Consider the following 57,392-nt stretch of genomic DNA (forward strand, 5'->3'; position numbering starts at 1 on the left):
CTGGCGGCCTGGCCGGCGCCGGTGGCGAGGGCGCTGGCGCCGTCCGCGCTCTGGTGGGCGCCGGTGGCGAGGGTGGCGGCACCGTCGGCCGTCTTGCGTGCTCCGGCCGACGCGGTGGCCGCGCCGGTGGCCAGGGTCGTGGCCCCGTCCGCGCTCTGCTGGGCTCCGGCGGCCGTCGCGGTAGCCCCGGCGGCCAGCTGGGTGGTGCCGGTGGACAGCGTGGATATGGCGGTTCCGGCCTGGGTGAGGGCGGCGCCGCTCTGGGTGAGGGTGCTTCCGATCGGGGTCAGGGTCGCCAGGGCCGCGTCGATCTGGGTGGGGCTCAGGCCGTCGGCGGTGAGCTGGTCGGCCAGGGCGGTCTGCGCGGCGGTGTAGACGGCTCCGGACCCGGCGACGCCGGCGGACGCCTGTTGCGCGGCCGTGTTCAGGGCCGCAGTGCCGTCGGCCACCTTCTGGGCGGCGGCGGCCACCTGGGCGGCGCCGGCCGAGACCTTGCCCGTGCCGTCGGCGAGGGATGTGGCGCCCTGCGAGAGCGCGGCGGTGCCGTCGGCCACCTGGCCGGTCGCGGTCGCGAGCGAATCGGCTCCGGCGGCGACCTGTGCGGTACCGTCGGCGAGGCTGCCGGCTCCAGTGCTCAGGCTGCCCGCTCCCGAGGCCAGGGCATCGGCGCCCGAGGCCACCTGGCCCGTGCCGTCGGCCACCTTGCCGGCACCGTCGGCGACCTGACCGGTACCGTCGGCGAGGCTGCCGGCGCCCGTGGCCAGCTGGCCGGTGCCGCCGGCGAGCTGGCTCGCGCCATCGGCCAGGCTGGAGCCGCCGTCGGCGGCCGTGCCGGCGCCATCCGTCAGCTGGCCCGCGCCGTCGGCGGCGTCGACCAGGCTCGAGCGGATGTCGGAGAGCCCGATGAGCAGCTGGTCGGCGGCCTGCTCGTTCACCCTGGCCACGATGGCGTCCCGGATGCTCTGCGCCGCCTGGCTGCCGATCGTGGAGGCGAGGTAGCTGTTGGTGTCGTTCGTGGTAAGGGTGATGGTGGCCTGGTGCGGCGAGTCGGTCGACGAGGAGGCGATCGAGCTGGAGAAGTCGGCGGGGATCGTGACGCTGAAGTCGTAGGTGGCATCGGCGACGCCGGCCTGGGCGGTGTCGGCGGTCACTTCATGCCAGTCGAAGGTGCCGTCGTCGATGAGCTGCTCGGCGACATCCGACCCGTAGTCAGTGGTCGTGCCGTCCGACTCGGTGCCGGTGTCGGCCACCACCAGGGCGACCGGAACGCGGTCAAGGCCGGCATACGGGTCCTGGTTGGCCCACAGGTATAGGCCGCCGTAGAGCACGGGCACGAGCATCAGCGCCACGAGGGCGACCCGGGACATGGTGGTGGCGGTCAGGCGCGCCAGTTCGGCGCGGATCATGGCGAAGATCTTCACAGTTCGGCTCCGGATCCCTCGAGGGCGTTGATGGCGTGGGCCGACGCGTCGCCGGCGATGACGAGCACGGCGTAGCCGCGCACGGCGAGGTCGCCGGCGAGCTGCCACCAGCCGAGCGGATCGCCGCCATGCCGGTCGGGCGAGGTGAGCACGATGCCCTGCACGTCGTCCCGCAACACGGCCAGTTCGGTGAGCAGGTGGATGCGGGAGTCGGGGGCGAGGTCGGCCATGTTGGCCCTGGCCTGGTCGGCGAGGCCGAGTTCGCTCAGCAGCTGGGCCACGGCACGGCGGTGGCCCACCCGGCCGGCGAACATCAGCTCCTCCGACACCACCTCGGCCACAGTCACGTCCGGCGCGGGCTCGGAGACGCCGAGCGCGTCGATCAGGGCGATGTGGCGGCGGAGACCGGCATAGTCGGTGCGGCCGTCGAGGGTGACGGTGCCGGCATCCGGTCGCATCCGCCCGGAGGCGATGAGCCCGAGCACCGTGGGGCGGCGTTCGGTTTCGGCCTGGGCGAGTGTGACGGCGCCGGACTCGAACTCGAGTGAGGTGAGGGGGAGGGCCGAATCCTTCGGACCCTTGGTGACACTGGTCAGGGTGATGCGCATGCTGGAGCCTTCTTCGAGGTGGGGCGGCACCCGGTAGCCGGATGTCTGTCCGGGCGGCATGCTCCATCGCAGCGGGGCCGAATTCCACTATACTGACTAGTCAGTACAAACAGCAAGGGGTGGAACCATGGTTCGGATGACCGGCACCAAGCGCGCGATTCTCGACGCCGCGATCGAGATCGCCGCAGAGCGCGGCATCAGCGGCACCACCATGGACGACGTCGCCGAGCGTGCCGGCGTGGCCAAGGGCAGCCTCTATTACAACTTCGCGTCCAAGGACAAGCTCTTCGAGGGCCTCCTCGGCGAGGGCATGGCGGCGCTCACCGAAGCCCTGCGGGGGGCCCGCGCGGGCACGGCGGGCTGGGCTGCCATCGAGGTTCTCGTCACCACTCTCCTCGGCAGCATCGCGGCCAACACCGCCCTGGCCAAGGTCATTGCGGGCGACATCTTCCGCACCGACCGGGCCTGGAGGGAGACCTCCTTCGCCTTCAAGCACGATGCTCTTGCCGAGTTCGAGACCGCCATCGTCGAGGCTCTGCCCGAGGCCTCGGCCACCGGAGCGGCCACCCTGATGGCCAGCAGCGTCTTCGGGGCCACCCTCATGGCGGGGCTGCAGTGGCTGCTCTTCGACGAGGAACGCCCGCAGAGCGAGGTGGTCGCCGCCATCCTGCTGACTTTCTCGGGGCGCCTGGCCCCCGCGTCCCCGTCCCGCGAACTGTGACCTAAGCACCCAAAACCGCCCCGGATGCTTGGCTTAACTCACGGTTCGGCGCCGCCTTGGTAGGATTCAGTGTGACCGGCGCAAATCTGATCGAACAGCCCGAGACCCTCCTACCCGCGGAACCGGAGGTGACTGAGGCGCTCAGCCGAACCGGAACGCAAGATATATCCACGGTTGTGGCGGCGCATCCGAAGTCGTCGCTGGCGTGGGCAGCCCTCGCGGACGTGACCCACTCCCAGGGCCGTCTGCTCGAGGCCTACGCGTATGCCCGGGTGGGCTACCACCGCGGCCTCGACGCGCTGCGCAAGGCCGGCTGGCGCGGCCAGGGACCGATCCCGTGGTCGCACGCACCCAACCGCGGGGTGCTCCGCGCCCTGTTCGCCCTCCGCCGCGCCGCGGCCGAGATCGGCGAGACCGACGAGTTCGAACGTCTCACCGAGTTCCTGAACGGGGCCGACGCCACCGTCATCCCGCTGCTGCGCTCCGAGGCGACCGACGCCCAGAACTTCCCGGCGGCCCCGCCCGCCGTTTCACCAGGCGAGGACCCGGCCCCGCCGACCGCCGCCTTCTTTATCCAAGGAGAGAACTAACCCATGCCAGCAATTGTTCTGATCGGCGCCCAGTGGGGCGACGAAGGTAAGGGTAAGGCCACCGACCTCCTCGGCAGCCGGGTCGACTACGTCGTCAAGTTCAACGGCGGCAACAACGCCGGCCACACCGTGGTCGTCGGCACCGAGAAGTACGCGCTGCACCTGCTGCCCTCCGGCATCCTCACCCCCGGCGTCACCCCGGTGATCGCCAACGGAGTCGTCGTCGACATCGAGGTGCTCTTCGAGGAACTCGACGCGCTCAGCTCCCGCGGCGTCGATGTGTCCAAGTTGCGCGTCAGCGCCAATGCGCACGTCATCACCCAGTACCACCGCACCATGGACAAGGTCACCGAGCGGTTCCTGGGCAAGCGCCAGATCGGCACGACCGGCCGCGGGATCGGCCCGACCTACGCCGACAAGATCAACCGCGTCGGCATCCGCATCCAGGACCTGTTCGACGAGAACATCCTGCGCCAGAAGGTGGAGGGTGCCCTGGGCCAGAAGAACCACATGCTGGTCAAGGTCTACAACCGCCGCGCCATCACGGTCGACGAGATCGTCGACGACCTGCTCAGCTACGCCGAACGTCTGCGCCCGATGGTCGCCGACACCGCACTGCTGCTGCACGAGGCGCTCACCGACGGCAAGACCGTGCTGTTCGAGGGCGGCCAGGCCACCATGCTGGATGTCGACCACGGCACCTACCCGTTCGTCACCTCGTCCAACGCCACGTCCGGTGGCGCGGTGACCGGTTCCGGCATCGGCCCGAACCGCATCGACCGCATCATCGCGGTCGTCAAGGCGTACACCACCCGCGTCGGCGCCGGCCCGTTCCCCACCGAGCTGTTCGACGAGTCCGGTGAGTTCCTGCGCGCCAAGGGCTTCGAGTTCGGTACCACCACCGGCCGGCCGCGCCGCTGTGGCTGGTACGACGCCCCGATCGCCCGGTACACGGCGCGCATCAACGGCGTCACCGACTTCGTGCTCACCAAGCTCGACGTGCTCACGGGCCTCGACACCATCCCGGTCTGCGTCGCCTACGAGGTCGACGGGGTGCGCTACGACGAGGTGCCCGTGTCGCAGTCCGACTTCCACCACGCCAAGCCCGTCTACGAGGAGTACCCCGGCTGGACCGAGGACATCACCATGGTGCGCCACTTCGAAGACCTCCCGAAGAACGCCCAGGACTACGTCCTGGCGCTCGAGGCCATGAGCGGCGCCCGCATCTCCGCGATCGGCGTGGGACCGGACCGCGAGGCCATCCTCACCCGCCACGACCTCATCGACTGACCCACGGCCCGCGAACCGTGAGTAAAGCCCCGAAAACCTCGAGTTTTCGGGGCTTAGCTCACAGTTCGGCGAAGGGAGAACCCTCGTGACCGCGCACCGACCCGACGCCACACTGCTGACGGGGCGCTTCGTGTGCCTGGAGCCGCTCAGCCGGGCCCATCTGCCCGAGTTGCACCGCGCCATCGCGCATCCGGCGGTGTTCGCCGGAGGGTACGGCGGCGGCCCGCACAGCCTGCCCGCCGCGCTGGAGGACTTCGTGGCCTTCGCGCTCCAGTACTATCAGTGGGATGCCCAGCCCTACGCCGTGCGCGTCGTCTCCGGTCCGCACGCCGGTGACCTGGTCGGCACCTCGACCCTCGGCGACATCGACCTGCCCAACGAGGCGCTGCACCTGGGCTGGACCGCGTACGCCCCGCAGGTCTGGGGCACCGCGGTGAACCCCGAGACGAAGCTGCTGATGCTCGGCGCCGCGTTCGACAGCGGCTTCGGCCGGGTCAAGATCCAGGCCGATGTTCTCAACTCCCGGTCCCGCGCGGCGATCCTGGGCATCGGCGCGCAGTTCGAGGGCATCAACCGGCGGGTCCAGCGCCGGGCGGACGGCTCCTGGCGGGACACCGCCGTCTACTCGGTGCTCGCCGACGAATGGCCCGTGGTGCAGGCCGGGTTGCACAAGCGGCTCGACGTGTTCGGCGGCAAGGCCGTCGAGTACCGCGACCCGCGGGCGCCCCGCCGCCGGGTCACGCCCAGCTGAATCCGGCCATCCGCCCGCGATTTTCGGACATCACCGTCGGCAGCGCCCTGCACCCGGCCTGGCCGCTCGGCCGGTGGGCTAGGGTCGGCAGGTGAGTGACATTTCCAGCCCCCGTAGACCCCTGGTCGCCCTGCAATTCCTGGGCATGGGCGTGGTCTGGGGTGCCAGCTTCCTGTTCATGAAGATCGCCCTCGAGGGTGTGAGTTTCGGCCAGGTGGCTTGGTCGCGCCTGGTGCTCGGCGGCCTCACCCTGGGCCTGATCGTGCTGGTCACGCGCCCGCGCATCAACAACGGTCCGGTCCTGCCGCGGGAGGGCGTGGTGTGGCTGCACTTCCTGGTCATCGCGTTCACCGGATGCTTCATCCCGCACCTGCTCTTCGCCTGGGCCGAGCAGTACGTCTCGTCGAGCCTGGCCAGCATCTACAACGCCGTGACGCCCATCATGACCGCTGTCATGGTCACCGCGGTCTTCCGGGTCGAGAAGCTCGCCCGCGACCAGATCGTCGGCGTGCTGGTCGGCATCGTCGGCGTGATCGTGATCATCGCGCCCTGGCAGTACACCGCGCTCACCGGTGACCTCTGGGGCCAACTTGCCTGCCTGGGTGCGGCGCTCTGCTACGGCTTCACCTTCGGGTACACCCGCAAGCACCTCAGTGGGCGGCCCATCGCGGGCACCACCTTCGCGTTTCTCAACATCGGCCTGGCCGGTGCGGCGATGCTGCTGTTCACGCCGGTCCTGGCGTGGCAGCCGGTGTCCCTGACCACCCCGATCGTGCTGAGCCTGGTGACCCTGGGCGCCCTCGGCACGGGCTTCGCGTACATCTGGCACATCAACGTGCTGCGGGCCTGGGGACCCACCACAACCTCTACGGTCACCTACGTCACACCCGTCGTCGGTGTTCTGCTCGGCGTGCTCATCCTGTCCGAGACGTTCTCCTGGCACGAACCGGCCGGTGCAGTGCTGGTCCTGGTCGGCATCCTGCTCACCCAGAAGCGCGTGCGCCTGCCGTTCGCCGTGCCCCGCACGGCCTGACCCGCGAGTTGCTCACCTGCGGACGAGTTGCTCCGCTGGGCCAGGGCAGCTCATCCGGAACCGAGCAACTCGGCGCGGGCATCCGGCTCGGTGCAATATCGTAAAGACCATGGCTGTAAACGAGGAATTGCCCGCTGACGCGGGGCAGGAAGCGATCAACGAGTTGCAGGGCATCCGCCAGAGCATCGACAACATCGATGCGGCGCTCATTCACCTGCTCGCCGAGCGGTTCAAGTTCACCCAGAGCGTGGGGCGGCTGAAGGCCCAGCACGGCCTGCCGCCGGCCGATCCGGCCCGGGAGTTCCTGCAGATCCAGCGGCTGCGCGGCCTGGCCGAAGACGCCAGACTCGACCCCGCGTTCGCCGAGAAGTTCCTCAACTTCATCATCGCCGAGGTCATCCACCACCACGAGAAGATCGCCGGCGGCGCCTCGGATGCCGCCAAGGCCGCCGCCGCCGTCACGGGTGACCCGGCCGTCGATCCGGCCCACCCCGCCCCGTCCCCTTGAGCTGGAACCCGCGCTCGCTGCCGGACCAGTCCGGCCGCACCTTCGTGGTCACGGGCGCCAACTCGGGTCTGGGCTACTTCACCGGTGAACAGCTGGCCGGTGCCGGCGCCCACGTGGTGCTGGCCTGCCGCAACCCGGCCAAGGCCGCCGCGGCGGCCGTCGCCATCCGTGGGCGCGTGGCCGGCGCATCCGTCTCGACCCTCGAGGTTGACCTTGCCGATCTCACCTCGGTGCGCCGGGCAGCAGAGCGGATGCTCGAATTCCCGCAGCTGCACGGCCTCATCCTCAACGCCGGCATCGTGCACCCGCCCACCGACCGGTCGGTGAGCCTGGACGGCACCGAACTCGTGCTCGCCACGAACTACACCGGCCACTTCCTGCTCACCAGCCTGGTTCTGCCCGTGTTGCAGCAGACGCCCGGCAGCCGGGTCGTGTCGCTCGGTTCGCTGATCACCCGGCTGCTGGACTCCTCGCTGGAGGACCTGCAACTCGAGACCACGTACAACGGGGGCAAGGCCTACGCGCAGTCCAAGATCGCGATGCAGGTCTTCGGCTTCGAGCTCGACCGGCGCCTGCGTTCGGCGGGCCTCGACGGCCCAGCCGGGGTGCAGAGCCTGGTGGCGCACCCGGGCTACTCGATCTCGGGGCTCACCCCCGGCATCCGCGGGGTCAAAGAGGTGAGCAGGGCCAAGCGGTTCGTCGACACCCTGCAGGGCTTCGTCGGCGCGCAGGGCAAAAATACCGGCGCCTGGTCGACGGTGCGCGCGGCGATCGACCCCGCCGCCACCGGTGGCCAGTACTACGGGCCCCGCTTCCTCACCCGGGGTGTCCCGACCGTGCAGCACCCCACCCGCACGTCGCTCGACCGTGGCATCGCCGACCGCCTCTTCGCCCGCACCGAGGCCCTCGTCGGCGCCCCGTTCGCGCTGGCCGCCTAGCCACCCCCCGCGTCAGCCTGACATCTCGCGAGAGCGGCCCTGTGGCTGCCTCAGCGTGCTGAGGCAGCCACACGCCCGCTCTCGCGGCAAAGCGGGCCCCACGAGAGCGGCCCAGTGGCGGTTTCTGCACCGGAGGCATCCGCAGCTCGACCCTCACGCTCGCCACCCTGCGGCAGTCAGGGCCGTGGTGATCTTCCGCAGAGCGGGAGAGGGCGACATCCTCAGGTGCGATTTGTTGATGCGGATGACGCGCCAGCCAGCCTCCATGATCGCATCGAGACGGTCCACGTCCCAGTGATACTGGTCCTCATTCGTACGGTGCTGCTCGCCGTCATACTCCACCAAGACCCGGTATGCGCGAAAGACCAGATCCCCGGTCGCGATCTTGCGGCCGAGCCGATCGAAGATCTCGCCGTTCACCTCCGGTTCGGGCAGCCCGGCCCGCACGATCACGAGCCTTGTCGCTGTCTCCCTGGCTGAATCCGTGCGGGGCCGCACCGAATCAAAAGCCTCACGGAGCCTTTTCGCGCCCCGTTGCCCGGTGTAGCGCAGCACGCCAGCACGCAGCTCATCCATCGTTGCCAGCGGCTGCTTCCGCCGCACCAGCGCATCTCCCACCTCGATAAGGGCGTCTAACGTCAACAGGGTGGACAGCTGACACCAGGTGTCGACTGGAGCTGTCACCGTCACTCCGCCCACGGCGACGACACGAACCCGGTCGCGTTGCACATGATGCCCCACCACCCCGCGACCTCCGTGCCGCAAGCCCGGATCGTGCGTCGACACGTGCACACGCGGGTCCTGGGCTAGGCGCGGCGGCAGCGGCAAACCGTGGATCAGCGCCGCACTGGTGTGGCTGAAAAACTGTTCCTCTCCGAGGTGGGGCAGGTAGGCACGCACGTGGGCGAGCGGGTCGGTCGGGTCCAGGGGCTGAGAGCGGATGCCGCGATACGGCCTGGCGAGGTCGTCGCCACGCATCCGCGCCCGAGTGACGCCCTCGGCCAGCCCCTCCTGATGGCCGAACGCGCGCCCTCGTAGAGCTGACGGTATCTCGGTGCGCCGTTTCATCCCCAGAGGATGCGCCATGGCGCCCCGCCCCGCCGAACTTATCCCCAGCCCGCGCCCAGGCAGTTTCGCGAGAGCGGTCGTGTGGCTGCCTCAGCGCTGTGAGGTAGCCGTTTCACCGCTTTCGCGGGAGGTGGGTCCGAACGGGTTTCGCGAGAGCGGTCGTGTGGCTACCTCAGCGCTGTGAGGTAGCCGTTGCACCGCTTTCGCGGGAGTCAGCTGTGTATACGACTGCCCATTCCGGGACCGGGCATTGCCCGGGCACGGCTCCGGGGGCAGGATGCCACCGTGCGGGGGTTCGTCGAACCGGTGGTCCGTCACGGGCACATGAGAACGGATGGTTATGGGCGAGCGCATTGCGATCATCGGCGGCGGCATCGTGGGTGTGGCCATCGCGCGAGCGCTGGTGCTGCGTGACCGTGGGGAGGTGACCGTCTTCGAGAAGGAAGACCGGCTCGCCGCGCACCAGACCGGGCGCAACTCCGGGGTGGTGCATGCGGGGCTGTACTACCAGCCGGGCACCCTCAAGGCGCAACTGTGCGCCGCGGGCCGGATCAGCATCCGCGACTACTGCGCCGAGAAGAACCTGCCGTACCGGGAGGTGGGCAAGCTCGTCGTCGCCGTCGACGAGTCCGAGCTGCCGGCCCTGGCCGACATCGAGCGACGGGCGCTCGCCAACGGAGTGCCCGACCTCGTGCGCCTGGATGGCACAGCGCAGCTCCGCGAGATCGAACCGCACGTGGCGGGCATCGCCGCGGTGCACTCGCCCCACACCGCGGCCGTCGACTACACGGCGATCACCGAGGCGATGGCCGAGGATGTCCGCGGCAACGGCGGCACCATCCGCACCGGCCGCGAAGTGCTCGCGATGACCATCGACGGGTCCAGAGTGCGGGTGCGCACGGCCGACGCCGAACACCTCTTCGATCGGGTCATCGTCTGCGCCGGCCTGCAGTCCGACGTGATCGCCCGTCTGGTGGGCGCGGACCCGTCCCCGAAGATCCTGCCGTTCCGCGGCGAGTACTGGGCATTGGATCCCGCCCGCACCGACCTTGTTCGCGGCATGATCTACCCGGTGCCCGACCCGCGGTTCCCGTTCCTCGGCGTGCACTTCACCCGCGGCGTCCACGACGACGTACACGTGGGGCCGAACGCGGTGCCGGCGCTGGCCCGGGAGGGCTACAGCTGGCTCACCGTCTCGCCGAAGGACACCTGGGAGTCGTTGCGCTGGCCGGGAGCGGGCGGGCTGGCCAAGCAGCACTGGCGGATGGGCATCGACGAGATCAGCGGCTCGCTGGTCAAGCCCCTGTACTTCCGCAAGGCCCGACGGTTCATCCCCGAACTGCGGATGCGCGATCTCACCCACAAGACCGCCGCCGGCGTGCGAGCCCAGGCCTGGGGCCGCGACGGAGCCCTCCTGGACGACTTCGCGGTCGACCAGGTCGGCCCGGTGACGTTGCTCCGCAACGCCCCGTCCCCGGCAGCCACCTCGTCGATGGCCATCGCCGATCACCTGATCGACCACTATGTTTTCGCCCGCACCACAGACTGACCTTGGAGCTTCACTCGCACAGGCGCCATAGCCCGCGAGAGACGCCGCGCGGTTACGCGAACGCGTTCGGCAGCGTGCTGCGGTGACGCGACTGCAGTTCGGTCAGCGGCACCGTGAAGTAGTCCTGGATCTCCAGAACCGGGGCGGTGGCATCCGTCACGCCGATGCGCAGGACCGGGTAGTCGCGGCCTTCGCACAGGCCGAGGAACTTCACGTCGTCCTCACGGGGAACCGAGACCAGCACACGGCCGGTCGACTCCGAGAACAGGGCCACGGATGCATCGATGCCGTCGCGCTCGAGGATGTCGCCGAGCCAGACCCGGGCGCCCACGCCGAACCGGAGCACGGCCTCGGCGAGGGCCTGCGCGAGGCCGCCCGTGGAGAGGTCGTGCGCGCTGTCGATCAAAGCCTCGATCGACGCGGCGTGCAGCAGACCGGCGAGGTCGGCTTCGCGGCCGAGGTCGACGATGGGCGGTACGCCACCGAGGTGGTCGTGCACCACGGCGCTCCACGCGGAGCCGTCGAGCTCCTCACGGGTGATGCCGAGCAGGTAGATGTTGTGTCCGTCGTCCTGCCAGCCGCTGGGCACGCGGCGGGCCACGTCGTCGATCACGCCGAGCACGGCCACGACCGGGGTCGGGTGGATCGGCTGGTCGCCGGTCTGGTTGTAGAACGACACGTTGCCGCCGGTGACCGGGATCTCCAGCTCGAGGCAGCCGTCCGCCAGGCCCTCAACGGCCTGGGAGAACTGCCACATGACCTCGGGGTTCTCGGGGGAGCCGAAGTTGAGGCAGTCGCTGATGCCCACCGGAACAGCGCCGGTGACGGCCACGTTGCGGTACGCCTCGGCGAGGGCCAGCTGGGCGCCGCGGTACGGGTCGAGCTGGCAGTAGCGGCCGTTCGCGTCGGTGGAGATGACGAAGCCGAGGCCCGACTCCTCGTCGATGCGGATCATACCGGCGTCGTCCGGGAACGACAGGGCGGTGTTGCCCATCACGTAACGGTCGTACTGGTCGGTGATCCAGCTCGGGTCGGCCAGGTTGGGCGAGCCGAGCAGGGCGAGGAACTGCTCCTGCAGCGTCTGGGCATCCGTCGCCCGCGGCAGGGCGGAGGCGGTGTCGGCCTGCAGCGCGTCGATCCAGGTGGGGTAGGCCACGGGGCGGTCGTAGACGGGGCCGTCGACGGCGACGGTGCGCGGGTCGACGTTGACGATCTCTTCACCGTGGAAGTCGATGATCAGGCGTCCGGAGTCGGTGACCTCGCCGAGAACGCTGGTCTCCACGTCCCACTTCTCCACCACGGCGAGGAAGCCGGCGAGCTTCTCGGGCGTGACGACGGCCATCATGCGTTCCTGGCTCTCGCTCATCAGGATCTCTTCGGCGGTGAGCGAGGGGTCGCGCAGCAGCACCTTCTCCAGCTGGATGTACATGCCGCCGTCGCCGTTGGAGGCCAGCTCGCTGGTGGCGCAGGAGATGCCCGCGGCGCCCAGGTCCTGGATGCCCTCGACGAGCTTCTCGCGGTACAGCTCGAGGCAGCACTCGATGAGCACCTTCTCGGCGAACGGGTCGCCCACCTGCACGGCGGGGCGCTTGGTCGGGCCGCCCTCGCTGAAGGTGTCCGAGGCCAGAATGGATGCGCCGCCGATGCCGTCGCCGCCGGTGCGGGCCCCGAAGAGCACCACCTTGTTGCCGGCGCCCGAGGCGTTGGCCAGGTGCAGGTCCTCGTGGCGCAGCACGCCCACGGACAGCGCGTTGACAAGCGGGTTGCCCTGGTAGACCTTGTCGAACCAGGTCTCACCGCCGATGTTGGGCAGGCCCAGGCAGTTGCCGTAAAAGCTGATGCCGGAGACCACGCCGTGCACAACACGGGCGGTGTCGGGGTCGTTGATGTCGCCGAAGCGCAGCGCATCCATCACGGCGACCGGGCGGGCGCCCATCGAGATGATGTCGCGCACGATGCCGCCGACGCCGGTCGCGGCGCCCTGGAACGGCTCGATGTAGGAGGGGTGGTTGTGCGATTCGATCTTGAAGGTGACGGCCCAGCCCTCGCCCACGTCGAGCACGCCGGCGTTCTCGCCCATGCCCACCATCAGGTTCTTCTTCATGGCGGGGGAGACCTTGTCGCCGAACTGGCGCAGGTACTTCTTCGAGCTCTTGTAGGAGCAGTGCTCGCTCCACATCACCGAGTACATGGCGAGCTCACCCGAGGTGGGGCGGCGGCCCAGGATGGTGCGGATCTCGGCGTATTCGCCGGGCGTCAACCCGAGGGCAGCGTACGGCTGCTCCTTCTCGGGAGTGTTGATCGCGTTGGTCACGGTGTCAGCGACGCCGCGGGAGGATGTGTTGGAAACAGCGGTCACGAGTGGCGTTCTCCCAGAGATAGCGGATGCTTGACCGGGTAAGTCTACCCGGCGGCCCTGCTCTGCGGCGGCGATCTCGGCACCGCTGTCGAGTCGCCATCAGCGCGCCTCCTGGCGGGCGCCACGGCGGGCCTCGGGCGAAGCGCGGGTCAGGCGCCGCTATGCGGGTGGCGCGCCACCCGCATAGCGGCGCGCCACCCGCATGCGGCCGATGGGGCGGCCGCTCCGGGGTACGGTGGCGACATGGAATCGGCGCGGGCTCGGTACCGGCGCCTCCTCGACACCGGGCGCAACACCGAGCGCGTCGAGTTCTTCAGCGACGCGGTGTTCGCCATCGCGATGACCCTGCTCGTGCTCGACATTCGCCTGCCTGACACCGACTCGGGCGCCCTGGGACCCGCCCTGGCTGCCCTCGCGCCGGAGTATTTCGCGTATGCCCTGAGCTTCGCCGTGATCGCGGTCAACTGGGCGGCCCATCACCGCAAGTTCCGGTTGGTCAGCGGATACGATCGGCGGCTCGTCCAGTTGAATCTGCTCCTGCTGCTCCTGGTGGCGTTCCTGCCGTTCCCCACTTCGGTGCTCAGCGAATACGGTGGCGAAATCCCGGCGGTGGTGCTCTACGCGGGCACCGTGGCCGCCATCAGCGGGGCCCAATGTCTGGTCTGGGTCTCGGCCCGGGCATCTGGTCTGCTCGATCCCGCGGTCGACCGAGCGATGTTCTTCTACGTCTTGCGCACCATGCTCGTCACGGTGGTGGTCTTCGCCGCGTCGATTCCCGTGGCCCTGATCGGTGCACCGGATGCGGCGATGTACAGCTGGATCATCGCCGCGCCGCTGAGCGTGGTGGCAGCCCGATGGGTGCCGGAGCCGGCTGCTGCCCACAGCTGAGATCGTCCCTGCGGGCGACCGCACTGCAACGCGCTCCGGCGACCGTGCGGCCTGTGCCGACACGACGCTCGACTCAGAACAATATGCCCGGGCCGAGACCCAATCCCAGGGTGCCGACGCCGGCGATCACGAGCGCCAGAAGGCCCAGCGTGCCGGCGAGCAGCAGCCAGTCGGCCGGGCCGAGCGGCACCGGCCGCCACACCGTGCGTGCGCCCAGGCCGAGCCCGCGCGACTCCAGCGACTGCGACATCCGTTCGCCGCGCCGCAGGGACACCACGAGAAGGGTGAACGCCGCTCGCCCGAATTCGCTGATGCCGAACCGGGTGGCGCCGTTCTCCCGGAAAGGTGTCCGCACTGACTGCGCCTGCCGGATGACCTGCCACTCTCGGGGCAGCTGCTGCAGCATCCGGTAGCCGGCCAGCACCGCGAAGGTCACCCGGGCGCTGAGCCGGGCGTGCTGGTGCAGGCTGGTCATCAGCGCCACCGGGTCGGTCGTGCCGATGAAGCCGATAGACAGGATGCCGATGGCCATCGTGCGGAGCGCCAGCGCCGATCCCACCAGCAGCCCCTCCACCGTGACGCGGATCGGCGGCAGGTCCACCAGGACCTCGCCGGGCCGGCTCAGGGCGTTGACGACGAGGATCCCCAGGGCGAAGCCGACGAATGGCAGGTGGGCCAACACGATGGTGCGCATTGGGAGCCGGGCGAAGCCCAGTACCGCGGCGAGGCCGAGCAGGTAGAGCAGCGCCGGGGTGACCGGGTCGAATACGACCAGCAGCACGAGCGACACGATGAACAGGATCGCGAGCTTCACCGTCGGGTTCCGCCGGGCCAGGGGTGAAGGGGCCACGGCACCGAGGGCGCTCGACGCATTCATGGAGCCTCCACAGTGGGCACGGTAGCGCCCGCATCCACCGTCGCGTCGAGGGCGTCGAGCACCCGCCGCACCTGGGCGACGGAGTCCAGCCTGGCGATGAGCCAGCGAAGCAGCGGCGGCACGGTGATCCCGGCCCGTGCGAGCAGGTCGCCCTGGCGCAGCACCTCGACGACCGAACCGTCCGCGACGATTCGGCCGTCCGCCACGACGAGCACCCGGTCGGCGAGGGTCGCGACCGTGCGCAGATCGTGGCTGCAGAGCAGGATGCCGCGCCCGGCCCGCGCGGCCCGGCGGAACGCCGCGATCGTGGCGATGGTCGCCCAACGGTCGAGGCCGAGCGTCGGCTCGTCGGCGAGCAGGCTGGGTCGCTCGTGCACGAGCATCGCGGCGAGGCTGACCTTGCGTTTCTGACCGCCGGAGAGCCGGTAGGGGTTCCGGTCGGCGAGCGGGCCGAGCCCGTGCTCGGTGAGCACCCGGTCCACCCGCTCAGAGCCGGCCGGCAGCCCGACGTTGATCTCTTCCCGCACTGTGTTGCCCAGGAACTGGTGCTCCGGGTTCTGGAAGACCAGGCCGGGCCGAGCACCGGTCACGGTGCCGCCGGCCGGAGCGAGCAGGCCCGCGAGGGTGAGCAGCAGCGAGGACTTGCCGGCGCCGTTGCGACCGAGCACGGCCACGATCTCGCCCGCGCGCAGCTCGAGGTTGACACCGCTCAGGAGCACCCGCCGTTTCTCGGCTCGCCCGTCCCGTGCGAGGTGTCCGCCGTTTCCGGTGGGACCGCCGCGAGTGCTCTGTCCGTCGCGTGTCATCTGCCCGTCACTGGAGGTCCGCGCGGCCCGGCGGAATGGCCACGGCCGGCGCCGCACGGCTCGCGGCGCCGCGTCCTGGCTCACCGTCAGGTCGTGTCCGGCCAACACGACCGGACCGAACACCTCAGGCGCACCGCACCCCTCGCCCGCCAGCGCCAGCAGCGCCCGCTGTACCTCCGGCGCCGCGAGCCCGGCAGCCAGGCCCAGCGCGGCCTGCAGTTCGATGTCGCCGGGCAGCCAGCAGCCGGCCCAGTGCAGATCGACCGCTGCCGTCGGCAGCACGGATGCGGTGGGCCCGTCGTGCGTGATCGCCCCGTCGGCGCCCAGCACGATGCACCGCTCCGGCAGCCCGGCCACCCCGCGGCTGCCCGCATACTCGTCGAGTCGGTGTTCCACCAGAAGCACTGCCACGGTGCCGTGCCGGGTCGCGGCGTCGACCGCGTCGCGCACCTGCCGCAGCCCGTCGGCATCCAGCATCGAGGTCGGCTCGTCGAGCACCAGAATGTCCGGCCCGCCAATCAGCGCCGCCGCGAGCGCCACACGCTGGCTTTCTCCTCCCGACAGCGAGCCGGTCTGCCGCTTGCGCAGCCCGCCCGCGCCCACCACGGCGAGGGCGGCGTCGATGCGGTCGGAGATATCCGCCGGCGAGACGGCGCGGTTCTCGAGAACGAAGGCGAGTTCCTGTTCCACCCCGGGCAGGCACACGGCCGAGTCCGGATCCTGCGGCAGCACGCCGAGGTGCCGGGAGAGGTCCACCACCTCGGTGGCCAGGGTGTCCCGGCCCGCCACGGTGACCGATCCGGTGACCCGGGCGATCACCGAGTGCGGCACCACTCCGGTGATCGTGGCCAGCAGGGTGGACTTGCCGGCGCCGGACGGACCGAACAGCACCACACGCTCCCCGGCGGCGATGCTGAAGCTGGCGCCGCGCAGCACGGCGCGGTCCTGCCGGGGAAACGTGACGGTGACATCGCGGAAGGCGACGGCAGGCGCAGCGGCGGTGGGCATCTCAGTGTCAGACACGCCCCGCCTAGGCATTCAGCGCGCGGCCGATCGCGTAGTTGTCCACCACGCCCGTCTTGGCCAGCGCTTCCACGATCACCTTGGCCAGCAGACCGCCCAGGATGACGCCGGAGGCCAGCTGGATGCCCAACCGGAGGAAGAAGAGGTCCTGGCCGAACCAGCCGGAGCGGAAGGCGGAGAAGATGAACACGAATCCCGAACCGAGCAGCCCGGACAGCGCGTAACTTCCCCAGCCGAACGACGAATACCGGCGCAGCGCGAAGGGCAGCTCACTGCCGGCGCCCTGGATCGCGGCGGCGACGAAGAGCATCGGCCCGACGGCCGAACCGAGGAACACGACCTCGATGACGGAGGCGAGGATCTCGGCGATCACCCCGGCGAACCGGGTGCGCACGATGGCCACGGCGATGGGTGCCACGAGCAGCCACCCGCCCAGCAGCACGTGCTGCGCCAGATCGCCGGCCGGTCCGAGCAGGATCGACAGCCCCGTCCACGCCTGCACGAGCGCCCAGTAGAGAAAGCCGAAGACCACCCCGAGCACGACGATGAGCACGAGGTCTTTGAGGGTGAAACGGTGGATGGGGCGGGCGGATGCGGCGGCGGGCGTGGTGGTGGAGGGTGCAGCAGACATGGTGGTGTCCTTCATGAGAGAGGGAAAGCGAGGGAGGCCAGGAGGTGGCCTGGATATCTACACGGACGCGTGCGGGGAACGGCCACGGGGGCCGAACAGGGAATCGGAACCTGACGTGCCGAGCCGAGGCGGGAGGCCCGCGGGGTGCTCTGCCGCCAGGTCAGACGGCGCCCGGCGGGGGCCTGGTCAGCGCGCGGAGGGGCTGTTGATCGACAGCGTGAGGTGACTGGTGACGTGCTGCACGCTCTGCCCCACGAGGATCCAGCCGGCCGCGGCCGTCTGCAGCACGGTGGCAAGGTCGCCCTGCAGGCGCGTCACGAAGTGCTCGGACGCGACGAAGCTGCCGTTCGCTTTGGCGAAGTCGATCGCCGCGTAGATGTCGCGCATGTGGTCGGGCTGCGTTCCGGGGCGCCCGCCGTCGTCGAGCGGGTACAGCGCCCACTCGCCCGCGGCGATGATGCCCACGGGAGTCGCCGCGGGGATCTCGCTCGCGAGCGGCCCGGCACCGCCGGGCAGGGCGCAGACGACCTCGCCGGGGCATCCGCGGGAGAAGTGCACGGTGGCGGTCACGTGGTGGCCGCTCCGCGCGGCCGCGCCGATGAGGTCGGTGAGGTAGCGCAGGATGTCGGCCTCGGCGCCGCCCACGAAGGTGCTGACGACACCGGTGTCCACGGTGAGGCCGGCGGTGTCGGTGCTCCGGATGGCGTCCAGGATAATGTCGGCGTAGCGGTCGCTCATCACGGCGAGCGTGATGCGGGCGCCCACGCCGAATTCGAGCGGCGTGAATGCCGCCGGCGCCGGGTCGGGCAGGGTGGGGGTGGGATGTGTCATGTCGCGCCTTCTGTCGGTGAACAGGGCACGGGATGGTGTTGAGTGCGTTCTCCCTGCGCTGGCATGATCCAGATCAGGTTCAACGGTCGAAGCTTAGGAAGCTTCCTCTCAGCCCGGCTTACCGGACTCCCGTGTACAGCACCGACCATACACGGTCGCGACGTTCGCGCGTCCAGCGTGACGCCCCAGGTCAGGCGTGATGCGCGGGTCACGCGCCGCTGCGCTCGTGGCACGCCACCCGCGGAGCGGCGCGTGACCCGCGCTCGACGAACACGAGCCCGCGTCGAGCGCTGGCCGCGGTGTTGGCGACTAGGTCAGGCGCCGCCGCCGGGCGGGCCCATCACGAGCAGGGTCGTGAACACGGCGACCAGGCCGACCACCAGAACGGATGCCAGCAGCAGCGGCCGTGCCAGGCCGACGCGGAGCAGCCGGCTCACCATGGTGTGGTCGCGGGGGTCGTCCGTGGCCTCCCGGCGCCAGCCGCCGTCGAGCAGGTTGCGGCGCTCGAGCCAGCGGTCGAACGGAATCGTGGCGTAGGGCACCACGGCGGTGGACACGGCGAGGAGCATCAGCCGGGGCCCCCAGTGCTGGTTGACGCCCACGAGCACAGCGGTGATCCCGTACGCCAGGAACACCAGCCCGTGCACGAAACCGCCCACCCGCACCGCGCCGTCCCCGAAGTCGCCCGGCGCGAACACGTACTTGAGAAGCATCGCGGTGATCAGGATAGTCCAGGTGATCGCCTCGGCGATGGACAGGATGCGGTACAGCAGGCGGGGAGACACGGGGAGAACTCCGTACGGTGTGGGTGGTGGGCAGGTCTGCTCCCAGCCTGTCAGCCCAGCCTGAGCGGAGCATCCGTCGAAGGATGGAACCTCGCCAGGCCACTGTGCCAGCATGAGATCATGACGTACCTTCCCGCAGACACCCGTTACGAGTCCATGCCGTACCGCCGCACCGGGCGCAGCGGCCTCAAGCTGCCCGCGATCTCGCTGGGCCTCTGGCAGAACTTTGGCGGCACCGTGCCCGTGGAGACGCAACGCGCGATCCTGCGGCGGGCCTTCGACCTCGGAATCACCCACTTCGACCTGGCCAACAACTACGGCCCGCCCTACGGCAGCGCCGAAACGAACTTCGGCCGCATCTTCGGCGAGGACTTCTCCGCCCACCGCGACGAGGTCGTCATCTCCACCAAGGCCGGCTACGACATGTGGCCGGGGCCGTACGGTGACTTCGGCTCGCGCAAGTACCTGCTGTCCAGCCTCGACCAGTCGCTGGGCCGGATGGGCTTGGACTACGTCGACATCTTCTACTCCCACCGGGCCGACCCGGAGACCCCGCTCGAGGAAACCATGGGCGCGCTGCACACGGCCGTCACGAGCGGCCGGGCGCTGTACGCCGGCATCTCCTCCTACTCACCCGAACGCACCCGGCAGGCCGCCGAAATCTTGGCCGAGATGGGCACGCCGCTGCTGATCCACCAGCCCTCTTACTCGATGTTCAACCGCTGGGTGGAGGGCGGCCTGCTCGACACCCTCGACGACCTCGGCGTGGGCTGCATCGCGTTCTCCCCGCTCGCCCAGGGGCTGCTCACCGACCGCTACCTCAATGGGGTGCCGGAGGGCTCGCGCGCGTCGCAGGCCGGGTCGATGAGCCGTGACATGGTGAACGAGGCGACGGTGGGGCGCATCCGTGCCCTGACCGAGATCGCGGATGCGCGCGGCCAGTCGCTCGCCCAGCTCGCGCTGTCGTGGGTGCTTCGGCGGAGCACCGTCACCTCGGCGCTGGTCGGCGCGTCCTCGGTCACGCAGCTGGAGACGAACATCGCCGCGATCGACAATCTTGTCTTCACCGACGAGGAAGTCACCGCGATCGACGCACACGCCGTGGACCTGGGCATCAACCTCTGGGAGCCGTCCAGCGCCGTCTAGTCCGTCGAGTTGCCCTTTGACGGACGAATTGCCCCGGCGTACCGGGGCAATTCGTCCGAACCAGGGCAACTCGGCCCCGAAAAACCTACGCGTTGACCAGCGCGCGCTCGATCACCGAGGTGAAGAACGCAAGACCGTCCACGCCGCTCCGCATTGCGGCGGCGGTATCCGGGCCGAAGCCGGGCTCCACAGCATGCTCGGGGTGCGGCATCAGGCCCACGACGTTGCCGCGTGCGTTGGTGACGCCGGCAATGTCGTTGAGCGAACCGTTCGGGTTCACGTCAAGGTAGCGGGCGATCACGCGGCCCTCACCCTCGAGGCGGGCCAGGGTCTCGGTCGAGGCGATGAAGCCGCCCTCGCCGTTCTTCAGCGGGATGGTGATCTCCTGCTTGTCGGTGAAGCCGCCGGTCCAGTCCGTGGAGTTGTTCTCGATGCGCAGGCGCTGGTCGCGGCAGATGAACGCGCCGGCCTCGTTGCGAATGAGGCCGCCCTCGAGCAGGTGTGCCTCGGTGAGCATCTGGAAGCCGTTGCAGATGCCGAGCACGGGCATCCCCTTGTTGGCGGCGTCGATGACCTCGGCCATGATCGGCGAGAGGCTCGCGATGGCGCCGGCGCGCAGGTAGTCGCCGTAGCTGAACCCGCCGGGCAGCACGAGCGCGTCCACGCCGTGCAGGTCGTGCTCGCCGTGCCAGAGGGCAACGGGCTCTGCACCGGCCAGGCGGATGGCGCGCTGGGCGTCGCGGTCGTCGAGCGAGCCCGGGAAGGTGACGACGCCGATGCGCATCAGTGCGTTTCCCCGGCGGCGACCTCGAGCACGTAGACGTCGGTCACGTCCTCGATCACGGAGTTGGAGAGCACGGTGTCGGCGAGTTCCTGCACCTCGGCGAGCAGTGCGGCGTCCGCGGGGCCCTCCACGGTGAGTTCGAATCGCTTGCCGACGCGCACGCCGGTGAACTCGGTCTTGCCGAGGCGGCGGAGGGCGCCGGCGACGGCCTTGCCCTGGGGATCGAGCAGTTCTGCCTTGGGCATAACTTCTACGACGATGGTTGGCATGGCTCACTCCGTAAGACGTCGGGGGCGGATGCTGACGATTCTACAGGCCCCCAGCCGGGGCCAGACCGGCCTGGCCGAGCAGGATGCCGCGCAGCACGTCCCGCACGGCCGCGACGCCCTGGTAGGTCTCCACGAAGCTGGTGCTCAGCGGCGACAGCCCGATTCGCAGGCCCTCGGGCGCGCGGAAGTCGGGGATCACGTCGTGCTCCCAGAGGATCCGGGTGACCTGCCGCATGGCCGGGTGGTTCACGGTGATGTGGCCGCCGCGGTGGGTGTGCTCGCGTGGGGAGGCCACGGTGACGCCCAGCGGCGCCAGCCAGGCATCCACCAGTTCGAGCGCGAACTCGGTCAGCGCCACCGACTTGGCCCGCACCGCTTTGATGCCCACCTCGTCGATCATAGCGATGGTGTCCTGCATGGCGAGCATGCCCACGATCGCCGGGGTGCCGCTCATGAAGCGACGGATGCCCGTGGCCGGCACGTACTCCGGGCCCATCGCGAACACGTCGGCGGCGCCCATCCACCCCTGGATCGGCTGGGACAGATCGGGTTGCAGTTCGGCACGCACATAGCCGTACGCGGGGGCTCCCGGGCCGCCGTTGAGGTACTTGTAGCTGCAGCCCACGGCCAGGTCCACGCCGTCGAGGTCGAGGTTGACCGGCACGGAGCCGGCCGAGTGGCAGAGGTCCCAGAGCACGAGCGCGCCGGCCTCGTGCACGGCGGCGGTGATCGACGGCACATCGGCGAGGAACCCCGAGCGGTAGGCCACATGGCTGAGCACCACGAGCGCGGTCTGCGGGCCCACCACGGCGCGCACCTGCTCCACGGTGACGCCGCCGGTGGTGCTCGACTCGATCCAGCGCAGGGTGAGGCCGCGTTCGGCGGCGATGCCGGCCAGCACATACCGGTCGGTGGGGAAGTTGTCGGTGTCGAGCACGATCTCGCTGCGGGCCGGCAGCGAGTCCACGGCGGCGCGGGCGAGCTTGTACAGGGTGACGGTGGTGGAGTCGCCGATGTACACCTGGCCGGGGGCTGCGCCGAGCGCGGCGCGGCCGAGGGCATCGCCGATGGTCAGCGGCAACTCCATCCACTCGTCGTCCCAGCCGCGGATCAGCCGGGTGCCCCAGGCGGTGCCGAGGAACTCGGTGATGCGCTCCACGCTGGCGATGGTGGGTCGGCCGAGCGAATTACCGTCCAGGTATACGATCGACGGCGCATCCGGATCGGCGTCCACGGTGCTGTCGTCCAGGCCCACGAACCGGCGGCGGTAGTGGGCGAGGCCGTCGATGCGGTCCATCCGCCGCGCGAAGGCGAGGTGGGCATCAAGGCCGTCGGCGACGGTGGTGTCGTGCTGGGTCATGATCGGAGGTCCTCGAGGTCGGGCCGGGTGAGTGCGCGGGCGGGCAGTGCATGGGCGGGCAGTGCATGGGCGGAGAGCAGCCAGTCGGTGAAACCGGCCAGGTCGTGCGGGTCGGCGGGACGGTCGCCGGGTATAACGGTAACTGGCCCGGCCCGGTCGGGGCGCTCGCCGGATGCCGCGGCAACGGATGCCGCGTCCGGCCGACCCGGGAAGTCCGCGGTCAGGGCGGTGAGCACGTCGTCGGGGGAGAGCCCGCAGGCCAGCAGTGCCGTGATCTCCCGTCGGTTGAGCCCCACCGGCAGCGGTCCGTTGCCGAGGTCGGTGCCGTAGAGCACCCGGCCGCCCGCGGCGTGGAACCGGGCCAGGTTGTCGCTGGCCAGGTGGAATGCCGCGGTCGGCTCGCCCCAACCATGGATGTCCAGCGTGCTGATCCAGGTGATCCGGCCGGCCATCGAGCCGAGAAGCGCATCGGACAGGCGCTCGGAAAACGGCGTGTGCGCGAGCAGGTCCACCCCGGCGTCGAACGCGGCCTCGGCCTGGCCGGCGCCCTCGGTATGGGCGGCGACGGGCAGCATCCGTTTGTGCGCCGCCGTCACGATGGCCACGAGGGTGTCGGCCGTGAGCACCGGCCCGGCCGCGGAGTTGAGGGTCACCTTGATCACCGAGGCGCCGGCCGTGGCCTGGCGATGCACCGCCTCGACGGCGTCGGCAGGTGCGGCCACCGGGCAGGAGCTGCCCGCTGGAGCCCAGGCCTGCCGGCTCGGGTAGCCGCCGGGGGCACCGAGGAACTGGCCGGCGAACCGGGCCTCTGGACGATCCCCGCCCGCGTGGTCGCCCAACTCGGCGGCGGCGGGGGTCCACCCGCCCAGGTCGAGCACCCGGCCGATGCCGCCGGCGGCGAGGCGCGCCGGGTCGAACAGCGCGAGGTGCACGTGCGCGTCCAGGAACCCGGGCAGCACGACCGTCACCGGCCCACCTCGGTGCGCACGGCGAACAGTTCGGGGAAGAAGGTCAGTTCGAGAGCCTTCTGCAGGAAGCCGGCCCCGCTGGAGCCCCCGGTGCCCGGCTTCATGCCGATGATGCGCTGCACGGTCTTCAGGTGCCGGAACCGCCAGAGCTGGAAGTTGTCCTCGAGGTCGACGAGCTCCTCGCAGGCCTCGTAGACGTTCCAGTTCTCCGTCTCGTTCTCGTATATGCCACGGAAGGTATGCACCAGGTCCGGGTGTAGCACCCAGGCCTCGGTCACGTCACGCTCGAGAACCGCCGCGGGGATCTCGAAGCCCTGCCGGTGCAGGTAGCGCAAGAACTCGTCGTAGATGCTCGGCGCCCGGTACACCTCGGTCAGCAGTGCGAGAGCCCCGGGGTCGTCGGCGAACACTTCGAGCATGCGCGGATGCTTGTTGCCGAGCACGAATTCCACTGCCCGGTACTGGTAGGACTGGAATCCGGAGGAACTGCCGAGGAAGTCGCGGAACTGGGCGTACTCGGTGGGGGTGAGCGTCGCGAGCACCGACCACTGTTCGGTGAGGGTGCGTTGGATGTGCTTGACCCTGGCGATGCCCTTGAGCGCTGGTGGCAGGCGGTCGTTCCGCAGGTGCTCGGCGGCCGCGCGCAGCTCGTGCAGCACCAGCTTGAGCCAGAGCTCCGTGGTCTGGTGCTGGATGATGAAGAGCAGCTCGTCGTGGTGCTCGGGGTCGCTCACGGGCGTCTGCGCGGAGAGCAGAGTACCGAGATCCAGGTATCCGCCGTAGCTCATCCGCTCGCGGAAGTCGGTCACGATGTCCGCCTCGAGGTCGCGGGTGTTGTTCTCCACTGGCATGGCTCCCATTCCGCCGGGCACGGTGCGGCCCGGTTCTGTTCCCTGAATTGTGTGGGCTCTTCGGCGCGGGCGCAACACGGGCGGCCCCGCAGCGAACCGACACGCCGGGGCGGTGCAGGCATCGGAGCACGCCGACCCACGGCCTGGTTGGCCGGGGAGGCCGCCCTCCGTGACCTCGCAGGAAGGGGATCTAGAATCGACCCCATGACTACCTCTGCCCGGCCCCCGCAGGACGCGTCTCAACCGCGGCGCCGCGACGCCCGGCAGAACCGTGAACGTCTCATCGACGAGGCGCGCAGCCTGATCGCCGAGCACGGCGTCGACGCCTCGCTCGAAGAGATCGCCCGCCGCGCCGATGTGGGCGTGGCCACCCTGTACCGCAACTTCCCCACCCGCGACGACCTTGTGCGCGCCCTCTACGACATCGCACTGGCCGAGTTGTTCGCGGTCCGCGGCGAGATCGAGGCCGCGCCGACCGCGTGGGCAGGCGTGGTGCTGTACACCGAACGCCTCGCCGAATGGCTGGTGGCCGACCCGTCGTTGCCGCCGATCCTCAAGCGGATGGCCACCATCGACCCCACGGCCCGGCCGTCGGTGGAGTTCGAGAGCTTCATCGCCGCGCTCGTGTCGCAGGCGAAGAAAGACGGCGACCTGCGCCCGGACGTGGACTCGATGGACCTCGCCGTTCTCGTCACCATGATCGGGTCGCTTGGCACCCTGGGCGGCGGCTACAGCGGCCAGTGGCGCCGGCAGCTTTCCCTGGTGCTCGACGGCCTGCGGATGCCCGAGAAGGCCCGGCCCAAGCTGCCAGGGCGGCCCCTGAGCGTCAAGGAGTTCCAGGCCACGGTGCACGGCCTCACCCGCCGCGCCAAGCGCGCCGCCCGCGGCTCCCGCGCCGCCCGCTGATCCACCGCGCCGCGGGCGCTCACACCGAGTTGCGTACCTCCGGACGAGGTGCCCCGTTCGGCCGGAGCAACTCGTCCGGAGCGGGGCAACTCGTCGCCGGCTGACTCGGCTACGCGGCGGTCAGCAGGCCGAGCAGCTCGCGGTACCGGGCCGCCGTCTGTTGCACGATCTCGGTGGGCAGTTCCGGCGGGGTGCCGGTCTGGTCCCAGTGCGCGGCCAACCAGTCGCGCACGATCTGCTTGTCGAAGCTGGCCATGCGCTCCGCCGGCGTGGTCCCGGCCAGCCAGCGCGCCGCATCCCAATACCGGCTGGAGTCGCTGGTGAGCACCTCATCGCCGAGGGTGAGCAGGCCGGTGGCGCGGTCGGCGCCGAACTCGAACTTGGTGTCGGCCAGAATCACTCCGGCGGTCTCCGCGATCACGGATGCCCGGCGGAAGATCTCCAGCGAGGCATCCCGCAGCGCCGCCGCCACGTCGGCCCCCACGAGCTCGACGGTGCGCTCGAACGAGATGTTCTCGTCGTGCTCGCCCATCGGCGCCTTCCACGCAGGGGTGTAAATCGGTTCGGGCAGCCGGTCGCCGTTCTGCAGGCCGGCGGGCAGCGGGATGCCGCACACCGTCTGGCTGGCAACGTACTCGAGCCAGCCGGAGCCGGTGAGGTACCCGCGCACCACGCACTCGATCGGGTACATGTCCAGGGTCTTGCAGAGCATGGCCCGGCCGGCGACGGCAGCGGGAATCAGGCTCGATGCGTCGAGGGCGTGGTCGGGTACGAGGTGGTTGGGCACACCCTCGAGCTGGTCGAACCACCACAGGCTCAGGGTGGTCAGCAGCTCGCCCTTGCCGGGGATTCCGGGTTCGAGCACATGGTCGAACGCGCTCACCCGGTCGCTGGCCACAACGAGCACCCGGTCGGCGTCGGCCAGGTCGGCGGCCCCATCCGGCACGTAGAGGTCGCGCACCTTGCCCGAGTAGACGTGCTGCCAGCCGTCCAGCTGCAGCGCGGCCATCAGTTCGCGACCTTGGCGGCGATGTCGCCGCGGTGCTGGGAGCCCTCGAGACCGATCAGGTCGACCGCCTCGTAGGCGCGGGCGCGGGCCTCGGTGAAGTCGGTGCCCACGGCAACGACGCTGAGTACCCGGCCGCCGGTGGCGACCAGTGTGGAGCCCTCCAGCGCGGTCGCGGCGTGTGCGATGGTCACACCGGTCACGGCGGCGGCGTCGGCCAGCCCGGTGATCGCACGACCGGTCACGGGGGTCTCCGGGTAATTCTCGCTGGCGATCACCACGGTCACGGCGGCGTCGGCGGAGAATTCCGGGCGGGGCAGCCCGGCCAGTTCGCCGGTCGACGCGGCCAGCAGCAGCCCGCTCAACGGGGTGACCAGGCGTGGCAGCACGACCTGGGTCTCGGGGTCGCCGAAGCGGGCGTTGAATTCGATCACCCGGATGCCGGCATCCGTGAGGATCAGCCCGCAGTACAGCAGCCCGATGAACGGGGTGTCTTCGGCGGCGAGCTGGCGCACGGTGGGCAGGGCGATGGTCTCGATGACCTCGTCCACGAAGGCGGCCTCGCTGCCGAACCCGGCGTCGAGCCAGGGCAGCGGCGAGTAGGCGCCCATGCCGCCGGTGTTGGGGCCCTCGTCGTTGTCGGCGAGGCGCTTGTAGTCCTGGGCGGGGGAGAGCGGCAGCACGGAATGACCGTCGCTGAGCAGGAAGAGGGAGACCTCCTGGCCGGCGAGGAATTCCTCGATGAGTACCGCACCGTGCTGCAGCCAGCGCACAGCGTGGGCGAGGGCGTCGTCGCGGTCGGTGGTCACGAGCACACCCTTGCCGGCGGCCAGGCCGTCGGCCTTGACCACATACGGGGCGCCGTACTCGTCGAGCGCACCCTGCGCCTCGGCGAGGTTGCCGGCCCGCACCGCCCGGCCGGTGGGCACGCCGGCCTCGTCCATGATGCGCTTGGCGAAGGTTTTGCTGCCCTCGAGGGCGGCGGCGGCCTGGCCCGGTCCGAACACGGGGATGCCGCGGGTGCGCAGGGCGTCGGCGACGCCGGCCACCAGGGGAGCCTCGGGGCCCACCACGACGAGGTCGATGTTGTGCTCCTGGGCGAAGTTGGTCACCACATCGGAGTCGGTGGGGTCGAGGTCGACCACGGGCACATCCGCGGCGATGCCGGCATTGCCGGGTGCGGCGATCACGTGGGGTCGCGGCTCCTCACGCAGGAGGGCAGTGACGATGGCGTGCTCGCGGGCGCCGGAACCGAGGACCAGTATTCTCACCGGATCAGGCTACCCGGCCAACACGGTGACGCGCACCTCGGCCGACGCCCGGCGTCACGGCGCGGTGCGGGAGACGGCAGACTGGAGGCATGGCACGCGCAAGAATCGACGACGGACTGGGCCGCACCGCTGTGAAGGCCTACCTGGCCGACGAGGCCGGCGCGAGCCGGGACACCAAGGCGCTCGCCGTGCGGTACACCCTGCAGATCCTCGCCGAGCAGGCCGAGGGCAACACCGTCGAGGTGCGCGTGCCGCCGTTCGGCGCCACCCAGTGCATAGCCGGCCCCCGGCACACCCGCGGCACCCCGCCCAACGTGGTCGAAACGGATGTCGCCACCTGGCTGGCCCTGGCCACCGGCACCCTGGCCTGGCCCGACGGCATCAGCTCCGGCCGCATCCACGCCTCCGGGCAGCGCGCCGACCTCAGCGCCGAGCTGCCCCTGTTCCCCTAGCGGCACCCAAGCGCCGCTTCCGGATGGGCCGCAGTTCGGACGCACCGCGGGAGCTGAACGGGATCTCTAGCGTTCGGGCCACAGCCGGCGCGGAGCGTCCCAGATGTCCGCCATGAGCCACGACGCGGCCTCCTTCACGTGCACCCGGCCGCGGATGCCGACGAACTCGACGCCCAGCGCGTCCGCGCGGGTCGGGTACACGCGGCAAGCCAGCGGTTGTCCGTTGGCGAAGATCTCCAGCGCAGAGTGATCCGCGAGCACCCGCAGATGGATCTGCCCGTCGACGTGCCTGATCGGGCCGCTGCGCGAGGTCGCATCCACGGTCGCGTCAAGGCTGCTGGCCGTGCGAACCAGCTCCAGGGTGACGTCGGCGTCTGGGTCGTCGGGCCGGGACAACCGGATGACGGTGCGTTCGGCGCCGTCGTCGGTGGCCCGCACAACCAATTCGGACTCGGATCCCGGCTCCAGGTGCAGGTCGGCCACGATGTCGAACTGGTCGCCCGGAAGCAGGCCGGCCCGGCGGTCCCCTCTGGTGAGTACAAATCCATCCAGGCGAACATGCTCCCGCCGCAGCGTTTCCAGTTCCGGCACCGGCTCCTGGTACAGGGTGCCATCAGGGGAGCGGCTGACTAGCCGCGGCAACGACATGACGCCCGACCACCCCGCCGCCTCGGCCGCCGCGTCGGAGCGGCCCTCCTGAAGCCAGCCGAACATCACCCGACGGCCCCGCGCATCCAGGGTGGACTGCGGCGCGTAGAAGTACCGTCCGCCGTAGTCGAGCCGGTGCAGGGCCGTGCGCTCAAAACGGGTGCCGCTGTAGCGACCCGTCAGGTACAGCGTGTGCCGGGTCACCCCGTCGTCCCACGCCGAGAACACGAGAACGTCCGGGTCGACCGGTTCGTGGTCCCCGCCCGCGGCTTCCAGCCGGAACAGGTCCACGCACTCCCACATGGTGCCGGTCCAGTCGTCGGCGGTGGTGTCCCGGTCGCCGCTGTCGCCCACGATCAGCGGGCCGAGGTAGCTCCAGTTGCGCAGGTCCGGCGATTCATAGAGCAGCGCAGTGCCACCCTGGCCACGGATCCCGGAGCCGATGAGTTGACGCCAGCCACCGCCAGGGTGCGGCCACACGCAGTGATCCCGAAAGGCCGTCAGCTCCAGCGCCGCCGGCGGCGCGGAGATCACCGGATTGGCCGCATCGACGACCCACTCGGTGAGATCCTTCGATCCCACGGCGACACAGGGCAGTTCCTGCTCGTCGCGGCGTCCCGAATAGATGAGCGTCGGCACCCCGTTGTCGTTCACGAGCACCCCCGACCAGCATCCGTCGGCATCTGCGGCATCCGCGTCGTCGCCAGGGACCAGGGCCACCGGGGCATCGGTCCAGGTGACCAGGTCGGGGCTCGTCGCATGTCCCCAATGGATGCGGCTGTGCACGGCCTTGAGTGGGTTGTACTGGTAGAAGAGATGGTAGACGCCGTTCCAGTGGCTCAGACCGTTCGGGTCGTTGAGCCAGCCGGCCGGGGACACGAAGTGGAAGCGTGGGCGGTGCGAATCGCCCTCCGCGCGCGTCACAAGGGCGTCTGGACTGGTCGTCGGTTCGGGACGCTCCTGGACGGGCGGGAGGAGCTGGTTCACCGGGTGGCCTTTCTGGTCGGTGCCGGGGCGACGTCGAGGTCGGGGGCAGAATCGAGGTCGGGTTGGGCGTCGGAATCGGTCAGTAACGGATTGGCTGCGGCGGAGACCTGCGGCGCGTACAGGTGGCAGCGCACCCAGTGATCGGGGCCTATGGTGTGCCGCACCGGCACGGTGGCACTGCAGTCCGGTCCCTGCCACGGGCATGCGGTCGGCGCCAGCACCGCCCGCCGTAGCAGCGCCCGCTGATGCGGGTCGTAGCGAACGGTCCGAGCCGGATCCGGAACGGCCGACAGCAGCAGCTGGGTGTACGGATGGGATGGATTCTTCATCAGTTCCAGTGACTCCCCGCCCTCCACGAGGGCGCCGGCGAACATCACGAGCGTGGTGTCGGCCACATACCGGGCCGAGGCCAGGTCGTGGGTGATGAACAGCATCGAGATGCCACGCTCGTCACGCAGCCGGGCCATCAGGTTGAGGATGCCGATGCGCACCGAAACGTCGAGCATCGATGTGGGCTCGTCGGCGAGGATGATCTCGGGGTCCACGGCAAGCGCCCGCGCGATCGATACCCGTTGGCGCTGCCCACCGGACAGCTCGTGTGGGTAGCTGTCGAGCATGTCTTCGGTCAGCCCGACCGTGCGCATCAGCTCAGCGGATCGGCGCCGCACCTCCTGGCGGCTTCGTGCCTTGCCGTGGATGCGCAGGGGCCGCTCCAGGAAGTGTTCCACCCGGTGCGCCGGGTTCAGCGAGCCGAACGGGTCCTGGAAAACCATCTGCACCGTGCCTCGGTACCGGCGGGAGGCCGCTGACTTCTCGGTCTTGAGCACATCCCGGCCGCCGACGACGATCGACCCGGCCGTGGGCCGTTCCAGGCGGGCGAGGGCTCGAGCCACGGTGCTCTTGCCGCTGCCGGACTCCCCGACCAGAGCAACGATCGTGCCGCGGGGGATATCGAAGTCGACGTTGTCCACCGCGCGCATGCTTCGTCTGGAGAACAGCCCGCCGAGCGGGAAATCCTTCGTGAGCCCGCGCACCCGCACGCTCACGTCGTCGATCGGGGCCGTGCTGGGTCGGCGCTGGCCGGTGTCGGTCGTCATGCTGCGGTTCCTTCGATGCTCGTGCGCGGGTGCTCGGCTACAAAACGTCCGGGCTGGACCTCGCGCAGGTCGGGGATGTTGCCGGAACAGTTGGCCCGGTCGGGTGGGCAGGCAACGTGGAAGGAGCAGCTCCCCGAGGTGCCGTCGGTCGCGCGCACTGAATCAGACAGGCCGGTCAGGCGAACGCGCGGACCGGTCAACGGCGGAAACGCGTTCATCAGCGACAGCGTGTACGGATGCAGGGGACTGGCGAACATCAGCTCCGCGTCGGCCATCTCCACGAGCCGGCCGCTGTGCATGACGGCCATGCGGTGAGACAGCTCCACCATGAGGGACATGTCGTGGGTGATGAAGAGCACCGAGAACCCCAGCTGCCGCTGAAGATCGCTGATCTGCGCCATGATCTCCTGTTGCACGACCACGTCGAGCGCGGTCGTCGGTTCATCCATGATCAGCAGCGAGGGCTCCAGCGCGAGGGCCATAGCGATCACGGCGCGTTGGCGCATGCCCCCGGAGAGCTGATGCGGGTAGGAGTCCAACCGCACCGGATCGATGCTCACCAGGCGCAGCAGCTCGGCCGAACGGCTGCGGGCCTGCTTCACTGACAGCCCCTCGTGGGTGGTGAAGATGTCCACCATCTGGCTCCCGATGGTCATCACAGGGTTGAGCGAGTTCATCGCGCTCTGGAAGATCATCGCGATCTCCTTCCAGCGGAACCGGCGCAGTTCTTCTCCGCGCATGGCCAGAAGGTCTCGGCCCCTGAACCTGATCTGCCCGCCCGTGATCTCGGCGGGGTCCTTCAGGAGTCGCATGATGGCGTTGGCGACCGTGGACTTGCCGCAGCCGGATTCGCCGGCCAGGCCGAAGATCTCGCCCTCACCGATGCTGAACGATACGTCGTTGACGGCGACCACCTGGCGGTTGTCGCCGTGGTATTCCACTCGCAGGTTGGTGACCTCGAGGATCGGGGTGGTACTCATGCGCGGGTCCGTCCCTTCTTCGTCGTGCGCAGCCGGGGGTTCGTGACCTCGTCGACGGCGTAGTTGACCATGGCCAGGGCGAATGCCACCAGCGCGATGCAGAGGCCGGACGGTACGAAGGCCCACCACGCCCCGGTGAACAGAGCTCCGTCGTTGCTTGCCCAGTACAGATTGGTGCCCCAGCTCACGACGCTTGCGTCGCCGAGCCCGAGGAACTCGAGGCCCGCCTGGGCGCCGATGCCGAAGATGACGCAGGCCAGGAAGGTGCTCATCACGATGGAGGCCATGTTCGGCAAGATCTCGCGGAACATGATGCGCAGCGGATGCTCGCCGGTCACGACGGCGGCGGCGACGAAGTCCTTGCTGCGGATGGACAGCGCCTGTGAGCGCAGCACCCGGGCCGACCCGGCCCAGCCGGTGATGATGAGCACCACGACGACGGTTCCGATGCCCGGCGGTAGGAAGGCGGCGAGGATCACCAGCAGCGGCAGCCCGGGGATCAGCAGGAAGACGTTGGTGACCAGGGAGAGCAGGTCGTCGATGACCCGCCCGAAATAGGCCGAGGCCACGCCCACCAGGAGACCGACCAGGGTCGCCGCCGCTCCCACGACGAAGCCGACCAGCAGCGAGGTCCTTGCGCCGTGCATGGTCAGGGCGAGAACGTCCTGGCCCTTGGCGGTAGTGCCGAACAGGTGCTCCAGCGACGGGGGCTGCGAGGCGATCGCCGTGATGAGCGACGGGTTTCCGGGGGCCAGCAGCGGCGCCGCAAGCGCGACCACACCGAACAACAGCAGCACGCAGGCACCGAAGGCCGCCTTGCGATTGCCCAGGATGCCGCGGAGCAAGCCCCGGCGTGGCCGACGGGTGGACGCCGGCGCGCTGGCGGGGGCATCCGGTGTGGCCAGCGCCACGGTTTCAGAGGGATTGGTGACAGACATGATGTTCTCCGTCTCAGCTCACCCGCACGCGCGGGTCGAGGCGCACGTACACGATGTCAACGAGGAAGTTGGCAACGAGCACGGCGGCCGTAATGGTGAGGAAAATGCCCTGCATGAGTGGGTAGTCCAGCCCCTGCACGGCGGCGAGCAGCTGATAGCCCACGCCCGGGTAGGCGAAGACCACCTCGGTGAGTAGCGCGCCTCCCACGATGAAGCCGAAGGACATGCCGAAGGCGGTGACGCTGGGCAGCATGGCGTTGCGTGCGGCGTAGCGGAACATGATGCGGTTGTTCGTCAGGCCCTTCGCCTCGGCCATGAGGATGTAGTCCTCGGCGGTCGTGGCGATCATGGTGTTGCGCATGCCGAGCATCCAGCCACCGATCGAGACCAGCACGATGGTCAGTGCGGGCAGGAACAGGTGTGTGGCGACGCTGGAGACGAAGGTCCAGGACAGGTCCGGCGTCATTCCGGCGTCGAAGGCGTGCCGGATGGGGAACCAGCCGAGCACGACCCCGAACAGGTAGAGCGCCGCCATGGCGAGCCAGAAGTAGGGGAACGAGCCCACGAAGACCAGAATCGGCGGGAAGACTGAGTCCAGGACTCCGCCGCGTCGCCAGGCCGCGAGGATGCCCAGGAGGTTGCCGATCAGGACGGCGATCACCAGGGCGGTGCCGCCGAGCAGGAGGGTCCAGCCGATCTGGCTTCCGATGACCTCCGAGACGGGGGTGGGAAAGCGGGAGATCGATACGCCCATCTGACCGGTGAAGATGTTCTGCACGTAGGTGAGGTACTGCTGCCAGATCGGCCGTTCGTCCAGGCCGAACAGCTGGCGCAGCTGCTCGATCTGGTGGGGCTGCATCTTGTTCGCCGCCTGGGCGAACATGCGGGTGACGGGGTCGCCGGGCATGAACCGAGGCAGGAGGAAGTTGAGGGTGATCGACACCCAGAAGGCGAGGAGGTAAAAAGCCAACCGCCGCACTATGAATCGCACTGGTTGTGCTCCGTTCTTGACATGGCTATCGGGCGGATGCCGGTGCCCGACAGCCGCAGAGGGCGGCACCCCGCGAGGGGGTGCCGCCGAGCGCTACTTCGTGACGGGTTCCAGGCTGGTCAGCACGAGAACCGTCGTGGGGGACTTGGTGGAGAGCGTCGCGTACGGGTCGCTGGCCGTGGGCCATCCGGTGAAGCGGGTGTCGGTGAACATCCCCCATTCCGGACCGGCGAACAGGGGGATGACCGGCGCATCGGCGTCGAACTGGGCCTGGAGTCCGTTTACGGCCTCGGTCTGGGCCGCCGGGTCGGAGCTGGCGGCGAAGGTCGCGAGCAGGGCGTCCGCTTCCGGGCTGGCAAAGCGGTGGTAGTTCTCGAAGGTCTTCTCGCCGACCGGTTTCACCGTGTCGGTTGACATGACACCGCGGTAGAACTGGTACGGGGTCGGGGCGTTGTTGCTCCAGACGATTCCGGTGTCGAAGCTGCCGTCCTCGTAACTCGCTGAGACCGTGGGCCAGTCGGGTGAATCGACCTTCGCGGTGATGCCGACCTCGGCAAGGTTCTGCGAAATGATGGTGGCCGCGGAGAGCCAGTCCGACGAGGCGGAGCCCACCGAGATGTCCAGGGTGAACGGGGACCCGTCCGGAAGCGTGCGGGTGCCGTCGGCGCCGAGAGGGTAGCCGGCGGAGTCGAAGAGCGCATTGGCTGCGTCGACATCGTGATTCGTCCAGTCGCAGGATGCGGCGATGTCGGCATCCACCCAGGTCGTGTACGCGCCCGAGAGGCCCGTGCAGTCGGCCGGAGACGTGTAGCCGTTCATAGCGATGTCGGTGACCTGCTCGCGATCCACGGCCATGCTCAGCGCCTTGCGCACGTTGACGTCGTCGAAGGGAGCCTTGGTGGTGTTCAACTGCCAGTTGATCATCGAGCCCGTGGACGGGAACCAGAACTGGCGGTGTTCAGGGTCTTTGGCGACGAAGGACTTCTCGATGTCCGGCATGAACTGATAGGCCCAGTCGACCTCGCCGTTGACCGCGGCGAGGTTGGCACCGTCGTTGCCGGCGAAGGCGAGCATGCGGATGCCCGCGATCTTCTGCTTCTCCGGCTGCCAGTAGTTCGGGTTCTTGCCGAGGTCGAAGCTCTGGCTCTGGAAGCTGGTGACCTCGGTGTACGGCCCGGTTCCCACCGGGGTGCCGTTGGTGTCCTTGGCGGGGTCGTCGATCTCCTTCCAGATGTGCTGGGGAACGATGATCTGCTGGCCGATTTCGTACAGGGCGGGGGAGTAGGGGCGGTTCAGGATGAACCGCACCGTCTGGTCGCCGTCTGCTTCGACACTGTCGAGGTAGTCGAAGCCGCCGAGAAGTTCCTTCTGCAGCTCGAAGGTGTACGCGACATCCCCGGCGATCATGGGTTCACCGTCAGACCAGGTGACGCCGTCGCGCATGGTGAACGTGAGCACGAGCCCGTCATCGCTCGCGACCCAGTCGGTGGCCAGCCACGGGGTGGTTCCGCCGTCGGCCGGGTTGTACACGAGCATCGATTCGTAGACAGCCTGCTGCGTCATCGGTGCCGCGTTGGGAGTGAACGGGTTGAAGTTGCGGGAGAACGTGCCCATGTCCTCGCGCGGGATGGTGAGCAGCTGGTCGCCGGAGGTGTCGATGGCGTTACCGCCGGCAGTGCACCCGGCCAGCAGCACGGCACCGGTGAGAACCGCGGCCAAAGCCATGGCCGATCGGCTCTTTCGTATGGAGTGTGGCATTATGATTGTGTCCTTTCATCGACGCTGAGCGCGTGGTGGGGTGGCAATGCGTCGGTCTGATTCGCAGTCAGACCGACGCACGTTCAAGCAGCGGACAGTCGATCAGCATCCGGTTGGTGCTGAGCGGTTCCCCGGCTATGAGCCCAGCGAGCATCGTGACGCCCATGGCGCCCATTTGCTCGAAGGGCAGCGCCACCGTCGTGAGGCGGGGGCGAAGAAATTGGGAGATGATCTCCTGGTTGTCGAAGCCGACCACGGCGATGTCCTGCGGGATGCGCAAGCCGCGCTCCTTGATGGCGTCGTAGGCGCCCATTGCCATGCGGTCGTTGCCGCAGAAGAACGCCGTGGGCGGCGCAGGAGAGTCCAGCAGGGCGGCTGCGGCGTCGTAGCCGCCGTCGGCCAGGGCGTGCCCGTAGACGATCAGTGCGGGGTCGACGGTGATGCCGGCTTCGGCGTGGGCGCGGTCGAAGCCCGCGCGGCGACCGAGGGCCGCGGGCATGGCGGGATCGAGGTTGATGAACGCAATCCGGGAATGCCCGGCGTCGAGCAGGCGCTTGGTGGCGCGGTAGCCGCCGATCTCTTCGTCCGGGACCACGCACGGGAACCGGTCCTCGGGGTCGAAGCAGTTGATCAGCACCGTGGGAACCTCGAGGGCTGCCGGCGGCAGCGTGACGGCGCGGTGCCAGGTGGTGGCGTAGATGAGTCCTTCCACGCGCTGTTCGAGCAGTTTCTCGATCGCGGCCGTCTCCATGGCCTGGTCGCCCTCGCTCGAGGCGATCAGCACGAACTTGCGTTCGTCCCAGGCCTTGTCCTGCACGCCCTTGATGATGTCCACGGCGAACGGGGCGGTGACGATTTCCGTGATGAGGCCGTACCAGTCGCTCTTCTGTGCGGCGAGGGCCTGCGCTCCGGCGTTGGGCCGGTAGCCGAGAGCGTCGACGGCCTCGAGGACACGTTGCCGCGTGCTGTCGGGGATGTTGGCGTTCTCGCGATTGCTCAGCACGAAGGAGACCGTGGTGCGCGAGACGCCGGACCGGGTCGCGACATCCGTCATCGTCACGTTGCGGGCCCGCTTGATCGCCATCTCCCACTGCCTTTCGTCATTGAAGTGCTAACGGCGACTATCTCGCGTTACTAACGCGCGTTAGTCGGTGACACAACATTAGCGACCGCAATTCAGCGGTGTCAAGACCCCCCGTAAATCTGGGCTCGGCGGCGGCTCAGGCCAGGATCGCCGCGACCTCGGCCAGCGACGGCATCGAACTCGTGGCGCCGGCACGGGTCACCGAGATCGACGACGCGACGGTGGCCCAGCGCACGGCGTCGATCATCCGTTCTTCGGAGATGGCGGCGGCGGACAGCTCGAGTGGCAATCCGAAGGCGGCCAGCCGAGCCACCAAAGCTCCCACGAAGGTGTCGCCGGCCGCGGTAGTGTCCACCGCCTTCACCGGACGTGCGGGTGCCAGACCCACGACGGTGCCGTCAAAGGCGAGAACACAGCCCCCGGCGCCGAGCGTCACGATCGCCCAGGTTCTGTGGGCGCTGAGCAGCTCGGCGGCCCGAACGGGGTCGGCCTCGCCGGTCAGCTCGGTGGCTTCGATCTGGTTGGGCACCACCAGGTCTACCGACCCGACGAAACCCTCCGGCAACGGCAGTACGGGAGCCGGGGTGAGCACGGTGAACACTCTGTTCGCCCGGGCGATGCGGATGCCGGCCACAAGCGCCGACACCGGCAACTCGCACTGCATGACCAGGAACCTGGCCTGCGCGATGGTGGCCTCCTGCTCAGCGTCGAGCGCGGTCACGGTCGCGTTGGCCCCGGAGACCACGACGATCGAGTTCTCGCCGGAGTCCAGCACCGAGATGTGCGCGGTGCCGGTGGGCTCCGGCACGTCGGCCAGGCCGCGCGCGCCGATCCCGTGCAGGGCGAGGACACCGCGGAGCTCGGTGCCGTTGGCGTCGTTGCCGACCGCGCCCATGAAGTCCACCGCTCCGCCCTGCCGTGCCGCGGCCACGGCCTGGTTCAGCCCCTTGCCGCCCGGCACGGTGCTGTACCCACTGCCGAACATGGTCTCGCCGGGCTTGGGCAGCCGGGGCTGCCGCACCACAAGGTCCATGTTGGCGCTGCCGAGCACGGCGATCCGGTTGGTTATGGTCGTCGCGGGGCTGGAGGTGGAGCTCGAATCGTTCACCCGCCCAGTCTGACGGATGCCGGTGTGCGGGCCAGGCGCCGCTGGGCCCGTGGCGCGCCACCCGGGCAGCGGCGCCGGCCCCGCCGCTCACGAACCATACGACATGTCTCCGTGCGACAATAGGAGCGTGAGCTCTGCAGACCAGCACGGTGACGCCGAGACGCGAGCGTCCGGCAATGCTTCGCCAGCCGAGGCCCGGCCCGGCGCGGACGTGGCCCCCGCGGCAACCCCGATTCCCGTCGAACCCACCGAGACCGTCGTCGCGGAGCAAACGCTCGTCGTGCGTCGCTCGCCGCGCTACATGAGCTTCATGATCGTGGGTGCCGTCATCGGCGCCCTCCTGGCACTGGTGCTCACGGTGAGCTACCCGCAGAACCCCGAGTTCGACCCGGCCCAGGTCTTCGGGTTCCTTCTCCTGGGCGGCGTCGCGATCGGCGTCGCGGTCAGCTGCCTCGTCGCGATAGTGCTCGATCGAATCGTCGGGCGCTCGGCAACCACCGTCGTCGTCGATAGACTTGACGCGAACATCACACGCGCCTTCGAGGCTCCGGATCCTGGATCCGACCCCCAACCTTCCAACGAGAATTCCTAGTAAAGGGGCTGCGGCTTGGCCGGTGGCGACGGACGACTGAATCACGATCTTCTTCCTGGCGAGAAGGGCCCGCAGGATGCCTGCGGAGTCTTCGGCGTCTGGGCTCCCGGTGAAGAGGTGGCCAAGCTCAGCTACTTCGGGCTGTACGCCCTCCAGCACCGCGGCCAGGAATCGGCGGGCATCGCCACGAGCGACGGCTCGAAGATCCTCATCTACAAGGACATGGGCCTGGTCTCCCAGGTCTTCAACGAGGCCTCGCTGAGCACCCTGCTCGGCCACCTCGCGGTGGGTCACACCCGCTACTCGACCACCGGGTCGTCGAGCTGGCAGAACGCCCAGCCCACCCTCGGCCGCACCGCCACTGGCACCGTCGCGCTCGGCCACAACGGCAACCTCACCAACACCGCCGAGCTGCTCGAGCTGGTGCGCGAGCGCTACCCCAAGGTCGACGGCGAACTCGCCCGCGGCAACACCACCGACACCGCCGTGATCACCGCCCTCCTCACCGGCGACCTCGACCACAGTCTCGAAGCCACCGCCATGGAGGTGCTCCCGCGACTGCGCGGCGCCTTCTGCCTGGTCTTCATGGACGAGACCACCCTCTACGCCGCCCGCGACCCGCAGGGTGTTCGACCCCTGGTGCTCGGCCGGCTCGAGCGTGGCTGGGTCGTCGCCTCCGAGACCGCCGCCCTCGACATCGTCGGCGCCAGCTTCGTACGCGAGGTCGAACCCGGCGAGCTCATCACCATCGACGAGAACGGTCTGCGAACCCAGCGTTTCGCCGAGGTCAAGCGGGCCGGATGCGTGTTCGAGTACGTCTACCTCGCCCGGCCGGACACCACCATCGCCGGCCGCGGCGTGCACGAAGCCCGGGTCGAGATGGGCCGCCAGCTCGCCGCGGAGTACCCCGTCGAAGCGGACCTCGTCATCCCCACCCCAGAGTCCGGCACCCCGGCGGCGATCGGCTACGCGCAGGCGTCCGGCATCCCGTTCGGCCAGGGCTTGGTGAAAAACACCTATGTGGGCCGCACCTTCATCCAGCCCTCCGAGACCATCCGCCAGCGCGGTATCAAGCTCAAGCTGAACCCGCTCAAAGAGGTCATCAAGGGCAAGCGGCTGATCGTCGTCGACGATTCGATCGTGCGCGGCAACACCCAGCGCGCCCTGGTCAGCATGCTCCGCGAGGCCGGTGCCGCCGAGGTGCACGTGCGCATCTCCAGCCCGCCGATCACCTGGCCGTGCTTCTACGGCATCGACTTCGCCTCCCGCGCCGAGCTGATCGCCACCGGCCTCGGCGTCGACGAGGTCAGGCAGGCCATCGGTGCCGACTCGCTCGGGTATCTCTCCGAGGACGGCATGATCGCGTCCACCGAGCAGCCCCGCGAGAGCCTCTGCACCGCCTGCTTCACCGGCGTGTACCCCATCAAGCTGCCTGAGACCCAGCACCTGGGCAAGAACCTCCTCGAGCGCGATGTCTCCTCCAACGGCTGTGACCCCGGTCCGGACGCCGAGTTCGAGAGCGTGCTCACCCCTGACTCGAAGCGGGCCACCGTGCTCGTCGAACACAGTCAGGTCCCGTTCGGCGATCCCGGAAGACCAGAATGAGCAACGCAACCTACGCCGCAGCCGGAGTCGACACCCACGCGGGTGACCTCGCGGTGTCCCTGATGAAAAAGGCCGTCTCGGCCACCCACGGCCCGGAGGTCCTCGGCGGTTTCGGCGGGTTCGCCGGTCTCTACGACGTCTCCTTCCTCACCACCTACAAGCGCCCGCTGCTGGCTACCTCCACGGATGGCGTGGGCACCAAGGTCGCCATCGCCCAGGCGCTCGACAAGCACGACACCATCGGCCAGGACCTGGTCGGCATGGTCGTCGACGACATCATCGTCGTCGGCGCGCGCCCGCTGTTCATGACCGACTACATCGCCTGCGGCAAGGTCGTTCCCGAACGCATCGCGGCGATCGTCGAGGGCATCGCCACGGCCTGCGCCGCGACCGGCACCGCCCTCGTCGGCGGCGAGACCGCTGAGCACCCCGGCCTGCTCGGGCCGGACGACTATGACGTCGCGGGAGCCGCGACCGGTGTCGTCGAGGCCGACCAGGTCCTCGGCGCTGAGCGGGTCCAGTCCGGCGACGTCGTCATCGCGATGGCCTCCTCCGGGCTGCACTCCAACGGTTTTTCGCTCGTACGGCACATCCTGGCGGCGCGTGGCGTCGGCTACACAGACACCGCCGCCGAACTCGGCGGCGTCATCGGCGAAGCGCTCCTTGAGCCCACCCGGCTCTACACCGGACCCCTGCTCAGCGTGCTGGCTGACCCCGAACTGGCCGGCGTCGTCCACTCGCTCAGCCACGTCACCGGCGGCGGCATCGCGGCCAACCTGGCCCGGGTGCTGCCCGTCGGCAGCTGGGTCGAGGTCGACCGGTCCACCTGGTCGCCCGACCCCGTCTTCAGGGTACTCGGCGACATGGCCGGCACCACGCTGGAAAGCGCCGAAGGCACCTGGAACCTCGGCGTGGGTATGTTCGCCGTCGTCGCGGCCAACGCCGCGTCATCCGTCATCGCCCGACTCAAGTCTGAGGGCGTCCCGTCCTGGGTCGCCGGCCGCGTGTCGATGGCCCCGCACGACCTCACCGGCTTCGAACAGGGTGCCAAGGGCGTCAACGGCGGCGCCGTGCGCCTCGTCGGCGGCTACGCCGCGTAGCCACCGCATCCCGGCGCGGTCGTCCTCGTCGCGTGCAGTACCTCGCGGCGCGCGTTGAACACTTGTCTATCGCGCGCCGCGAGACAGGTCCGCCAGGGCGAGCGGATTCCGCCGGCGAACGGCCGAGGCCGCGCACGCTGGGAGTTGCCCGGAAGCCGGTCGATGGGCGCGCCACAAGAACATCCGCACACAGAGATGTGCGCGGATGTCAGCGAGTCGAGCTAGGCGCGCTTCTTCTCGTCTTCGGTGTCGTAGTGGTCGACGTAGTCGTCCGGCTCGTCAGCCGTCGTCTTGTTCGCTTCGTACTCCGGCCACTTGGCCAGGTCCTCGTCGAGACGCGGGTCGGTCACCGGATGCCCGGTGAGCTCGCGTTCAAGCGCGTTGTAGTTGGTGTCCGGGCTGAAATACTTCAGCTCGCGGGCAACCTTGGTGTGCTTTGCTTTTTGACGGCCGCGCCCCATGCGTGACCCCCTAACGATGCCAGGCCGGGTGAGTGATGAGTCACCCGGGAGTTGCCGAACGGAATAGTGAAATCTAGCCGCTAGTTTAGCATGGTGGGCCTGACGCCCCGATGACGCGGTTCACGGTCGGAACCCGAGGGATGAGGACGAATGGTGAACGCCACGGCCGTGCCGGTGGTGATCATCGGTTCCGGGCAGGCCGGGCTGTCGGTGGCCTACCATCTCAAGCGGTTCGGGCTCAGTGCGGGGCGCGACTTCGTCATCTTCGACCGTGGCACGGATGCCGGCGGCGCGTGGCAGTTCCGCTGGGAGTCCCTCCGCCTCGGCGCGGCCCACCGGGTCAACGACCTGCCGGGCCTGTCCGAGCTCGGCCTGAGCTTTGAAACTGCCGACCGCTCCCGCCCTGCCCGCGACGTGGTAAGCGAGTACTACCGACGATTCGAGGAACACTTCGAGTTGAACGTCGTGCGACCGGTCACCGTGCGGTCGGTGTTCAACCGGCGTGCCGACCTGGTCGTGCGCACCAGCTCGGAGCACTACGGCGACCGCGAGACCCTGGCCGGGCTGCTGGTCAACGCCACGGGCACGTGGGGTGCGCCCTTCGTGCCGCATTATCCGGGCGCCGGGTTGTTCACCGGCCGTCAGCTGCACACCAATGGGTTCCGGGATGCCGCTGAGTTCGCCGGCCAGCGCGTTGTGGTCGTGGGCGGCGGCACATCGGCCATCGGATTCATGCTCGAGCTGGAGCAGGTCGCTGCGAACCTGACCTGGACGTCCCGTCGCCCTATCGACTGGGTGCACACCGAGCGCCTCGATCTCGAGGGAGCGTCGGCCGCGGTGGCCATGCAGGACGAAGCCGCCCGCAACGGCCGGGCCCTGCCGAGTATCGTCAGCGGCACCGGTGTGCCGGTCAGTCGCCGCATCCAGGCAGGAATCGACCGGGGCACCCTCGTGGCCCGGCCGATGTTCGAGGCTCTCGAGGAGACCGGTGTGCGCTGGACGGACGGCACGTTCAGCGAAGCGGACGCTATCATCTGGGCGACCGGATTCCGGCCGGAGGTGCGCCACCTGGCCCCGCTCAAGCTGCGTGACAAGGCCGGCGGCCTCGTTGTCGGTGCCGGCTCGTCCTGGACGGACCCACGGATCTTCCTGGCCGGCTACGGTCCGCAGGCCAGCACCATCGGCGCCCGCCGGGCGGGCCGCGTGATCGCCCGGCAGGTCATGGCCCTGCTCTAAGTGAGGCAGGCCCGACACCGCTGGTCGGGCCGCCCACCGCTGGTCGAGCCTGTCGAGACCTACTTGCGCTTCCGCCGGTTCGGGTTCACCGGTCGTGCCCGCGGCTTCATCGGCGGGCTGGCCGGGCTCGACTTGGGTCCCACATTCTCGGTCTGCACCGCAACACTCGTCGTGTCCACGGTCACCGGCGCGAGGGGCCGGCGCGGGATCGGGTGCGAACGCACGGGCTCGCCACGGCGCTCCTGCCCGGGGATCGGTCGGGACCGGCGTCCGTAGATCAGCTCGGAGGAGTCCAGCAGCCACGGCACCAGGGCGATGGTCACACCGTGCACGAGCATCAGCTTCTGGCGCAGGCGACGGGCCTTGTGGTTGTGCAGCAACGACTCCCACCAGTGCCCGACGATGTAGATCGGCGTGTACACGGTGACGACCTCGGAGCCGTACTCTTCGCGGCGGTCCTTGATGTAACAGATCAGCGGCCAGCTGATGTCGCGGTACGGCGAGGCCACGATGTTCAGCGGCACCTGGATGTTCTGCTTGGCCCAGTCGATGATGAGGTTCTCGGTCTCCTCCTCGTCGATGGACACGTGCACGGCCTCCAGGCTCACGTGCCGCGCGGCGATGGCGTAGTCGAGGGCCTTGAGCACGGGCTTCTGCATCTTGCCCACGAGCACGATGGCGTGGTCGCCCTGCGAGCCGAACGTCGTGATCGGGTCGACCTCGATCTCCTTGGCCACGTCGCGGTAATACCTGTTGACACCGATCATCAGCACGAACAGGATCGGCATCATCAGGAACACCAACCAGGCACCGTGGGTGAACTTGGTGATCGTCACGACGATCAGCACCACTCCGGTGAGCAGGGCGCCGAAGCCGTTGATCGAGAGGCTGCGGATGATCGAACCCCGGTTGGGTGGATTGGTCTTGAGCAGGGTCAGCCAGTGCTTGACCATGCCCGTCTGCCCGATGGTAAACGACACGAAAACGCCGATGATGTACAGCTGGATCAGCACCGTGAGGTTGGCCTGGTAGATCACGATGATCACGATGGCGGCCAGGGCGAGCAGCACCACGCCGTTGGAGTAGATCAGGCGGTCGCCACGGGTGCTCAGCGACTTGGGCGCGTAGGAGTCGCGGGCCAGGACGCTGCCGAGCAGCGGGAACCCGTTGAACGCCGTGTTCGCCGCCAGCAGCAGGATCAGGGCCGTGGCGCCCTGCAGCACGAAGAACATCAAGGAGTTGTTGCCGAAGGTGGCGGCGGCGATCTGGGCGATCAGGCTGCGCTGGGGTTGTGTGGCGCACTCCGCCCAACCGATCAGGTCGCAGGGGTTCTCCGCGTAGTGCACCTTGGAGAACAGCGCCAGCGCGGTGAGGCCGACGAAGAGCACAATGGCGATGCCGCCCATCAGCGTCAGGGTGATCTGGGCGTTCCTGATCTTGGGCCGCTTGAACGCGGGCACGCCGTTGGCGATGGCTTCCACACCGGTCAGGGCGCTGCAGCCGCTGGCGAAGGAGCGCAGCAGCAGCAGGATGAACGCCGTCTGGGCGAGGTTGTGCGCCTCCACCTCGAAACCGGCCGATTCGGCTACCGGCGCGTCGCCCAGGGCCACGCGGCCAAGGCCCACGACGATCATCAGCAGCACGCTGCCGATGAACAGGTAGGTGGGCAGGGCGAAGGCCTTACTCGACTCGGCGACACCGCGCAGGTTGACGGCGGCGAGCACGATCACGAAGACGACGGCCAGTTCCACCCGCAGCGGGGCCAGCCCGGGTATCGCCGAGATGATGTTGTCCACGCCACTGGACACCGAGACGACGACGGTCATCACGTAGTCAACGAGCAGCGCGGATGCGACGACGAGGCCGGCCTTCTCGCCGAGGTTCTTGGAGGCGACTTCGTAGTCGCCGCCACCGTTCGGGTAGGCCTTGATGAGCTGGCGGTACGAGGCCACCACGACCACCAGGAGCAGCACGACCACGGCTGCCACCCAGGGCGCGAAGCTCAGGAAGGCCAACCCGCCGAGGGTCAGGATCATCAGCAATTCCTGCGGAGCGTACGCGACGCTCGACAGCGGGTCGCTGGCGAAAATCGGGAGCGCCAGGTGCTTCGGAAGCAGCTGCCCGTCCAGGTGTTCGCTGGCGAGCGGTTCGCCGATTATCCACCGTTTCGGTGATCGGGCTTCGGGTGCTGGGGGGTTCCCCTCTGGTGTCACGAGGGATGACACTACTCCGATGCACCTCACTGTCAAGTTGTCGGCAGATTGACAGGATCAGCCTGGCGTTTTGGCAGCAGCGGGCCCATCGGGCGTAAGGACCGTTCCGGCTGGTGGGCGCGCAGTTCCGCGAGCGATGCGAGCCGGTCCGGGCGCCGATTCGGCACCCGGACGCTCCCAGCCGGCGTGCAGGTTACCGCTTGAGCGAGTCGCGGATGCTCGCGCGCACCAGATCCAGCTGGCGCCGCAACTCCGGCACGGTCTCGCTCGGCATCGTCGAACGGTACGCCTGCGTGCGCAGGTCAGCGCGCATCTGCTGCCGGAACTCGTTGAGCACCATGTCGGCCTCCCGCAGCGCGAGGTTCGCGTCTCCGGTCGGTCGGGCATCCGCCGTGGACTTGGTCGGCTCTGGCGCCTTCTGCCGTGCGGCGGAGGCGAGGTCGGCTCGCAGGCTCTTCATGGCCTCCGTGACGCCCGTGCGCACCTCGTCGGCCAGTCGCCGCACCGAATCGGTGACCTCGTTCTCGATGCTGGCCAGGTCGTCGGCGCGGGCGGCCAGTTCGGCGCGGCCGGCGTCGGTGATCTCGTAGACGGTCTTGCGGTCACCCGCCGTCTTGGTCACCAGGCCCTCCTCCTCGAGCTTGGCCAGCCGCGGGTAGATGGTGCCGGCGCTCGGACTGTAGGTGCCGCCGAACCGGTCGCTCAGGGCCTGGATCAGCTCGTAGCCGTGCCGGGGTCGCTCGGCCAGCAGGCTCAGCAGGTACAGGCGCAGGCTGCCGTGGGCGAAGATCGGGGTCATGACGACGCTCCGTCGCCCGCGGTGTTGGTGCTGCCGGTGCTGCCGGCGTCGTTGACGCCGGCGCCCTGACGGCGCACCACCGAGATGTTGCCGGAGACCGAGTTCGCCCGCAGGTCCAGCCAGGCGCCGTTGAGGTCGCCGGTGCTGCCGTCGTAGCCCTTGCCGAGGGTGCCGCGAATGGTCTGGTTGTCCAACTGCAGCGTGCCGGAGACCGTGTTGATCTTGTAGCGGGTGGGCACGTCCGCGCCGACTCGCACGGTGAGGTTGCCACTGACCAGATTGGTGGAGATCTGGTCCGGCATGCCGGCAATGTCGAGGAACACCGCACTGGTGACGCCGTCGACAGTGAATCGGCCGATGTCCCCGCTCGCGGTGATGTCGCCGGAGACCGTGTGCGCCACGATGTTGCCGGTGTGGTTCCGCACCGACATTTCTCCGTTCACGCCGTTGAGCTCGAGGTCGCCCACGATGTCGTCGACGACCAGGTCGCCGGACACGGTGCTGAGCTTGGCGTCGTTGCGGAGCCCCGTGACGAGGGCGTCCGCGGTGACCACACCGAACTTCATGGCCACATCGCGCGGCACGGTGACGCTCACCTCGGCCTTGGCGCTGCCGCGGAACGAGGCGAAAACGTCGATGAAGTTGTCCCAGCGCAACTGGGGGTGGTCGATCTCGAGGGCGTCGTCGACGACCGAGATCTTGAGGTCCTTGCCGGAGACGCTGTGCACCTCGATGCGTGCGCCCGGTTCGTCGCTGCCGATCACATCGATTTTTCCGCCGATCAGGCCCACTTTGAGCGAGCGGACCAGCTCGACGTCGATGATCTTGGTCTGCCCAGGGGCGACCAGCCATTTTTCCTGCGTCATAGTCTTCTCCTTCGCGATATATCGCGTTCAATGAATCTCAAGATATATCGCGTGTGGGCGTGCGGCAAGCCCCTCACGGCAAACCCGAAGGTGGCCGGATCCGCAAACCGACGGTCGCCGGCTCAGTAGGGGAAGATTGCGAGCCAGTCGCGGTTGTGCGCGTGCACCAGCACGAGGAAGACCACCAGGTCGAAGAGCAGGTGCACGCAGACCACGTAGGTGAGCGACTTCGTGATCGAGAAGGTGTAGCCCTGCAGAAGGGCGAACGGGATCGTCAACAGCGGTCCCCAGCTGCGGTAGCCGAGTTCCCAGAGGAACGAGACGAAGATCACCATCTGCAAGAGGTTCGCCGTCCAGAACGAGAAGTGCCTCCTGAACAGGGCGAAGACCAAGCAGATGAAGAACAGTTCGTCCCAGATCCCCACGAACCCCACGCCCACGAAGAGCCGGCCGAGTTCATCGGGGGCGCTGATGCTCGGCCAGTTCAGGTAGGCGCCCGAGCGGATGAAGTAGCTGGGCAGGATGAGGTAGCCCAGCAGCAGCACGCCCACCAGGTACCAGCGCTCCAGGGTCGTCCAGCGCTGGCCGGTCTTGATCGGGAACCACACCTGCCGGTCCCCGAACGCACGCCGTGAGATGAGATAGGGCACGGCCACCGCGGCCGAGAGCACCACTCCCATCAGCGCCATATTGGGGTAGCTGATGTCCGCCTCTACCGAAATGGTGCTGATGATGAGCAGTCCGACCGCGATCAGGAGCAGGTCGCGAAACAGGGCCCGGTCCACCAAGACAGCCACGACCAGTGCCGCCGCGAGCGTCGCGTAGCCGGGCAGTGGCAGACGCAAGGCGAACAAAAGCACCGCGGACGCCGACACCAGGGCCGCCGCCAGTAGGCGAAGGGCCGGTGACGCGGCTGCCCGTCCCGGCGTCGCTGGGGCATCCACTACGGCTTCGTTTCCCATCGTGCAATTCTGGCCGAAACCGCCGTCAGGGTAAATGGCAACCCTGCCGGACGGGGCCATCCGGCAGTAGGTTCGGGGAATGGTGAACCCCACACATCCAGCGGATGCCCGCCGGCACGACAGTCTCGAGCCCGTCGACAACGGTCACCTCGATCCCGTCGCCCTGGCCGCCCGCCTCATCGCGATCGATTCGACAAATCCAGACCTCGTGCCCGGCGGAGTCGGCGAGGCCGAGATCGCCGCCTGGTGCGCCCAGTGGCTGTCCTCACGCGGCTTCGAGGTGCACCGCCTGGAGGAGCGGGCCGGTCGGCCGTCCATCGTCGGCATCAAGCGCGGCACCGGCACTGGCGGTTCCCTGATGCTCAACGCCCACCTCGATACCGTCGGCGTCGCGGGATACGAGGGCGATCCGTTCTCGGGCGAGCGGCACTCCGGCCGACTGCACGGTCGCGGAGCTTTCGACACCAAGGCCGGCGTGGCCGCCGTGCTGGTCGCCGCGGACCGGGCCACTCTCACCCCGCTGGCCGGCGACGTGCTGGTGACCCTGGTCGCCGACGAGGAATTCGGCAGCCTCGGCACCGAGGAGGTGCTGCGCCGGTTCACCGCCGACGCTGCGATCGTCGTCGAGCCGAGTGAACTCAGCCTCACGGTCTGCCATCGGGGCTTCGCCTGGTTCGAACTCACCCTGCACGGGCGGGCTGCGCACGGATCGATGCCCGGTCAGGGGGTGGACGCCATCCGGCATGCCGGCATGGTGCTGCACGGCCTCGACGAGCTGCGAACCGGCCTCGAGCAGAAGCCCGCTCATCCGTTACTCGGCCACGGCACGGTGCGGGTTGCCATGATCGCCGGCGGCACGGATGCGGCCACGGTCGCCCCGAGCGCCACCCTCACCATCGAGCGGCGCACCCTGCCCGGCGAGACCCCGGAACTCGTCGAAGCCGAGCTGCGCCACCTGCTCGACCACCTGGCCGCGACGACCGCCGACTTCCGATACGACCTCACCAGGCTCGTCGCCCGCGGCGCGTTCGAGGCGGACCCGGCCTGGCCCATCGTGCGGCTGCTCGACGAGCAGGCCGAGCGGGTGCTCGGCCGCCTCGTGGTGCAACGCGGCGAGCCGTTCTGGACCGACGCCGGCCTGGTCCGTGAAGCGGGCATCCCGTGCCTGCTCTTCGGCGTCGACGGTTCCGGGGCGCACGCCCCGGTCGAATGGGCCACGGAGAGGTCGATCCATCAGCTCGCCGAAATTCTCGAAGACACCATCATCGCGTTCTGCGGCTGAGCCCGGCCGGTCACAGTTGACCTTGACGTAACGTCAAGATTTATCGTGGACGGTGTCGGGCATCCGCTCGGCAGCCTGAGGAGGAGTAGCACCGACCGATGGACCACTCGATCCAGGACATCGCCCGGCTGGCCGGAACCACGAGCCGCACTCTGCGTCACTACGGCGCCGAGGGACTCCTGCCACCGAGCCGGGTTGCCGCCAACGGCTACCGCTACTACGACGACAGGGCACTCGTACGGCTGCAACGCATTCTGCTGCTGCGCGAGTTGGGTCTCGGCCTGCCCGCGATCCGCGCGGTGCTCGACCGCGAGACCGACGAAGCGGCGGCCCTGCGTGCCCACCTGGGCTGGCTCGAGCAGGAGCAGCAGCGGCTGCAGCGCCAGATCCGGTCGGTGCACACCACCATCACCGCACTGGAAGGAAAGGACCAGCTCATGGCAGAGACGATGTTCGACGGCTTCGACCACAGCATCCACAAAGAGGAGGTCGAGCAACGCTGGGGCGCGGACGCCTACGCCAGCGGCGACAGCTGGTGGCGGGACATGACCGCCGCCCAACGTGCCCAGTGGCAGGCCACGACCGCCGCGCTCCAGGCCGACTGGCGGGATGCCGCCGAGCGGCAGGTCGCCCCGGACGGCACCGAGGCGCAGCAGCTGGCCGGGCGGCACGTGCAATGGCTCGACGCCGTGCCCGGCATCCCGCGAGAGAACGGCCGCCCCGCGGCCGCATACGTTCGCGGGCTCGGCGAGATGTACGTAGCCGACGACAGGTTCGCGGCCCACTACGGCGGCCAGGCCGGCGCCGGCTTCGTGCGCGATGCCCTCGCGGTCTACGCGGCCCGTACCCTCTAGTCCGCTCCGCCCCGCGCATCCGCTCCGCACATCCCGCGAAAGCGGTCGTGTGGTCACCTCCGCCCGCTGTGGTGACCACAAGGCCGCTTTCGCGAGACGTCAGGCGGGATCGAGCGCGGGGGCCGTCGACGGGCGCCGGCTGCGGTCCCGGGCGAACAGGGGCAGCGTCCACTGGCAGAGCGGCCCCACCAGCACGGCGAACAGCACGGTGCCCAACCCCACGTTGCCGCCGAGTACCCATCCGGTCGCCAGAACCAGGCCCTCGATGCCGGTGCGCACGGCCCAGATCGGCCAGCCGGTGCGGGTGTGCAACCCGGTCATCAGGCCGTCGCGCGGGCCGGGTCCGAGCCCAGCGCCGATGTAGATGCCCGAGGCGACGGCCAGCAGCAGCAGGCCGGCCGCGAACAGCAGCACGCGCAACCACAGGGCCAGGTCGGCGGGCACCAGCCACAGGCCCACATCCGCCGATGGGCCGACCAGCAGCGCGTTCATCACTGTGCCGAGGCCCAGTCTCTGCTTGAGCGGAATCCAGAGCAGCAGCACAATGCCGCTGATGATGGTGGTGATCACCCCGAAACCGAGGTGCAGGTGCCCGTCGAGACCCTGGGTCAGCACGTCCCACGGGGCCACCCCGATCGCGCCGCGCACGATCAGCGCGATGCCGATTCCGTAGAGGAAGAGGCCAATAGCGAGCTGAATCACACGTCGGGTCATAAGAGTCAATCCAATTGCATCCAGTCCCTGGGCTCAAGTAGCCAATTTGCCTATAGTGGCTTCATGTCGTCGAACCAACTCAGCGCCCGCACCCTGGAGTCCCTGCTGGGCGACTGGCGCACCGGTGGCAGCGCTTATCGAGCGCTGGCCGACCGCATCCGCCTGCTCACCCTCGACGGCCGCATCCCCACCGACAGCCGGCTGCCGGCCGAACGCGATCTCGGCACCAGGCTGGGCCTGAGCCGAACCACGGTCACCGCCGCCTACCGGCAGCTCCGCGACGCCGGCTACCTGCACAGTGTGCAGGGCTCGGGCAGCGTCGCCCGGCTGCCCGGGGTGTCTGTCGCAGCGGATGCCGCGGCACCCGGCGCGGTGCTCGACCTGGGCCAGGCGGTACTGCCGGCCTGGCCCGGCCTGGCCGAGGTGGCCGCGCTCGCCGCGGCGGACCTGCCCACGCACCTGACCGGCTCCGGCTTCGACCCGGTGGGGCTGCCCGAGCTGCGCGAGGCCATTGCCGACCGTTACCGGGCCAGGGGGCTGCCCACCGAGCCGAACCAGATCATGGTCACCGTGGGCGCCCAGCACGCCATCGCCCTGCTCGCCCGGGTGCTGATCAACCGGGGCGACCGGGTGCTTGTCGAGACACCCACCTACCCGCACGCCTACGAGGCCCTGCGGGCGGCCGGCGGTCGCCTGATGCCGGTGTCCGTCACGGCCGCACTGCCCGGCGCAGACGCCGGTTGGGATGAACCAGCGCTGCTGCAGACGATCCAGCGCAGCAACCCGGTGCTCGGCTACCTGATGCCCGACTTCCAGAACCCCACCGGGCAATCGATGCCAGTGGCCCAACGCGAACGGGTGCTGGCCGCCGCCGCCCGCCAGGGCACCGTGCTGATCAGCGACGAGACCATCGGCGAACTCGACATCGACCGGGCCGGCGAGTTCGGCCCGTTCGCCGCGTCGGCCGACCCGGACCGGCCCGACCTCGCGGTCACCGTCGGGTCGGTCGGCAAGACGGTCTGGGGCGGCCTGCGGGTCGGTTGGATCCGGGCCGACCCCGGCCTGATCCGCAAACTGGCCGCGGCCCGGCTGGCCAACGACCTCGGCACACCGGTGCTCGAACAGCTCATCGTCACCCGGCTGCTGCGGCAGCTCCCAGACATCCTCGAATCCCGCCGGCTCCTGCTGCGGGCGGGCCGGGACCGGCTCGTGTCCGGCCTGTCCGAACGGTTCCCCGACTGGCAGCTGCCGCGGGTCGACGGCGGCATCACCTTGTGGGTCAACCTGGGCCGGCCGGTCAGCTCACAGTTGGCCCTCGCCGCCCGCGCGCAGGGGGTGTTGTTGCCGGCCGGTCCGCGCTTCGGTATCGATGGGGCGTTCGAGAGGTTCCTGCGCATCCCGTTCTGCTACGGTCCGGCCGAGATGCCGCGTGCCCTCGACGCCCTCGCGCTGGCCTGGGAATCGTTGCTGCGGCATCCGCTGCCCGACACCGGCTACCTCGCCGACGTGGTGTGATCCGACCGTAATCGGACCGTCACATCCGGGGCCCTAGGTCCCTCTGGTTGCAGGCAGTGCAATGGGATACTGATCGGGTGTATTTTCTCTCGGTCCTGAGCATGAAGAACCGGGCGCTCATTGCGCTCATCACCATCGTCGCGGCCGTTTTCGGCTCCCTTGCGCTGACCAGCCTCAAGCAGGAGCTGATCCCCTCCCTGCAGCTGCCCACGCTGCTGATCTCCACAAGCTACCCGGGTGCCTCGCCCGAGGTGGTCAACGATGATGTGTCGACGCCGATCGAGACCGCGATCCAGGGCATCGAGGGGTTGGAGTCCACCTCCACGACCAGCAGCACGAACTCGTCGCTGGTCAACGCCACGTTCACCTACGGCACCGACCTCGTCAAGGCCGAATCGAAGATCAGCCAGGCGATCAACCGCATCAAGACCACGCTGCCCGCCGACGTCGACCCCCAGGTGATCAGCGGCAGCATCGACGACTTCCCGGTGCTGTCCCTGGCGGTATCCGGCGGCGACGCCGACACGGTTGCCGACCAGCTCACCCGCAGCGTGCTCGGCGACATCCGCGACATCGACGGGGTGCGCGATGCAGCCCTCGTCGGTGACATCGGCCAGCGGGTCACCATCACGCCGGATGCCGCGGCCCTGGCCGCGCGCGGCCTCAGCGCGAGCGCCATCCGGGACGCCCTGCAGCAGAACGGGTCGCTCATCCCGGCCGGTTCCCTCACCGAGAACGACACGACCCTCTCGGTGCAGGCCGGCGCCAAGCTCGGCTCCGCCGAGGACATCGCCGCGCTGCCCCTGATCGGCGGCGGGGCTGCCGGACCCGTCTCTATCGGCGACGTCGCCGCCGTCGCGGTGGTCGACAATCCCGTCACGAGCATCTCCAGGGTCGACGGCGAACCGGCCCTGACCATCTCGGTCACCAAGGTGCCGGCCGCGAACACCGTCGACGTCTCGTCGGCCGTGCGCGCCATCCTGCCGCAGCTCGAGGACGCCGTGCCCGGCACGACCATCACCGTGGTCTTCGACCAGGCCCCGTTCATCCAGGAGTCCATCGACGCCCTCACCCAGGAGGGAATTCTCGGCCTGGTGTTCGCCGTCCTGGTGATCCTGGTCTTCCTGTTGTCGGTGCGCGCCACCCTGGTCACCGCGATCTCCATCCCCACCTCGGTGCTGATCACGTTCATCGGCCTGCAGTCGGTGGGGTACTCCCTGAACATCCTCACCCTCGGTGCGCTCACCATCGCGATCGGCCGGGTGGTCGACGACTCCATCGTGGTGATCGAGAACATCAAACGGCACCTGGTCTGGGGCGCTGACCGTGCCGAGACCATCGTGCGCGCGGTCCGCGAGGTCGCCGGGGCCATCACCGCGTCCACCATCACCACCGTCACGGTGTTCCTGCCGATCTCCTTCGTCGGAGGCTCTACGGGGGAGCTGTTCAGGCCGTTCGCGCTCACCGTCACCATCGCGCTGCTCGCGTCGCTGCTGGTCGCGCTCACGATCGTGCCCGTGCTGGCCTACTGGTTCCTGCGCGCGCCCCAACCGGCCGCCGTGCCCGCCGTCGCCGTGCCCGCGGTCACTGCGCCCGCCGTCACCGCCACCGCCCCTGCCGCCACCGCACCGTTCACGACGACAGTCGCCGTGCCCGCCACCCGCAACCGGCACGCGGCGCCCGACGCTGACGGCTTCGACGAACGTGACGCCAGGGAGCAGCCCAGCCGCCTGCAGAAGGGTTACCTGCCCGTCATCGGCTGGACCCTCAAGCATTACGTGGCCACGCTTCTCCTCGCCGCCCTGGTGCTGGTCGGCACCGTCGCCCTGTTGCCCTTCATGAAGGTCAACTTCCTCGGCTCCACCGGCCAGTCCACCTTCCAGGTCAGCCAAGAGCTCCCGGTCGGCACCAGCCTCGCCGCCCAGGATGCCGCGTCCACCGCGGTCGAAGACGTCGTCCGTGGCGTCGAGGGGGTGAGCATCGTGCAGGTCTCCATCGGTGGTGGCAGCGCGTTCGCGGCCTTCGCCGGGGGAGGGTCGTCCTCGAGCACGGTCACCTATTCGGTCACCACCGACGACTCCGCGGATGCCGACGCGGTCCAGGTGGATGTGCGCGACCAGCTCGACGGCCTGGCCGACGCCGGTGAGATCACGGTGACATCCGGCGGTGGCTTCGGCGGCTCCTCCGATATCGAGATCGACATCACGGCCGCGTCCGGCGCCGACCTTCAGACCGCATCCGACGACATCCTCGCCGCCGTCGGCGACCTCGACGCGCTCAGCCAGGCCAGCAGCAACCTCGCCGCGTCACGCCCGTACGTGGCCGTGACCATCGATCGCACCAAGGCCGCGGCGGCCGGGCTCAGCGAACTGGCCCTCGGCACTCTGGTGTCGCAGGCGATGCAGCCGAGCATGATCGGCGGGGTCGTGATCAACGAGGCCACTCTGTCGGTGTACCTGCAGTCGGGCTTGTCACCGGCCACCACTGCCGAGCTTGCCGCCCTGCAGATTCCTACCCTGGCCGGCCCGGTTGCGCTGGACACGCTGGCCGCCGTGCAACAGGTCGACGGCCCGTCCACCCTCACCACCACCAAGGGGCTGCGCACGGCCACGATCTCGGCCACCCCCAGCGGCGACGATCTCGGCACCGCGACCGCGCAGGTCTCCACGGCCCTGGCCGACACCGACCTGCCCACCGGCGCCACCGCCACCCTCGGCGGGGTGTCGGCGGACCAGACCGACGCGTTCCAGCAACTGGGCATCGCGATGCTCGTCGCCATCCTGATCGTCTACATCGTCATGGTCGCCACCTTCAGGTCGTTGCTCCAGCCGGTCCTGCTGCTGGTGTCGGTGCCGTTCGCGGCGACGGGGGCGATCGCACTGCAGGTGATCACGGGCATCCCGCTCGGTGTCGCGTCGCTGATCGGCGTGCTGATGCTGATCGGCATCGTCGTCACCAACGCCATCGTGCTGGTCGACCTGGTCAACCAGTACCGTCGCCGGGGCCAGAGCGTCCATGACGCCCTCGTGCACGGGGCGTCACGCCGGCTGCGGCCGATCCTGATGACGGCGCTGGCCACCATCTTCGCCCTACTGCCCATGGCGGTCGGGCTCACCGGACACGGCGGCTTCATTTCCCAACCGCTTGCGCTGGTGGTGATCGGTGGCCTGGTCTCCTCGACCGTGCTGACCCTGGTCGTGCTGCCAGTGTTGTACCTGGTGGTCGAGGGTGGTCGGGTGAACCGGAGGTTGCGGCGTTCCGTGCGCTGAATCAGCCGCTGACCAGGCCGATGCCGATGTTGATCCCCCGGTCGGCGAAGAAGGGTTGCGGGTCGATGGCGGTGCCGTCGACCCGCACTTCGATGTGCAGGTGGCAGCCGGTCGAGGCGCCGGTGTCGCCCACCGATGCGATCACCTCGCCGGCCGTCACGCTCTGGCCGGCAACCACGAGCGTGGCCCCGTCCGCGATGTGCGCATACCCCGTGGTCACTCCGTCGCCGTGATCGATCAGCACCCAGTTGCCGTAGGTGCCGAGCCGGCCCGTCTGGGCGACGATGCCGGCGTTGGCGGCATAAACCGGGGAGCCGCACGCCGCGGCGAGGTCGGTACCGGAGTGAAACGGGAGCACGCCGGGTAACGGGAGTTCCGGCCGGGGACCGAAGCCGTCGGTCAGGCTTCCCACGGCGGGAGTGGCCCATCCCGTCAGGCTCAGCCGCGCCCCGAGAATGCCGGCCAGTTGGCTGGTCGCCTGGTTGGCGCGGCCGGCGGAGGCCTCGGCGGAGGTGGCCAACGCCGTCTGCGCATCCAGGCTTGCCGTGCTGAAGGCCGTGGTGGCCTGACTCAGCGACACCTCGGCAGCAGCGAGGGCGGCCTGTTTCTCGGCGAGCGGAAAGTCCACGGTGGCCGCCTGCGCGGTGCCGAGGTCGGCCTGCAAGGCCTGCGCCCGGTGGACGTCCCGGTCGACGCGGGTGCGGATCGTGCTCAGATTGCCGGTCAGGTCCGCGATCCTGTCGACGTTCCCCAGCCGGGAGAGCAGATCCGCTGAGCCCTCGTCGCTCAGCAGGGCATCCAGGGTCGCCGTCCCGGTGCCCTTCTGCACAATCGTGCGCACCAGGGCGGCGAGCGCCCGGGTCGACGACTCCGCCTGCACGGCGGCTGCATCAGCCAGCGCACGCACCTGCTCGAGCCGGATGAGGGCGGCGGTCTGGTCGGCCAGGGTCGCCGCCAAGTCGAGCCGTGCGGCGTCGTAGACAGCCTGGGCCCGGTCGCGACCGGTCTCGGCGGCGGCGAGGGCGGATGCTGCCCGGGCAGCATCACGGGACGGCGCAACCACCGTGGGGTTCGGCGGCGCCGCCGGCCGCCCCGACGTGCGGGGGCCCGCCGGAGGAACCGGGTTCGCCGGCGGCACTGTCTCATTCTGCGGCGGGGTGGGCGGGGCGGGTGGAGCGGGCGGATCGGTGGGAGGAACAGCTGGGGGAGCGGGCGGGTCCGTGGGCGTGGGCGTGGGCGTGGGTTGACTGGGCGGGTCCGTGGGCGAGTCGGTCGGCGGAGGGGTCGCGTCCGGGCCCGGCGGCAGATCGGGGATTGCCGGATCGGAGGGGCCGGGAACCGGGGCGCTAGGGGGCTCGGGAGACGGCGACGGCACCGGTGGGATATCCGGATCCGACGGCGGGTCGATCGGTGTATCCGTTGGCGTCGGGGCCGGACTGGTCGGTGAGGGTGTCGGCGCGCAGGCCGGAGGGGCAGTCGGGGTCGGCGTTGGCGTCGGAGTGAGCGTCTGAGCATCCGTGGGTGTGGGGGCGCCCGTTGGTTCGACGGCGGCCGTGCCGGCGGCCTGTGCCGACGACGGGCAGAGAGAGGATGACGCACCCGCCGTGAGTACGCCGGCGCCGAGCACCAGCACGCTCACGATGGAGGCCAAACGCACGACGGTTGTTCGTCGCCGGCGCGCGGGCACGACGCGCTGTGCGCTGACACCGTGCGACGTCGTGGCCATATACGCTTCGCAATCCAGAGCGGTCGGGAGCCAGCCGGTCTGCCGGCGAGTGGCGCCAGTATCGCACCGCCTCCCGTAGGCCGCAACGCTCCGACTCGAGCGGTGACCCGGCCTGCAGAACCCGCCTCGTTATCACGACAAAGTGTGATGAAGGGAACCGGATTGGACACAGAATCCCGGTATGCGACCGTTTCTCCCGATAGACGTCCGTCGCGCTCAGGCGCCGTCGAGATGCTCGCGCAGAAAGGCTGATACCTCGTCGCGCATGGCCGCGTCGAGGATGCCGATGGAGTGCAGACTGCCCGGCACGGTGACGAGCCGGTTGACGATGCCGAGGTCGCTCAGATCGTCGGCGAACCCGCTGGACTGGCTCAGCGGGATGAACTCCTCGGTGGACGATCCGATGAAGACGGGCGGGTCCGTGCGGTCCAGCGCCCGGACGGCGGAGGCATCCACTGCCGCGTCACAGTCCAGCAACGAGGCACAGTCGAGGTAGTCGAGCACGATCTGTTCGAGCCCCGACGAACCTCCGGCCACGACAATGCCGTCGTAGCTCAGGTCCACTGGACCTGAAAGCTCGGCGACCGCCGCCACCCGGCTGCCATCGGTCAGTGATCCGCTGCCGCGGGTGCCGAGAAGGGCTGCCAGGTTGCCGCCGGCCGAGCCGCCGAACGCACCGATCCGATCGGGGTCGATGCCGTAGCGGTCGGCGTTGGCGCGCATCCATTCGACGGCCAGGCCCAGGTCGTCGATGGCGGCCGGAAAGCTCACATCAGGGACCAGCCGGTAGTTCACCGAGTACGCCACGAATCCCTCGGACGCGAGCCATTCGCACACGTTGCGCCAGTCAGCGTTGCCCTTGTCGCCTCGGGCCCAGCTGCCGCCGTGGACGGAGAGCACGGCGGGGCGCCGCTCGG

Annotated in this window: 52 protein-coding genes and 1 riboswitch (1 of these 53 running past the window's edge); of the genes, 20 read left to right on the forward strand and 32 right to left on the reverse strand. The window is 69.3% G+C overall.

Annotated features, from left to right (window positions below):
- Positions 1-1,421: YhgE/Pip family protein (locus E3T61_RS18660; protein WP_194114251.1), on the reverse strand; the 1,421-nt coding region annotated here is incomplete at its 3' end.
- Positions 1,418-2,089: a hypothetical protein gene (locus E3T61_RS18665; protein ID WP_241992680.1), complete on the reverse strand. Its 672-nt coding sequence runs from the start codon at positions 2,087-2,089 to the stop codon at positions 1,418-1,420. The genes E3T61_RS18665 and E3T61_RS18660, both read right to left, overlap by 4 nt.
- A gap of 76 nt (positions 2,090-2,165) precedes the next feature.
- On the opposite strand from E3T61_RS18665, the gene E3T61_RS18670 reads away from it, so the two are divergent.
- The 7 genes from E3T61_RS18670 to E3T61_RS18700 all read left to right on the forward strand — a co-directional run bounded on the left by E3T61_RS18670 (position 2,166) and on the right by E3T61_RS18700 (position 7,860).
- Entirely contained in the window at positions 2,166-2,750 is a 585-nt protein-coding gene (locus tag E3T61_RS18670; RefSeq protein ID WP_166793308.1) for a TetR/AcrR family transcriptional regulator, read from the forward strand.
- Positions 2,751-2,821: 71 nt separating this feature from the next.
- Entirely contained in the window at positions 2,822-3,340 is a 519-nt protein-coding gene (locus tag E3T61_RS18675; protein ID WP_134642356.1) for a DUF3151 domain-containing protein, read from the forward strand.
- A gap of 3 nt (positions 3,341-3,343) precedes the next feature.
- Complete coding sequence (locus E3T61_RS18680) at positions 3,344-4,630, forward strand: adenylosuccinate synthase (RefSeq protein WP_134642357.1); 1,287 nt, start codon at positions 3,344-3,346, stop codon at positions 4,628-4,630.
- Between the two features lie 85 nt (positions 4,631-4,715).
- The gene (locus E3T61_RS18685) at positions 4,716-5,381 is read left to right on the forward strand and encodes a GNAT family N-acetyltransferase (protein ID WP_134642358.1); all 666 of its coding nucleotides are present in this window, start codon (positions 4,716-4,718) and stop codon (positions 5,379-5,381) included.
- 91 nt (positions 5,382-5,472) lie between these two features.
- Positions 5,473-6,414, forward strand: a complete 942-nt coding sequence (locus E3T61_RS18690) for a DMT family transporter (RefSeq protein ID WP_338145546.1) — start codon at positions 5,473-5,475, stop codon at positions 6,412-6,414.
- Between the two features lie 109 nt (positions 6,415-6,523).
- The gene (locus E3T61_RS18695) at positions 6,524-6,922 is read left to right on the forward strand and encodes a chorismate mutase (protein ID WP_134642359.1); all 399 of its coding nucleotides are present in this window, start codon (positions 6,524-6,526) and stop codon (positions 6,920-6,922) included.
- Positions 6,919-7,860, forward strand: a complete 942-nt coding sequence (locus E3T61_RS18700; RefSeq protein WP_134642360.1) for an SDR family NAD(P)-dependent oxidoreductase — start codon at positions 6,919-6,921, stop codon at positions 7,858-7,860. The genes E3T61_RS18695 and E3T61_RS18700 overlap by 4 nt, the downstream gene beginning before the upstream one ends.
- A 153-nt stretch (positions 7,861-8,013) precedes the next feature.
- Here E3T61_RS18700 and E3T61_RS18705 read toward each other — a convergent pair whose 3' ends face one another.
- Complete coding sequence (locus E3T61_RS18705; protein ID WP_166793309.1) at positions 8,014-8,928, reverse strand: DUF559 domain-containing protein; 915 nt, start codon at positions 8,926-8,928, stop codon at positions 8,014-8,016.
- 340 nt (positions 8,929-9,268) lie between these two features.
- Here E3T61_RS18705 and lhgO point away from each other — a divergent pair, with 340 nt between their 5' ends.
- Positions 9,269-10,477, forward strand: a complete 1,209-nt coding sequence (gene lhgO, locus E3T61_RS18710) for an L-2-hydroxyglutarate oxidase (RefSeq protein WP_134642362.1) — start codon at positions 9,269-9,271, stop codon at positions 10,475-10,477.
- Between the two features lie 52 nt (positions 10,478-10,529).
- Here lhgO and purL read toward each other — a convergent pair whose 3' ends face one another.
- A complete protein-coding gene (gene purL, locus E3T61_RS18715; protein WP_134642363.1) occupies positions 10,530-12,836 on the reverse strand; it encodes a phosphoribosylformylglycinamidine synthase subunit PurL in 2,307 nt (768 codons plus the stop codon).
- A gap of 243 nt (positions 12,837-13,079) precedes the next feature.
- Between purL and E3T61_RS18720 the strand changes: the two genes are divergently transcribed.
- A complete protein-coding gene (locus E3T61_RS18720; RefSeq protein WP_134642364.1) occupies positions 13,080-13,724 on the forward strand; it encodes a TMEM175 family protein in 645 nt (214 codons plus the stop codon).
- 73 nt (positions 13,725-13,797) lie between these two features.
- Here E3T61_RS18720 and E3T61_RS18725 read toward each other — a convergent pair whose 3' ends face one another.
- The 5 genes from E3T61_RS18725 to E3T61_RS18745 form a co-directional block, all read right to left on the reverse strand.
- Positions 13,798-14,601: an energy-coupling factor transporter transmembrane component T family protein gene (locus E3T61_RS18725; protein ID WP_134642365.1), complete on the reverse strand. Its 804-nt coding sequence runs from the start codon at positions 14,599-14,601 to the stop codon at positions 13,798-13,800.
- Complete coding sequence (locus E3T61_RS18730; protein WP_166793310.1) at positions 14,598-16,430, reverse strand: ABC transporter ATP-binding protein; 1,833 nt, start codon at positions 16,428-16,430, stop codon at positions 14,598-14,600. Before E3T61_RS18730 ends, E3T61_RS18725 begins: the two co-directional genes overlap by 4 nt.
- Before the next feature lie 7 nt (positions 16,431-16,437).
- Positions 16,438-17,061: an ECF transporter S component gene (locus E3T61_RS18735; RefSeq protein WP_241992681.1), complete on the reverse strand. Its 624-nt coding sequence runs from the start codon at positions 17,059-17,061 to the stop codon at positions 16,438-16,440.
- Positions 17,062-17,247: 186 nt separating this feature from the next.
- A complete protein-coding gene (locus E3T61_RS18740; RefSeq protein ID WP_134642368.1) occupies positions 17,248-17,892 on the reverse strand; it encodes a YkoF family thiamine/hydroxymethylpyrimidine-binding protein in 645 nt (214 codons plus the stop codon).
- A gap of 33 nt (positions 17,893-17,925) precedes the next feature.
- A riboswitch (TPP riboswitch) is annotated at positions 17,926-18,035 on the reverse strand.
- 171 nt (positions 18,036-18,206) lie between these two features.
- On the reverse strand, positions 18,207-18,677 hold the full coding sequence (locus tag E3T61_RS18745) for a DUF3817 domain-containing protein (protein WP_241992682.1): 471 nt from the start codon (positions 18,675-18,677) through the stop codon (positions 18,207-18,209).
- Positions 18,678-18,797: 120 nt separating this feature from the next.
- Here E3T61_RS18745 and mgrA point away from each other — a divergent pair, with 120 nt between their 5' ends.
- Positions 18,798-19,823, forward strand: a complete 1,026-nt coding sequence (gene mgrA, locus E3T61_RS18750) for an L-glyceraldehyde 3-phosphate reductase (protein ID WP_134642370.1) — start codon at positions 18,798-18,800, stop codon at positions 19,821-19,823.
- An 85-nt stretch (positions 19,824-19,908) separates the two neighbouring features.
- Here the strand turns inward: mgrA and purQ are convergent, their stop codons facing one another.
- The 5 genes from purQ to kynA are packed head-to-tail and all read right to left on the reverse strand — an operon-like array spanning position 19,909 to position 24,055.
- Positions 19,909-20,607 (reverse strand): phosphoribosylformylglycinamidine synthase subunit PurQ, encoded by a 699-nt coding sequence (gene purQ, locus E3T61_RS18755; protein ID WP_134642371.1) that lies wholly within the window; start codon positions 20,605-20,607, stop codon positions 19,909-19,911.
- The gene (gene purS / locus E3T61_RS18760; protein ID WP_066598101.1) at positions 20,607-20,876 is read right to left on the reverse strand and encodes a phosphoribosylformylglycinamidine synthase subunit PurS; all 270 of its coding nucleotides are present in this window, start codon (positions 20,874-20,876) and stop codon (positions 20,607-20,609) included. Before purS ends, purQ begins: the two co-directional genes overlap by 1 nt.
- A gap of 40 nt (positions 20,877-20,916) precedes the next feature.
- Entirely contained in the window at positions 20,917-22,236 is a 1,320-nt protein-coding gene (locus E3T61_RS18765; protein ID WP_134642372.1) for a kynureninase, read from the reverse strand.
- Positions 22,233-23,204 (reverse strand): amidohydrolase family protein, encoded by a 972-nt coding sequence (locus E3T61_RS18770; RefSeq protein WP_134642373.1) that lies wholly within the window; start codon positions 23,202-23,204, stop codon positions 22,233-22,235. Before E3T61_RS18770 ends, E3T61_RS18765 begins: the two co-directional genes overlap by 4 nt.
- Entirely contained in the window at positions 23,201-24,055 is an 855-nt protein-coding gene (gene kynA / locus E3T61_RS18775; protein WP_134642374.1) for a tryptophan 2,3-dioxygenase, read from the reverse strand. The genes E3T61_RS18770 and kynA overlap by 4 nt, the downstream gene beginning before the upstream one ends.
- A 204-nt stretch (positions 24,056-24,259) precedes the next feature.
- Between kynA and E3T61_RS18780 the strand changes: the two genes are divergently transcribed.
- On the forward strand, positions 24,260-24,961 hold the full coding sequence (locus tag E3T61_RS18780) for a TetR/AcrR family transcriptional regulator (protein WP_134642375.1): 702 nt from the start codon (positions 24,260-24,262) through the stop codon (positions 24,959-24,961).
- A gap of 109 nt (positions 24,962-25,070) precedes the next feature.
- Here E3T61_RS18780 and E3T61_RS18785 read toward each other — a convergent pair whose 3' ends face one another.
- Together E3T61_RS18785 and purD are read right to left on the reverse strand one after the other, a co-directional pair.
- On the reverse strand, positions 25,071-25,970 hold the full coding sequence (locus tag E3T61_RS18785; protein WP_134642376.1) for a phosphoribosylaminoimidazolesuccinocarboxamide synthase: 900 nt from the start codon (positions 25,968-25,970) through the stop codon (positions 25,071-25,073).
- Positions 25,970-27,238 carry a phosphoribosylamine--glycine ligase gene (gene purD / locus E3T61_RS18790; protein ID WP_134642377.1) on the reverse strand — a complete coding sequence of 423 codons (1,269 nt, stop codon included), beginning with the start codon at positions 27,236-27,238 and terminating at the stop codon, positions 25,970-25,972. Before purD ends, E3T61_RS18785 begins: the two co-directional genes overlap by 1 nt.
- A gap of 89 nt (positions 27,239-27,327) precedes the next feature.
- On the opposite strand from purD, the gene E3T61_RS18795 reads away from it, so the two are divergent.
- Entirely contained in the window at positions 27,328-27,690 is a 363-nt protein-coding gene (locus E3T61_RS18795; RefSeq protein WP_134642378.1) for a sterol carrier family protein, read from the forward strand.
- A 66-nt stretch (positions 27,691-27,756) separates the two neighbouring features.
- Here E3T61_RS18795 and E3T61_RS18800 read toward each other — a convergent pair whose 3' ends face one another.
- The 8 genes from E3T61_RS18800 to E3T61_RS18835 form a co-directional block, all read right to left on the reverse strand.
- The gene (locus E3T61_RS18800; protein WP_134642379.1) at positions 27,757-29,325 is read right to left on the reverse strand and encodes a glycoside hydrolase family 32 protein; all 1,569 of its coding nucleotides are present in this window, start codon (positions 29,323-29,325) and stop codon (positions 27,757-27,759) included.
- A complete protein-coding gene (locus E3T61_RS18805; RefSeq protein WP_134642380.1) occupies positions 29,322-30,422 on the reverse strand; it encodes an ATP-binding cassette domain-containing protein in 1,101 nt (366 codons plus the stop codon). The genes E3T61_RS18800 and E3T61_RS18805 overlap by 4 nt, the downstream gene beginning before the upstream one ends.
- Positions 30,419-31,402: an ABC transporter ATP-binding protein gene (locus E3T61_RS18810; RefSeq protein ID WP_134642381.1), complete on the reverse strand. Its 984-nt coding sequence runs from the start codon at positions 31,400-31,402 to the stop codon at positions 30,419-30,421. Before E3T61_RS18810 ends, E3T61_RS18805 begins: the two co-directional genes overlap by 4 nt.
- Positions 31,399-32,340, reverse strand: a complete 942-nt coding sequence (locus tag E3T61_RS18815; RefSeq protein WP_134642382.1) for an ABC transporter permease — start codon at positions 32,338-32,340, stop codon at positions 31,399-31,401. Before E3T61_RS18815 ends, E3T61_RS18810 begins: the two co-directional genes overlap by 4 nt.
- A gap of 13 nt (positions 32,341-32,353) precedes the next feature.
- Positions 32,354-33,331: an ABC transporter permease gene (locus E3T61_RS18820; RefSeq protein ID WP_134642383.1), complete on the reverse strand. Its 978-nt coding sequence runs from the start codon at positions 33,329-33,331 to the stop codon at positions 32,354-32,356.
- Positions 33,332-33,424: 93 nt separating this feature from the next.
- Positions 33,425-35,056: an ABC transporter substrate-binding protein gene (locus E3T61_RS18825; RefSeq protein WP_241992683.1), complete on the reverse strand. Its 1,632-nt coding sequence runs from the start codon at positions 35,054-35,056 to the stop codon at positions 33,425-33,427.
- Positions 35,057-35,156: 100 nt separating this feature from the next.
- The gene (locus E3T61_RS18830) at positions 35,157-36,173 is read right to left on the reverse strand and encodes a LacI family DNA-binding transcriptional regulator (protein WP_134642385.1); all 1,017 of its coding nucleotides are present in this window, start codon (positions 36,171-36,173) and stop codon (positions 35,157-35,159) included.
- A gap of 136 nt (positions 36,174-36,309) precedes the next feature.
- Positions 36,310-37,281 (reverse strand): ribokinase, encoded by a 972-nt coding sequence (locus E3T61_RS18835; protein WP_241992684.1) that lies wholly within the window; start codon positions 37,279-37,281, stop codon positions 36,310-36,312.
- 127 nt (positions 37,282-37,408) lie between these two features.
- Here E3T61_RS18835 and E3T61_RS22110 point away from each other — a divergent pair, with 127 nt between their 5' ends.
- The 3 genes from E3T61_RS22110 to purM are packed head-to-tail and all read left to right on the forward strand — an operon-like array spanning position 37,409 to position 40,578.
- Positions 37,409-37,873, forward strand: coding sequence for a hypothetical protein (locus E3T61_RS22110; protein WP_174777049.1), 465 nt, complete (start codon positions 37,409-37,411; stop codon positions 37,871-37,873).
- A gap of 15 nt (positions 37,874-37,888) precedes the next feature.
- Positions 37,889-39,478, forward strand: a complete 1,590-nt coding sequence (gene purF, locus E3T61_RS18845; RefSeq protein WP_134642386.1) for an amidophosphoribosyltransferase — start codon at positions 37,889-37,891, stop codon at positions 39,476-39,478.
- The gene (purM, locus tag E3T61_RS18850) at positions 39,475-40,578 is read left to right on the forward strand and encodes a phosphoribosylformylglycinamidine cyclo-ligase (RefSeq protein WP_134642387.1); all 1,104 of its coding nucleotides are present in this window, start codon (positions 39,475-39,477) and stop codon (positions 40,576-40,578) included. Before purF ends, purM begins: the two co-directional genes overlap by 4 nt.
- Positions 40,579-40,799: 221 nt before the next feature.
- Here purM and E3T61_RS18855 read toward each other — a convergent pair whose 3' ends face one another.
- Positions 40,800-41,039, reverse strand: coding sequence for a DUF3073 domain-containing protein (locus tag E3T61_RS18855; RefSeq protein ID WP_134642388.1), 240 nt, complete (start codon positions 41,037-41,039; stop codon positions 40,800-40,802).
- 150 nt (positions 41,040-41,189) lie between these two features.
- Between E3T61_RS18855 and E3T61_RS18860 the strand changes: the two genes are divergently transcribed.
- Positions 41,190-42,275: an NAD(P)-binding domain-containing protein gene (locus tag E3T61_RS18860; protein ID WP_134642389.1), complete on the forward strand. Its 1,086-nt coding sequence runs from the start codon at positions 41,190-41,192 to the stop codon at positions 42,273-42,275.
- Positions 42,276-42,334: 59 nt separating this feature from the next.
- Here the strand turns inward: E3T61_RS18860 and E3T61_RS18865 are convergent, their stop codons facing one another.
- The 4 genes from E3T61_RS18865 to E3T61_RS18880 all read right to left on the reverse strand — a co-directional run bounded on the left by E3T61_RS18865 (position 42,335) and on the right by E3T61_RS18880 (position 47,115).
- Positions 42,335-44,488, reverse strand: a complete 2,154-nt coding sequence (locus E3T61_RS18865) for an APC family permease (RefSeq protein WP_134642390.1) — start codon at positions 44,486-44,488, stop codon at positions 42,335-42,337.
- 193 nt (positions 44,489-44,681) lie between these two features.
- Complete coding sequence (locus tag E3T61_RS18870; RefSeq protein ID WP_134642391.1) at positions 44,682-45,287, reverse strand: PadR family transcriptional regulator; 606 nt, start codon at positions 45,285-45,287, stop codon at positions 44,682-44,684.
- Positions 45,284-46,153, reverse strand: a complete 870-nt coding sequence (locus tag E3T61_RS18875; RefSeq protein ID WP_134642392.1) for a DUF4097 family beta strand repeat-containing protein — start codon at positions 46,151-46,153, stop codon at positions 45,284-45,286. Before E3T61_RS18875 ends, E3T61_RS18870 begins: the two co-directional genes overlap by 4 nt.
- A gap of 122 nt (positions 46,154-46,275) precedes the next feature.
- Entirely contained in the window at positions 46,276-47,115 is an 840-nt protein-coding gene (locus tag E3T61_RS18880; protein ID WP_134642393.1) for a CPBP family intramembrane glutamic endopeptidase, read from the reverse strand.
- Between the two features lie 79 nt (positions 47,116-47,194).
- Between E3T61_RS18880 and E3T61_RS18885 the strand changes: the two genes are divergently transcribed.
- Positions 47,195-48,397: a M20/M25/M40 family metallo-hydrolase gene (locus E3T61_RS18885; RefSeq protein WP_134642394.1), complete on the forward strand. Its 1,203-nt coding sequence runs from the start codon at positions 47,195-47,197 to the stop codon at positions 48,395-48,397.
- 98 nt (positions 48,398-48,495) lie between these two features.
- The gene (locus E3T61_RS18890; RefSeq protein WP_134642395.1) at positions 48,496-49,251 is read left to right on the forward strand and encodes a MerR family transcriptional regulator; all 756 of its coding nucleotides are present in this window, start codon (positions 48,496-48,498) and stop codon (positions 49,249-49,251) included.
- Between the two features lie 99 nt (positions 49,252-49,350).
- Here the strand turns inward: E3T61_RS18890 and yczE are convergent, their stop codons facing one another.
- Positions 49,351-49,965 carry a membrane protein YczE gene (gene yczE, locus E3T61_RS18895; RefSeq protein ID WP_134642396.1) on the reverse strand — a complete coding sequence of 205 codons (615 nt, stop codon included), beginning with the start codon at positions 49,963-49,965 and terminating at the stop codon, positions 49,351-49,353.
- A 63-nt stretch (positions 49,966-50,028) separates the two neighbouring features.
- Here yczE and yczR point away from each other — a divergent pair, with 63 nt between their 5' ends.
- Positions 50,029-51,480, forward strand: coding sequence for a MocR-like transcription factor YczR (gene yczR, locus E3T61_RS18900; RefSeq protein WP_134642397.1), 1,452 nt, complete (start codon positions 50,029-50,031; stop codon positions 51,478-51,480).
- 77 nt (positions 51,481-51,557) lie between these two features.
- Positions 51,558-54,749: an efflux RND transporter permease subunit gene (locus E3T61_RS18905; RefSeq protein ID WP_134642398.1), complete on the forward strand. Its 3,192-nt coding sequence runs from the start codon at positions 51,558-51,560 to the stop codon at positions 54,747-54,749.
- A 1-nt stretch (position 54,750) separates the two neighbouring features.
- Here the strand turns inward: E3T61_RS18905 and E3T61_RS18910 are convergent, their stop codons facing one another.
- Together E3T61_RS18910 and E3T61_RS18915 are read right to left on the reverse strand one after the other, a co-directional pair.
- Positions 54,751-55,887 (reverse strand): M23 family metallopeptidase, encoded by a 1,137-nt coding sequence (locus tag E3T61_RS18910; protein WP_134642399.1) that lies wholly within the window; start codon positions 55,885-55,887, stop codon positions 54,751-54,753.
- An 804-nt stretch (positions 55,888-56,691) separates the two neighbouring features.
- Positions 56,692-57,392: the 3' portion of an alpha/beta hydrolase gene (locus tag E3T61_RS18915; RefSeq protein ID WP_134642400.1), read on the reverse strand. Its footprint extends 478 nt past the window's final position; only the last 701 of its 1,179 coding nucleotides appear in the window; the start codon falls outside the window, past its right edge; the stop codon is at positions 56,692-56,694.

Source organism: Cryobacterium lactosi, from assembly GCF_004403945.1.
GTDB classification, from domain to species: Bacteria; Actinomycetota; Actinomycetes; order Actinomycetales; family Microbacteriaceae; genus Cryobacterium; species Cryobacterium lactosi.

Coding starts and splice junctions, on each gene's coding strand:
- E3T61_RS18665 (WP_241992680.1), bottom strand. CDS start 2,089: ATGCCGCCCGGACAGACATCCGGCTACCGGGTGCCGCCCCACCTCGAA.
- E3T61_RS18670 (WP_166793308.1), top strand. CDS start 2,166: ATGACCGGCACCAAGCGCGCGATTCTCGACGCCGCGATCGAGATCGCC.
- E3T61_RS18680 (WP_134642357.1), top strand. CDS start 3,344: ATGCCAGCAATTGTTCTGATCGGCGCCCAGTGGGGCGACGAAGGTAAG.
- E3T61_RS18695 (WP_134642359.1), top strand. CDS start 6,524: ATGGCTGTAAACGAGGAATTGCCCGCTGACGCGGGGCAGGAAGCGATC.
- E3T61_RS18705 (WP_166793309.1), bottom strand. CDS start 8,928: ATGAAACGGCGCACCGAGATACCGTCAGCTCTACGAGGGCGCGCGTTC.
- lhgO (WP_134642362.1), top strand. CDS start 9,269: ATGGGCGAGCGCATTGCGATCATCGGCGGCGGCATCGTGGGTGTGGCC.
- E3T61_RS18720 (WP_134642364.1), top strand. CDS start 13,080: ATGGAATCGGCGCGGGCTCGGTACCGGCGCCTCCTCGACACCGGGCGC.
- E3T61_RS18725 (WP_134642365.1), bottom strand. CDS start 14,601: ATGAATGCGTCGAGCGCCCTCGGTGCCGTGGCCCCTTCACCCCTGGCC.
- E3T61_RS18735 (WP_241992681.1), bottom strand. CDS start 17,061: ATGTCTGCTGCACCCTCCACCACCACGCCCGCCGCCGCATCCGCCCGC.
- E3T61_RS18740 (WP_134642368.1), bottom strand. CDS start 17,892: ATGACACATCCCACCCCCACCCTGCCCGACCCGGCGCCGGCGGCATTC.
- mgrA (WP_134642370.1), top strand. CDS start 18,798: ATGACGTACCTTCCCGCAGACACCCGTTACGAGTCCATGCCGTACCGC.
- purQ (WP_134642371.1), bottom strand. CDS start 20,607: ATGCGCATCGGCGTCGTCACCTTCCCGGGCTCGCTCGACGACCGCGAC.
- purS (WP_066598101.1), bottom strand. CDS start 20,876: ATGCCAACCATCGTCGTAGAAGTTATGCCCAAGGCAGAACTGCTCGAT.
- E3T61_RS18765 (WP_134642372.1), bottom strand. CDS start 22,236: ATGACCCAGCACGACACCACCGTCGCCGACGGCCTTGATGCCCACCTC.
- kynA (WP_134642374.1), bottom strand. CDS start 24,055: ATGCCAGTGGAGAACAACACCCGCGACCTCGAGGCGGACATCGTGACC.
- E3T61_RS18780 (WP_134642375.1), top strand. CDS start 24,260: ATGACTACCTCTGCCCGGCCCCCGCAGGACGCGTCTCAACCGCGGCGC.
- E3T61_RS18785 (WP_134642376.1), bottom strand. CDS start 25,970: ATGGCCGCGCTGCAGCTGGACGGCTGGCAGCACGTCTACTCGGGCAAG.
- E3T61_RS18795 (WP_134642378.1), top strand. CDS start 27,328: ATGGCACGCGCAAGAATCGACGACGGACTGGGCCGCACCGCTGTGAAG.
- E3T61_RS18805 (WP_134642380.1), bottom strand. CDS start 30,422: ATGACGACCGACACCGGCCAGCGCCGACCCAGCACGGCCCCGATCGAC.
- E3T61_RS18810 (WP_134642381.1), bottom strand. CDS start 31,402: ATGAGTACCACCCCGATCCTCGAGGTCACCAACCTGCGAGTGGAATAC.
- E3T61_RS18815 (WP_134642382.1), bottom strand. CDS start 32,340: ATGTCTGTCACCAATCCCTCTGAAACCGTGGCGCTGGCCACACCGGAT.
- E3T61_RS18825 (WP_241992683.1), bottom strand. CDS start 35,056: ATGGCTTTGGCCGCGGTTCTCACCGGTGCCGTGCTGCTGGCCGGGTGC.
- E3T61_RS18830 (WP_134642385.1), bottom strand. CDS start 36,173: ATGGCGATCAAGCGGGCCCGCAACGTGACGATGACGGATGTCGCGACC.
- purM (WP_134642387.1), top strand. CDS start 39,475: ATGAGCAACGCAACCTACGCCGCAGCCGGAGTCGACACCCACGCGGGT.
- E3T61_RS18855 (WP_134642388.1), bottom strand. CDS start 41,039: ATGGGGCGCGGCCGTCAAAAAGCAAAGCACACCAAGGTTGCCCGCGAG.
- E3T61_RS18860 (WP_134642389.1), top strand. CDS start 41,190: ATGGTGAACGCCACGGCCGTGCCGGTGGTGATCATCGGTTCCGGGCAG.
- E3T61_RS18870 (WP_134642391.1), bottom strand. CDS start 45,287: ATGACCCCGATCTTCGCCCACGGCAGCCTGCGCCTGTACCTGCTGAGC.
- E3T61_RS18875 (WP_134642392.1), bottom strand. CDS start 46,153: ATGACGCAGGAAAAATGGCTGGTCGCCCCTGGGCAGACCAAGATCATC.
- E3T61_RS18880 (WP_134642393.1), bottom strand. CDS start 47,115: ATGGGAAACGAAGCCGTAGTGGATGCCCCAGCGACGCCGGGACGGGCA.
- E3T61_RS18885 (WP_134642394.1), top strand. CDS start 47,195: ATGGTGAACCCCACACATCCAGCGGATGCCCGCCGGCACGACAGTCTC.
- E3T61_RS18890 (WP_134642395.1), top strand. CDS start 48,496: ATGGACCACTCGATCCAGGACATCGCCCGGCTGGCCGGAACCACGAGC.
- yczE (WP_134642396.1), bottom strand. CDS start 49,965: ATGACCCGACGTGTGATTCAGCTCGCTATTGGCCTCTTCCTCTACGGA.
- yczR (WP_134642397.1), top strand. CDS start 50,029: ATGTCGTCGAACCAACTCAGCGCCCGCACCCTGGAGTCCCTGCTGGGC.